General features: G+C 68.7%; 60 protein-coding genes (2 of these 60 only partly in view). 35 read left to right on the forward strand and 25 right to left on the reverse strand.

The window, feature by feature from the left end; all coding sequences use genetic code 11:
- From ATK30_RS20115 to ATK30_RS20125, 3 genes are all read right to left on the reverse strand, one after another.
- A protein-coding gene (locus ATK30_RS20115) for a GNAT family N-acetyltransferase (RefSeq protein WP_101436919.1) crosses the window boundary here: on the reverse strand, positions 1 to 370 show its 5' portion. Its footprint begins 125 nt before the window's first position; only the first 370 of its 495 coding nucleotides appear in the window; the start codon lies at positions 368 to 370; the stop codon falls past the left edge of the window.
- Between the two features lie 73 nt (positions 371 to 443).
- Positions 444 to 1,628 carry a GGDEF domain-containing protein gene (locus tag ATK30_RS20120; protein ID WP_416332746.1) on the reverse strand — a complete coding sequence of 395 codons (1,185 nt, stop codon included), beginning with the start codon at positions 1,626 to 1,628 and terminating at the stop codon, positions 444 to 446.
- A gap of 324 nt (positions 1,629 to 1,952) precedes the next feature.
- On the reverse strand, positions 1,953 to 3,212 hold the full coding sequence (locus tag ATK30_RS20125) for an MFS transporter (RefSeq protein WP_101436920.1): 1,260 nt from the start codon (positions 3,210 to 3,212) through the stop codon (positions 1,953 to 1,955).
- Between the two features lie 316 nt (positions 3,213 to 3,528).
- Between ATK30_RS20125 and ATK30_RS20130 the strand changes: the two genes are divergently transcribed.
- Positions 3,529 to 5,406: an FAD/NAD(P)-binding protein gene (locus ATK30_RS20130; protein ID WP_101436921.1), complete on the forward strand. Its 1,878-nt coding sequence runs from the start codon at positions 3,529 to 3,531 to the stop codon at positions 5,404 to 5,406.
- Here the strand turns inward: ATK30_RS20130 and ATK30_RS20135 are convergent.
- From ATK30_RS20135 to ATK30_RS20145, 3 genes are all read right to left on the reverse strand, one after another.
- On the reverse strand, positions 5,396 to 6,295 hold the full coding sequence (locus ATK30_RS20135; protein WP_101440948.1) for a glycosyl hydrolase family 18 protein: 900 nt from the start codon (positions 6,293 to 6,295) through the stop codon (positions 5,396 to 5,398). The two genes, ATK30_RS20130 and ATK30_RS20135, sit on opposite strands and share 11 nt — an antisense overlap.
- A gap of 48 nt (positions 6,296 to 6,343) precedes the next feature.
- A complete protein-coding gene (locus ATK30_RS20140) occupies positions 6,344 to 6,982 on the reverse strand; it encodes an HNH endonuclease family protein (RefSeq protein ID WP_167441956.1) in 639 nt (212 codons plus the stop codon).
- A 152-nt stretch (positions 6,983 to 7,134) separates the two neighbouring features.
- Entirely contained in the window at positions 7,135 to 7,806 is a 672-nt protein-coding gene (locus tag ATK30_RS20145; protein ID WP_183123406.1) for a hypothetical protein, read from the reverse strand.
- A gap of 76 nt (positions 7,807 to 7,882) precedes the next feature.
- Between ATK30_RS20145 and ATK30_RS20150 the strand changes: the two genes are divergently transcribed.
- Positions 7,883 to 9,169, forward strand: coding sequence for an adenylosuccinate synthase (locus ATK30_RS20150; RefSeq protein ID WP_009084870.1), 1,287 nt, complete (start codon positions 7,883 to 7,885; stop codon positions 9,167 to 9,169).
- Between the two features lie 51 nt (positions 9,170 to 9,220).
- Here the strand turns inward: ATK30_RS20150 and ATK30_RS20155 are convergent, their stop codons facing one another.
- Positions 9,221 to 9,718, reverse strand: a complete 498-nt coding sequence (locus ATK30_RS20155; RefSeq protein WP_101436923.1) for an OsmC family protein — start codon at positions 9,716 to 9,718, stop codon at positions 9,221 to 9,223.
- Positions 9,719 to 9,867: 149 nt separating this feature from the next.
- On the opposite strand from ATK30_RS20155, the gene ATK30_RS20160 reads away from it, so the two are divergent.
- Positions 9,868 to 10,770, forward strand: a complete 903-nt coding sequence (locus tag ATK30_RS20160) for a TIGR03564 family F420-dependent LLM class oxidoreductase (RefSeq protein WP_101436924.1) — start codon at positions 9,868 to 9,870, stop codon at positions 10,768 to 10,770.
- Here ATK30_RS20160 and ATK30_RS20165 read toward each other — a convergent pair.
- Entirely contained in the window at positions 10,751 to 12,388 is a 1,638-nt protein-coding gene (locus ATK30_RS20165; protein WP_101436925.1) for a Na+/H+ antiporter, read from the reverse strand. The two genes, ATK30_RS20160 and ATK30_RS20165, sit on opposite strands and share 20 nt — an antisense overlap.
- A gap of 546 nt (positions 12,389 to 12,934) precedes the next feature.
- Here ATK30_RS20165 and ATK30_RS45065 point away from each other — a divergent pair.
- Positions 12,935 to 13,090, forward strand: a complete 156-nt coding sequence (locus tag ATK30_RS45065) for a hypothetical protein (protein ID WP_158242483.1) — start codon at positions 12,935 to 12,937, stop codon at positions 13,088 to 13,090.
- Between the two features lie 301 nt (positions 13,091 to 13,391).
- Here the strand turns inward: ATK30_RS45065 and ATK30_RS20170 are convergent, their stop codons facing one another.
- A complete protein-coding gene (locus ATK30_RS20170) occupies positions 13,392 to 14,927 on the reverse strand; it encodes an amino acid permease (protein WP_101436926.1) in 1,536 nt (511 codons plus the stop codon).
- A 236-nt stretch (positions 14,928 to 15,163) separates the two neighbouring features.
- Here ATK30_RS20170 and ATK30_RS20175 point away from each other — a divergent pair, with 236 nt between their 5' ends.
- On the forward strand, positions 15,164 to 15,547 hold the full coding sequence (locus ATK30_RS20175) for a hypothetical protein (RefSeq protein WP_244194668.1): 384 nt from the start codon (positions 15,164 to 15,166) through the stop codon (positions 15,545 to 15,547).
- Positions 15,548 to 15,678: 131 nt separating this feature from the next.
- Here the strand turns inward: ATK30_RS20175 and ATK30_RS20180 are convergent, their stop codons facing one another.
- Positions 15,679 to 16,815: a glycerophosphodiester phosphodiesterase gene (locus tag ATK30_RS20180; protein WP_101436927.1), complete on the reverse strand. Its 1,137-nt coding sequence runs from the start codon at positions 16,813 to 16,815 to the stop codon at positions 15,679 to 15,681.
- A gap of 252 nt (positions 16,816 to 17,067) precedes the next feature.
- Here ATK30_RS20180 and purD point away from each other — a divergent pair, with 252 nt between their 5' ends.
- The 9 genes from purD (at position 17,068) to ATK30_RS20225 (ending at position 24,979) form a co-directional block, all read left to right on the forward strand.
- Positions 17,068 to 18,327: a phosphoribosylamine--glycine ligase gene (gene purD / locus ATK30_RS20185; RefSeq protein ID WP_101436928.1), complete on the forward strand. Its 1,260-nt coding sequence runs from the start codon at positions 17,068 to 17,070 to the stop codon at positions 18,325 to 18,327.
- Positions 18,328 to 18,426: 99 nt separating this feature from the next.
- A complete protein-coding gene (locus ATK30_RS20190; protein WP_037354127.1) occupies positions 18,427 to 18,816 on the forward strand; it encodes a PE domain-containing protein in 390 nt (129 codons plus the stop codon).
- Positions 18,797 to 19,399, forward strand: coding sequence for a DUF3558 family protein (locus ATK30_RS20195; RefSeq protein WP_101436929.1), 603 nt, complete (start codon positions 18,797 to 18,799; stop codon positions 19,397 to 19,399). Before ATK30_RS20190 ends, ATK30_RS20195 begins: the two co-directional genes overlap by 20 nt.
- A 9-nt stretch (positions 19,400 to 19,408) precedes the next feature.
- Complete coding sequence (locus ATK30_RS20200; protein ID WP_101436930.1) at positions 19,409 to 21,043, forward strand: PPE domain-containing protein; 1,635 nt, start codon at positions 19,409 to 19,411, stop codon at positions 21,041 to 21,043.
- Positions 21,040 to 21,798 carry an ESX secretion-associated protein EspG gene (locus ATK30_RS20205; RefSeq protein WP_101436931.1) on the forward strand — a complete coding sequence of 253 codons (759 nt, stop codon included), beginning with the start codon at positions 21,040 to 21,042 and terminating at the stop codon, positions 21,796 to 21,798. Before ATK30_RS20200 ends, ATK30_RS20205 begins: the two co-directional genes overlap by 4 nt.
- A gap of 189 nt (positions 21,799 to 21,987) precedes the next feature.
- The gene (locus tag ATK30_RS20210; protein ID WP_101436932.1) at positions 21,988 to 22,299 is read left to right on the forward strand and encodes a hypothetical protein; all 312 of its coding nucleotides are present in this window, start codon (positions 21,988 to 21,990) and stop codon (positions 22,297 to 22,299) included.
- Positions 22,300 to 22,321: 22 nt separating this feature from the next.
- A complete protein-coding gene (locus ATK30_RS20215) occupies positions 22,322 to 23,461 on the forward strand; it encodes a transglycosylase SLT domain-containing protein (RefSeq protein ID WP_101436933.1) in 1,140 nt (379 codons plus the stop codon).
- A gap of 41 nt (positions 23,462 to 23,502) precedes the next feature.
- Positions 23,503 to 24,669, forward strand: coding sequence for a pyridoxal phosphate-dependent aminotransferase (locus ATK30_RS20220; RefSeq protein WP_101436934.1), 1,167 nt, complete (start codon positions 23,503 to 23,505; stop codon positions 24,667 to 24,669).
- A 124-nt stretch (positions 24,670 to 24,793) separates the two neighbouring features.
- Complete coding sequence (locus ATK30_RS20225; protein WP_101436935.1) at positions 24,794 to 24,979, forward strand: hypothetical protein; 186 nt, start codon at positions 24,794 to 24,796, stop codon at positions 24,977 to 24,979.
- 68 nt (positions 24,980 to 25,047) lie between these two features.
- On the opposite strand, the gene ATK30_RS20230 is transcribed toward ATK30_RS20225, so the two are convergent.
- Positions 25,048 to 25,629 (reverse strand): HAD family hydrolase, encoded by a 582-nt coding sequence (locus tag ATK30_RS20230; RefSeq protein WP_101436936.1) that lies wholly within the window; start codon positions 25,627 to 25,629, stop codon positions 25,048 to 25,050.
- A gap of 16 nt (positions 25,630 to 25,645) precedes the next feature.
- Entirely contained in the window at positions 25,646 to 26,662 is a 1,017-nt protein-coding gene (locus ATK30_RS20235) for a threonine aldolase family protein (RefSeq protein ID WP_167441957.1), read from the reverse strand.
- 142 nt (positions 26,663 to 26,804) lie between these two features.
- On the opposite strand from ATK30_RS20235, the gene ATK30_RS20240 reads away from it, so the two are divergent.
- The 3 genes from ATK30_RS20240 to ATK30_RS20250 are packed head-to-tail and all read left to right on the forward strand — an operon-like array spanning position 26,805 to position 28,645.
- Complete coding sequence (locus tag ATK30_RS20240) at positions 26,805 to 27,314, forward strand: SigE family RNA polymerase sigma factor (RefSeq protein WP_101436938.1); 510 nt, start codon at positions 26,805 to 26,807, stop codon at positions 27,312 to 27,314.
- A complete protein-coding gene (locus ATK30_RS20245) occupies positions 27,307 to 27,996 on the forward strand; it encodes a hypothetical protein (protein WP_101436939.1) in 690 nt (229 codons plus the stop codon). The genes ATK30_RS20240 and ATK30_RS20245 overlap by 8 nt, the downstream gene beginning before the upstream one ends.
- 37 nt (positions 27,997 to 28,033) lie before the next feature.
- Complete coding sequence (locus ATK30_RS20250; protein ID WP_101436940.1) at positions 28,034 to 28,645, forward strand: TetR/AcrR family transcriptional regulator; 612 nt, start codon at positions 28,034 to 28,036, stop codon at positions 28,643 to 28,645.
- Positions 28,646 to 28,651: 6 nt separating this feature from the next.
- On the opposite strand, the gene ATK30_RS20255 is transcribed toward ATK30_RS20250, so the two are convergent.
- Together ATK30_RS20255 and ATK30_RS20260 are read right to left on the reverse strand one after the other, a co-directional pair.
- The gene (locus ATK30_RS20255) at positions 28,652 to 29,065 is read right to left on the reverse strand and encodes a RidA family protein (RefSeq protein ID WP_101436941.1); all 414 of its coding nucleotides are present in this window, start codon (positions 29,063 to 29,065) and stop codon (positions 28,652 to 28,654) included.
- A 12-nt stretch (positions 29,066 to 29,077) separates the two neighbouring features.
- A complete protein-coding gene (locus tag ATK30_RS20260) occupies positions 29,078 to 29,734 on the reverse strand; it encodes an HD domain-containing protein (protein ID WP_167441958.1) in 657 nt (218 codons plus the stop codon).
- Positions 29,735 to 29,806: 72 nt separating this feature from the next.
- Here ATK30_RS20260 and ATK30_RS20265 point away from each other — a divergent pair, with 72 nt between their 5' ends.
- On the forward strand, positions 29,807 to 30,739 hold the full coding sequence (locus tag ATK30_RS20265) for a GlxA family transcriptional regulator (RefSeq protein ID WP_101436943.1): 933 nt from the start codon (positions 29,807 to 29,809) through the stop codon (positions 30,737 to 30,739).
- Here ATK30_RS20265 and ATK30_RS20270 read toward each other — a convergent pair.
- The 3 genes from ATK30_RS20270 to ATK30_RS20280 are packed head-to-tail and all read right to left on the reverse strand — an operon-like array spanning position 30,729 to position 33,015.
- Positions 30,729 to 31,421, reverse strand: coding sequence for a FadR/GntR family transcriptional regulator (locus ATK30_RS20270; RefSeq protein ID WP_101440951.1), 693 nt, complete (start codon positions 31,419 to 31,421; stop codon positions 30,729 to 30,731). The genes ATK30_RS20265 and ATK30_RS20270 overlap by 11 nt on opposite strands.
- Positions 31,418 to 32,404 carry a lactonase family protein gene (locus ATK30_RS20275; protein ID WP_101436944.1) on the reverse strand — a complete coding sequence of 329 codons (987 nt, stop codon included), beginning with the start codon at positions 32,402 to 32,404 and terminating at the stop codon, positions 31,418 to 31,420. Before ATK30_RS20275 ends, ATK30_RS20270 begins: the two co-directional genes overlap by 4 nt.
- Positions 32,401 to 33,015: a bifunctional 4-hydroxy-2-oxoglutarate aldolase/2-dehydro-3-deoxy-phosphogluconate aldolase gene (locus tag ATK30_RS20280; protein WP_101436945.1), complete on the reverse strand. Its 615-nt coding sequence runs from the start codon at positions 33,013 to 33,015 to the stop codon at positions 32,401 to 32,403. Before ATK30_RS20280 ends, ATK30_RS20275 begins: the two co-directional genes overlap by 4 nt.
- An 80-nt stretch (positions 33,016 to 33,095) precedes the next feature.
- On the opposite strand from ATK30_RS20280, the gene ATK30_RS20285 reads away from it, so the two are divergent.
- The 7 genes from ATK30_RS20285 (at position 33,096) to ATK30_RS20315 (ending at position 39,620) form a co-directional block, all read left to right on the forward strand.
- On the forward strand, positions 33,096 to 33,776 hold the full coding sequence (locus ATK30_RS20285) for an SDR family NAD(P)-dependent oxidoreductase (protein WP_101436946.1): 681 nt from the start codon (positions 33,096 to 33,098) through the stop codon (positions 33,774 to 33,776).
- Positions 33,777 to 33,793: 17 nt separating this feature from the next.
- Entirely contained in the window at positions 33,794 to 34,942 is a 1,149-nt protein-coding gene (gene dgoD / locus ATK30_RS20290; protein ID WP_101436947.1) for a galactonate dehydratase, read from the forward strand.
- Positions 34,943 to 34,976: 34 nt separating this feature from the next.
- Positions 34,977 to 36,404 carry an adenylosuccinate lyase gene (gene purB / locus ATK30_RS20295; protein ID WP_101436948.1) on the forward strand — a complete coding sequence of 476 codons (1,428 nt, stop codon included), beginning with the start codon at positions 34,977 to 34,979 and terminating at the stop codon, positions 36,402 to 36,404.
- Between the two features lie 145 nt (positions 36,405 to 36,549).
- The gene (locus ATK30_RS20300; protein ID WP_101436949.1) at positions 36,550 to 37,353 is read left to right on the forward strand and encodes a substrate-binding periplasmic protein; all 804 of its coding nucleotides are present in this window, start codon (positions 36,550 to 36,552) and stop codon (positions 37,351 to 37,353) included.
- A gap of 20 nt (positions 37,354 to 37,373) precedes the next feature.
- Positions 37,374 to 38,135, forward strand: coding sequence for an ABC transporter substrate-binding protein (locus ATK30_RS20305; RefSeq protein ID WP_101436950.1), 762 nt, complete (start codon positions 37,374 to 37,376; stop codon positions 38,133 to 38,135).
- A 4-nt stretch (positions 38,136 to 38,139) separates the two neighbouring features.
- Positions 38,140 to 38,883 (forward strand): amino acid ABC transporter permease, encoded by a 744-nt coding sequence (locus ATK30_RS20310; RefSeq protein ID WP_101436951.1) that lies wholly within the window; start codon positions 38,140 to 38,142, stop codon positions 38,881 to 38,883.
- The gene (locus ATK30_RS20315; protein WP_101436952.1) at positions 38,880 to 39,620 is read left to right on the forward strand and encodes an amino acid ABC transporter ATP-binding protein; all 741 of its coding nucleotides are present in this window, start codon (positions 38,880 to 38,882) and stop codon (positions 39,618 to 39,620) included. Before ATK30_RS20310 ends, ATK30_RS20315 begins: the two co-directional genes overlap by 4 nt.
- On the opposite strand, the gene ATK30_RS20320 is transcribed toward ATK30_RS20315, so the two are convergent.
- On the reverse strand, positions 39,580 to 40,101 hold the full coding sequence (locus ATK30_RS20320; protein ID WP_101436953.1) for an NUDIX domain-containing protein: 522 nt from the start codon (positions 40,099 to 40,101) through the stop codon (positions 39,580 to 39,582). The genes ATK30_RS20315 and ATK30_RS20320 overlap by 41 nt on opposite strands.
- Positions 40,102 to 40,185: 84 nt before the next feature.
- Between ATK30_RS20320 and ATK30_RS20325 the strand changes: the two genes are divergently transcribed.
- Entirely contained in the window at positions 40,186 to 41,073 is an 888-nt protein-coding gene (locus ATK30_RS20325; RefSeq protein ID WP_167441959.1) for an MOSC domain-containing protein, read from the forward strand.
- Here ATK30_RS20325 and ATK30_RS20330 read toward each other — a convergent pair.
- On the reverse strand, positions 40,956 to 41,750 hold the full coding sequence (locus ATK30_RS20330; protein ID WP_167441960.1) for an SAM hydrolase/SAM-dependent halogenase family protein: 795 nt from the start codon (positions 41,748 to 41,750) through the stop codon (positions 40,956 to 40,958). The genes ATK30_RS20325 and ATK30_RS20330 overlap by 118 nt on opposite strands.
- 47 nt (positions 41,751 to 41,797) lie before the next feature.
- Between ATK30_RS20330 and ATK30_RS20335 the strand changes: the two genes are divergently transcribed.
- The 4 genes from ATK30_RS20335 (at position 41,798) to ATK30_RS20350 (ending at position 46,150) form a co-directional block, all read left to right on the forward strand.
- Complete coding sequence (locus ATK30_RS20335; protein WP_101436954.1) at positions 41,798 to 42,679, forward strand: phosphoribosylaminoimidazolesuccinocarboxamide synthase; 882 nt, start codon at positions 41,798 to 41,800, stop codon at positions 42,677 to 42,679.
- A gap of 70 nt (positions 42,680 to 42,749) precedes the next feature.
- Positions 42,750 to 43,571, forward strand: coding sequence for a helix-turn-helix domain-containing protein (locus ATK30_RS20340; protein ID WP_101436955.1), 822 nt, complete (start codon positions 42,750 to 42,752; stop codon positions 43,569 to 43,571).
- 30 nt (positions 43,572 to 43,601) lie between these two features.
- A complete protein-coding gene (locus tag ATK30_RS20345) occupies positions 43,602 to 44,438 on the forward strand; it encodes a patatin-like phospholipase family protein (RefSeq protein WP_101436956.1) in 837 nt (278 codons plus the stop codon).
- Positions 44,439 to 45,673: 1,235 nt separating this feature from the next.
- Complete coding sequence (locus ATK30_RS20350; RefSeq protein WP_463672423.1) at positions 45,674 to 46,150, forward strand: NADPH-dependent FMN reductase; 477 nt, start codon at positions 45,674 to 45,676, stop codon at positions 46,148 to 46,150.
- On the opposite strand, the gene ATK30_RS45640 is transcribed toward ATK30_RS20350, so the two are convergent.
- Together ATK30_RS45640 and ATK30_RS46890 are read right to left on the reverse strand one after the other, a co-directional pair.
- Positions 46,140 to 46,352 carry a hypothetical protein gene (locus ATK30_RS45640; protein ID WP_208637380.1) on the reverse strand — a complete coding sequence of 71 codons (213 nt, stop codon included), beginning with the start codon at positions 46,350 to 46,352 and terminating at the stop codon, positions 46,140 to 46,142. The two genes, ATK30_RS20350 and ATK30_RS45640, sit on opposite strands and share 11 nt — an antisense overlap.
- Positions 46,349 to 46,471: a hypothetical protein gene (locus ATK30_RS46890; RefSeq protein ID WP_279630007.1), complete on the reverse strand. Its 123-nt coding sequence runs from the start codon at positions 46,469 to 46,471 to the stop codon at positions 46,349 to 46,351. Before ATK30_RS46890 ends, ATK30_RS45640 begins: the two co-directional genes overlap by 4 nt.
- Positions 46,472 to 46,635: 164 nt before the next feature.
- Between ATK30_RS46890 and ATK30_RS20360 the strand changes: the two genes are divergently transcribed.
- On the forward strand, positions 46,636 to 47,496 hold the full coding sequence (locus ATK30_RS20360; protein ID WP_101436957.1) for a class I SAM-dependent methyltransferase: 861 nt from the start codon (positions 46,636 to 46,638) through the stop codon (positions 47,494 to 47,496).
- A gap of 100 nt (positions 47,497 to 47,596) precedes the next feature.
- On the forward strand, positions 47,597 to 48,295 hold the full coding sequence (locus tag ATK30_RS20365; RefSeq protein WP_183123388.1) for a DUF2334 domain-containing protein: 699 nt from the start codon (positions 47,597 to 47,599) through the stop codon (positions 48,293 to 48,295).
- Here the strand turns inward: ATK30_RS20365 and ATK30_RS20370 are convergent.
- Positions 48,292 to 48,927, reverse strand: a complete 636-nt coding sequence (locus ATK30_RS20370; protein ID WP_101436958.1) for an MBL fold metallo-hydrolase — start codon at positions 48,925 to 48,927, stop codon at positions 48,292 to 48,294. The genes ATK30_RS20365 and ATK30_RS20370 overlap by 4 nt on opposite strands.
- A 199-nt stretch (positions 48,928 to 49,126) precedes the next feature.
- Between ATK30_RS20370 and ATK30_RS20375 the strand changes: the two genes are divergently transcribed.
- Positions 49,127 to 50,623, forward strand: coding sequence for an aldehyde dehydrogenase family protein (locus ATK30_RS20375; protein WP_101436959.1), 1,497 nt, complete (start codon positions 49,127 to 49,129; stop codon positions 50,621 to 50,623).
- Between the two features lie 9 nt (positions 50,624 to 50,632).
- Positions 50,633 to 51,796 carry a lactate 2-monooxygenase gene (locus ATK30_RS20380; RefSeq protein ID WP_101436960.1) on the forward strand — a complete coding sequence of 388 codons (1,164 nt, stop codon included), beginning with the start codon at positions 50,633 to 50,635 and terminating at the stop codon, positions 51,794 to 51,796.
- Between the two features lie 4 nt (positions 51,797 to 51,800).
- Here the strand turns inward: ATK30_RS20380 and ATK30_RS46895 are convergent, their stop codons facing one another.
- Positions 51,801 to 51,935, reverse strand: a complete 135-nt coding sequence (locus tag ATK30_RS46895) for a hypothetical protein (RefSeq protein ID WP_279630008.1) — start codon at positions 51,933 to 51,935, stop codon at positions 51,801 to 51,803.
- A gap of 287 nt (positions 51,936 to 52,222) precedes the next feature.
- On the opposite strand from ATK30_RS46895, the gene ATK30_RS20385 reads away from it, so the two are divergent.
- Positions 52,223 to 53,338 carry a glycosyltransferase 87 family protein gene (locus ATK30_RS20385; protein ID WP_244194670.1) on the forward strand — a complete coding sequence of 372 codons (1,116 nt, stop codon included), beginning with the start codon at positions 52,223 to 52,225 and terminating at the stop codon, positions 53,336 to 53,338.
- Here ATK30_RS20385 and ATK30_RS20390 read toward each other — a convergent pair.
- Entirely contained in the window at positions 53,335 to 54,147 is an 813-nt protein-coding gene (locus ATK30_RS20390; protein ID WP_101436962.1) for a class I SAM-dependent methyltransferase, read from the reverse strand. The genes ATK30_RS20385 and ATK30_RS20390 overlap by 4 nt on opposite strands.
- Positions 54,144 to 54,688, reverse strand: the 3' portion of a protein-coding gene (locus ATK30_RS20395; RefSeq protein ID WP_101436963.1) for a GMC family oxidoreductase. It continues 1,036 nt past the right edge of the window; 545 of the gene's 1,581 nt are visible here — the last part of the coding sequence; its start codon lies off the right edge, out of view; it ends in the stop codon at positions 54,144 to 54,146. Before ATK30_RS20395 ends, ATK30_RS20390 begins: the two co-directional genes overlap by 4 nt.

Consider the following 54,688-nt stretch of genomic DNA (forward strand, 5'->3'; position numbering starts at 1 on the left):
GCCCGAATTCCGAGGCCAGCCGCAAGATCGCCTCGATCAAGAGCCCGCCGACGCCGCTGTCGCGTGCTTCCGGCACCACGTACACGCATTGCACGTCGCCGCAGATCCGCGAAAAGTCGTGCGGCGTAGGCACTCTGGGAGTGAGCGCGAGGAACGCCATCCCGAGCACCTGCTCGTCCCGCACCGCCACGAGACAACGGTGCGTTTCGGCGTGCGCCCGAGCCCAGGCGGCGAACTCGCGCACAAACTCGGCCCGATCACCTTGCGGCGGCCCGTCGTTGTCCTCGACCCACCGCCACCGCAACGCGGCGACGGCGGCAAGTTCGTCGTCGCGGGCTGGGCGGATCCCGGTGACCGGCACAGGTTTCACTCCCGATTTCCCGGATGGTCGCGAAGGAAGGACCCGGCCGGCCGGGGGAGGGTGCCGGCCGGGTCCGAGGTCGTCAGGCGACCGCCGCGAGTTCCCGGATTGGCGTGACCGAGCCGACGACGCGGTTGCGGCCGCTGTTCTTCGCCGCGTACACGGCTGCGTCAGCCGCGGCCATCACTTCGTCGATGCTTGTCCCGTCCAGCGGGAACGCGGCCACCCCGATCGACGCCGTGCGGTTTTCGATCGCGACCGCTTCGCATTCGTTCGTCTGCGTCGGGATCACCAGCTCGCTGATCCGCTGCCGGATCCGTTCCGCTGTCACGATCGCGTCTTCCTTCGACGTCGACGGCAGCAGCGCGACGAACTCCTCGCCGCCGAATCGGCCGACGAGGTCGTGTGCCCGGGTTTCCTGTTTGACCACGGCGGCAACGGCTTTGAGCACATCGTCGCCCGCGAGGTGGCCGTAGGTGTCGTTGATCCGCTTGAAGTGGTCGAGGTCGATCATCAGCGCGCCGAAGCTGCCGTTCTCGCGCTCGGCGCGGGAAATCTCGCGCTGCGCGCCCTCCTGCCAGGTGGTGGCGTTGAGCAGCTGCGTCTTCTGGTCCGTGGTCGCGAGTTCCTCGAGCCGCTTGATCAGCATCGAGCGCTGCAGCACGTACAGCGGCAGGATGACCAGCACCGACAGCAGCGGTTCCTGGTTCAGCACCATCACGAGCAGCCCGCCGACGCACAGGGTCGCCAGTTCCAGCAGGTTGTCGTCCATCGTGCCGAGGCACGATTCGGGCGTCGCCTTCGCCGGGTCGGTCAGGTACAGGCCAAGGCCGGTCAATGCGGTGTTGACCAGGAAATAGCCGAGCGCGCCCGCCACCACGGTGGTCACGCTGTGGCCGTCAGAGAGGTGTCCGGCCAGCGCGGCGCCGAAGCCGGACAGGATCATCGTGGTCGCGTTGGCCGCGACGCGGTGAGCTTCACCGGGGCGCGTGCCGTTCCAGCTGCGGAACGCCAGATAGACGTAGATGATCACGCCGAGGGCGGCCACCAGCTGCGGCGGCACCAGCAGCGCCGCGGGGAGCAGCCACACCGAGGTGACGGTGATGTGCGGGCCCTGGCTCAGCATCCGGCGCTGCCGCTCGATCTGCCGCGTGACCTCGGTCTGCGCGATCGCCAGGCCGGCGAGCATCGCGAGGATGCCGAACTGGCCGAGACTGACCGGGAACACCAGCGTGCTCACCACGGTGAGCACCACCGTGACGGCCATGCTCGTCAGCGTGACCGCGACCCACTGCCGTGGCCTTGACCAGAGCGACCACCGGGAAACCGCGTCGCGCAGCCCCAGAGCTGAAAATTCCCCCAATGTGACCATTCTTCCCCCCGGGTCTTGCGCGGATCTCCAGTGACACTCGCCTTACGCACAGTTTCAGACCGTTTGCCGCCTGTCCACAAGGGCCTTAGGTGTGTACATTTTTCCCGAACACGCCGGATGAAGGGTGACCAGCGATGCGCAGCAAGGAACAGTGACCGCGTAGCAGCACCGCAAGGTCGCGCAGGTCAGAGCCTCACGCGCGGGGCATGCCGGGGCTAGTCAGGCAGGCTCGGCGCGTGTGGCTTCCTTCGCTGACCCCTCTTCGGCCTGCCCGGAAGCAGTCCGCTGCCACGCGATCGCGAGCGGAATCGTGATCAGCAGGCCGGCCAATCCGAAGATCCCGACGGTTGTCTGGGCGCTCACGTGGTCCGCGATGACCCCGCCGATCAACGGCGTCACGCCCATCGTCGTGGTCAATCCGGTGTTCGACAGGCCCATCGTCTGTGCCCGGCTCTCGTCCGGGACCGCGACCGTCAGCGAGGCCGTCGCCTGCAGCAGCGCGATCGTGCCGAAGCCGCCGGAGATCACGAACAGGATCACCGAGACGATCGGGCCCGGCTGCAGGAAACAGAGCAGCAGCGGGATCGCGGCGAGCGCGGTCAGCGGGCCGATCAGCTTCGGCCGGATCTCGGCGGGCACCCAGCGCGTGTAGACGAACGTGAAGATCACGCTGCCCACCGGGTCGGCGGCGAGCAGGAAGCCGATCATTTCGGACCCGCCGCCCGAGGAGGCGACGTAGGGCGCGGCGATGCCTTCGTACACCGGCATCAGCCCGGCGAGCCACGTGAAGACCATCAAGGACCGCAACGCGCTGGTCGCGAAGGCGACCCTGCCGCCCGCGCTCAGCGACGAGAAGAACGGCTTGCGCTTTTCGCCGCTGGCAGCCGCGGGGCGGGCTTTCAGCCCGAAGCGGAGGAAGAGCGCCGAGAGCACGAAGGTGCCCGCGTCGAGCACCAGGGCGAGGTGGGCGTCCACCGCGAGCAGCAGCGCGCCGCCGCCGGCGAAACCGAGCAGCTGCGCGGACTGGACCGTCATGCTCCGGATGCCCATGCCGACCACGAATCGGTCGCCTTCGAGCACCTGCGGCAGCAACGCCAGCTGAGACGCCTTGAACGGCGGATTCAGCAGCGAAACACAGCCGACGAGCACGCATAGGGCCCAGAACGGCAGTCCGGGGATGGCAACGCACAGAATCAGCACCGCGCGCGTGAGGTCGACGGTGACCATGACCGCCCGGCGCGGGAAACGGTCGGCGAATCCGGTGAGGAAGATGCCGCCCAGCAACGACGGGAAGAACGTGAGCGCGTAGGTGAGGCCGGTCAGCGTCGCCGAACCCGTATTGGCGTAGACCAGGACGGACAGCGCGACCCGCGCCAGCTGGTCACCGGCGATCGACAGCAGTTCGCCGAACCACATCGCGCGGAACTCGGCGACTCCGAACACCTCGCGGAACGTGACCCGGTGCGGTGCTGTCGTCATGCGTGTTCTCCCCGCTGCTGTGCGCGGACTGTGCCGCACTAGTGACCAACGGGTGACCCTAGAACCTCCTGGTCACGGGTCGGTCACACGAAGTGAGTTGTCAAGCTCAGTGTCTCGTGACTGTTGGTGATTCTCTAGGTTCTTTCGCCGGTATCCGACAGGTCACGATCAGTTCGCCACGTGTCCAGACGATAGCGCTCCGCACTCCCCTCCGGAGTCGGATCGTTCTTTGTGGTTTGTGACACATCCGTTCAGGTGGCCGTCCGCAGAGTGGAACGTCCGCCGCGGTGCCGGCCAGCCGCGTAGCTTCGCCCGGGTGACCGCTCTCCCGACGTTCACGCTCGCCATCGTGGGCGCCGGACCTCGCGGGGTCGGCGTCCTCGAACGGCTGTCCGCGAACGCCGACGGCCTGCTCGGCGACCGGCGCGTCGAAGTCCACCTCGTCGACCCGTTCCCGCCCGGCCCCGGCCGCGTGTGGCGGTACGAGCAGTCGCCGCTGCTGCGGATGAACTCGATGCCCGAGGACGTCACCGTGTTCACCGACGACACGGTGCGGATCGACGGTCCGGTGCGGCCGGGTCCGTCGCTGATCGAGTGGGTGCGGAAGGTGCGCGCGGGCACCCTGGAGTACCCGGTGCCGGACGACGTCCGCGCCGAGTTCGAGACGCTCGCGTCCACGGATTTCCCGACCCGGCGGCTGCAGAGCCGGTACCTGGAGTGGTTCTACCGCAAGGTGGTGGCCGAACTGCCGCACGGCATCACGGTGGTCGAGCATCTCGCCACGGCCGAAAGCATTGACGACGACGAGACCGTGCGGCTTTCCGACGGCACGACCGTGTCCGCCGATGCCGTGGTGCTGACTGTCGGTCACCTCGACGCGGTCCCCGACTCCCGGGAACGCGAACTGGAGGCGTTCGCCGAGCAGCACGAGCTGTCCTACTACCCCGCCGGCTACACCGCGGACGTCGACTATTCCGCGGTGCCCGCCGGAGAACCGGTGCTAGTGCGCGGTTTCGGGCTCGCGTTCGTGGACCTGATGCTGTTGCTCACGGAGGGTCGCGGAGGCCGGTTCGAGGAACTGCCGTGCGGCGGTCTGCGCTACCGCCCGAGCGGTGCCGAGCCGGTGCTGCACGTCGGTTCCCGGCGCGGGGTGCCATACCACGCGAAGACTGGCTACCCGTTGCGCGGGAAACCGTTGCAGTTGCCCAGATTCTTCGACCAGCGAGCCATTGACCGGCTGACCGGTCCGCTCGATTTCCGCGCGGACGTGTGGCCGCTGATCGCGAAGGAACTCGCCTGGGCGTACTACACCGAGCTGTTCACCGGACATCCGGATCGCGTGCGCATGGATTTCGCGGTCTTCGCGGACAAATTCGCCGACCTGCCGTGGGGAACGTCCGAAATGGACGCTCTGATCACGGCTGCGGTGCCCGCTTTGGAGGACCGGCTCGACCTGGAGCGGTTGGACCGCCCGTTCGCCGGCCGCCGCTACGATTCCGGTGAGGAATTCGGAAAAGCGGTGCGGAAGTACATCGAGTCCGACCTCGCACGCCGAGCGGACGCGCACCACAGCGCGGACCTCGGCGCGTTCATGGCTCTGTTGTCGGTGATCGGCCAGTTGCCCACGCTGCTCGCGACCGGACGGCTGACCGCCGCTTCGCAAGTGTCCGATATGGACGGCTGGTTCCACGGCTTCTTTTCCTACTACGCAAGCGGCCCGCCGCCGCGTCGTCTCGAAGAACTGCTCGCGCTCGAGGACGCGGGCGTCGTATCGTTCCTCGGCGCGGACATCTCGATCGCCGCTGACGAGACCGCCGGAACATTCGTCGCGTCCAGCGCCAGCCATCCGGACACCGTCGCCGCGCGTACGTTGATCGAGGCGCGGCTGCCGGAGGCGAGCGTCCCCCGAGTGTCCGATCCGCTGTTGCGCAGCCTTCGGGACGCCGGTGCGCTGGCTGAGGAAACCGTGCCGGATGTGGACGGTGCGACCTTGCCGTCCGGACGGATCGCCACGACGCTCAGCGACTTCCGGCTGCTCACTGTGGACGGATCGCCGCATCCGCGACGGTTCGCGGTGGGCCCGCACACGAGCGTCCGTTCGGCGGGGGCCTTTACGCGTCCGCGCACGAACGCGATCTCGTTCCGGCAGAATGACGCACTGGCAAGGGAAATCCTGCGGCTGGCTAACCCTTGACCGTCGGCGCGATCTGCTGCGCCCATTCCCACGGTGCGGCGGTGTCGCCGGGCAACGAGTTGAAGTACTCCCAGCCGTCGATGCCACCGAAGTCCGAGTACTTCTGGACGAGACTGCTGACGGTGTTCTTCAGCGTCGGCATGTCGACGTAACCGTTGCAGTTAGCGGGATTCGTGACCGTTCCGGCGACGACCTTGCTCGCCGGGACGACGCCGTGGCTGATGATCTGGTCGTAGCCTGACGTGTCCGCCAGCGAACCCCAGCCGCAGTAGAACTGGGCGTTGAACCAGGAAATCTGGTCGCCGCGCTCGCGGTAGAGCCGGTCGTAGTCGAGGCCGGACAAGCCGCCCCCGCCGCTGAGTTCGGTCGCGACCGGCGCGAGGGTGATCAGGAAGTCCGGGCCGAAGTCGCTCCGCAGCGCGTCGATCACCCGGTTCAGCGCGTCGTTCGACATCTGCTCCTCGACGTCGAGGTCGATGCCAGACAGCGAATGGTCGCGGATCAGGTTGCGCAGCAACGGATAGTAAGTGTCGAAGTCCTGCTCGAGACGCTGGAAGCTGCCTTTCGCGGCACCGCCGACGAAGGCGAGCGTGTGCACGCCTTTGCTTCGCATCGTGGCGAGATCAGCCCACATCTGCGAGAACTTGGCGTCCGACGGCGGATCGTCGTTGAGCGTCATGGTTCCGCCGTCGTTGAGGTGCACGGCTCCGACGATCACGTCAGTCACGCCGGTGTCGTGGTCGGTGAGGCCCAACGGGGAGAGGTACGACCCGTTTTGGTGCGTCGTTTGGTAGTAGACAACAACTCTGCGCCCGGTCGCCGCCGTGGCCGGGGCTGCTCCGCAGGCCACCAGGAACACCGCCAGCACCGCCGCCGTGATCTTCCTCATGGTCCGGACCATAGGACGGCGGCGGCGCCCGCGGTAGGGCCGATCGGCTCAGCAGCGGCCCAGCATGTCCGTCAGCGCAGACTTTTCGGCCGAATTCACGGTGAGCTTGAACTTGTACTTGACCGTCACCCACATCTTGGCGTAGGTGCACCAGTATCCGGTGGACGGCGGCTTCCACTGGTCCGGCGACTTGTCGCCCTTTTCCTGGTTCACGTTGTCGGTCACCGCGATCAGCTGCGGGTCGGACAGGTCATTGGCGTAGGCCTGACGCTGCTCCTGGGTCCAGGACGAGGCGCCGGTGCGCCACGCGTCGGCGAGCGGCACCACGTGGTCGATGTCCACATCGGACGGTGAGCTCCAGGTCGCCCCGTCGTACGGCGAGGTCCACTTGCCGGACGTCGGATAGCAATCGGAGCCGACCTGGACGTTCGTGCCGTCACGCTTGAGCACCATCTCGCGCGTGTTGCAGCTGTTGCCCTGGTCGATCCAGTGCGGGAACTTGTCGCGGCTGTAGCCGGTCTGCGAGCCGTCCGGTTTCACCGTGAGACCGGCGAGCTGGCTCTTCGCAGTCTCCGCCGACGGAATGCCCGGCGGGGTGGCGTCGGCGACGCCGACCGTGATCGAGCCGAGCAGCGCGACGCCGGCCAGGACGGTCAAGGAATTGCGAACTGTACGAGTGGTCGGCATCTTGCTGCCTTCCTGGTCAGATGCGGGACTGATTCACCTTTGACCACGAAAGTGGCGTGTGCAACACCGTCAGGTGACAGCAAACCGACCTTCTGTAAACGGAAGGTCACCGAGAGTCCAAGTTCGCTTGAACCTCGCCCGGCGCCGCCGGGTCAGCCGCGGACCGCGCGGAGGTCGGCCGTGTGCCGGTACCAGGTCCGCCGGGTGATCTCGCGATCCTGCGGGACACCGTCGATGACCAGCGAAGACGTTGGCACGCAGCCGAGCTGGAAGGCGCGGCCGCGATACGTCGCGGACCGTTTGAGGAGCTTGCCGCGGGTGATTCGGGCGGTGACTCCGGAGTCGTCCGGTGCGACCTCGATGCCGGAAACCGAACCGTCGAAAGCCACCTGTTCGTCGCAATACGCTTGGCCCTTGACATCGCGCAGGGTCGCGTGCCCGAGCAGCACGCCGCCGGTGTCGTCGCGGACGAGGGAGATCTCGGCGTCCTCACCCTTCCAGGCGAGTGCGAACGCCTCGTCCGGGTCCGAAGGCAGCCGCCAGTGCGCGGCGACGCGAGAGCCGGACTCGGCGGCGACGAAACCCACTGACACGCCCGGGAGGAGTTCGCGGCGCATGAGACGCACCACCACGGCGGCGAGGTCGGCGTCGGTGCCCAGCACGACGAGCCGGTCGTGTTCCCCCAGCAAGGGGTCGATTTCCGCCTTGCCTGGACGGGGTCCGGCGTGCACCAGCGGGACGTCGCCGAGCCGCGCGGACAGATCCGCCGAGGCGCCGCAGGCCACCACTATTCCGCGCACTCCGGCGTCCTCCGTTAAAGTCATGCACCGGCATTTACCAGCGCCACCCGTGCCCCCGTCCGGGGTCACTATTCCTATTGCCGAACACCTGGAGTGTCACATGCCGGCCATCGTGCTGATCGGTGCCCAGTGGGGGGACGAGGGCAAGGGCAAGGCCACCGACCTGCTCGGCGACCGCGTCCAGTGGGTCGTCCGCTACCAGGGCGGCAACAACGCGGGCCACACGGTCGTGCTGCCGAACGGCGAGAACTTCGCGCTGCACCTCATCCCGTCGGGGATCCTGACGCCGGGCGTGACCAACGTCATCGGCAACGGCGTGGTCATCGACCCGGGCGTGCTGCTGGACGAGCTGGCCGGTCTCGAGGAGCGCGACGTCGACACCAGCAAGCTGCTGATCTCGGCCGACGCGCACTTGATCATGCCGTACCACGTGGCGATCGACAAAGTCACCGAGCGCTACCTCGGCAGCCGCAAAATCGGCACCACCGGCCGCGGCATCGGGCCGTGCTACCAGGACAAGATCGCCCGCGTCGGCGTCCGCGTCCAGGACCTGCTGGACGAGAAGATCTTCCGGCAGAAGGTCGAAGCCGCCCTGGAGTTCAAGAACCAGGTGCTGGTCAAGGTCTACAACCGCAAGGCGCTCGACGCCGACCAGGTCGCCGACGAGGTGCTCGCGGCGGGCGAGAAGTTCGCGCACCGCATCGCCGACACCCGGCTGCAGCTGAACCAGGCGCTGGAGCGCGGCGAGACGGTGCTGCTGGAAGGCTCGCAGGGCACGCTGCTCGACGTCGACCACGGCACGTACCCGTTCGTCACGTCGTCGAACCCGACGTCCGGCGGCGCGAGCGCGGGCTCGGGCATCGGCCCGGGTCGCATCACGACCGTGCTGGGCATCCTGAAGGCGTACACGACCCGCGTCGGCTCCGGCCCGTTCCCGACCGAACTGGACGACGAGTCCGGCGAGTACCTGCGCAAACAGGGCGGCGAGTTCGGCGTCACCACCGGCCGCTCCCGGCGCACCGGCTGGTTCGACGCGGTGATCGCCCGCTACGCGGTGCGGGTCAACGGAATCACCGACTACTTCCTGACCAAGCTGGACGTGCTGTCCGGCCTGGAAAAGGTCCCGGTGTGCGTCGGCTACGAGGTGGACGGCTTCCGCACCTCGGACATGCCGATGACCCAGACCGACGTGCACCACGCGGTCCCGATCTACGAAGAGCTGCCGGGCTGGTTCGAGGACATCTCGCACTGCCGCACGTACGACGAACTGCCTGCCAACGCGCGGGCCTACGTCGAGCGGATCGAGGAACTGTCGGGCGCGCGGGTTTCGGCGATCGGCGTCGGTCCCGGGCGGGAGCAGACGATCGTGCGGCACGAGTTCGCCTGAGTTTTCGGCTTGAGCGGCCAGGCTGGTTTCGTACCGGCCTGGCCGTTTTCGTCAGCGAACCGTTGTGGTGACTGGGGTTTGGTTGCGGAAAAGGTCGAGCACCGGGCAGTGCTCGTCGACCGCGCGGCGGAGTTGTTCGTAGGCTTCGGGCGAGGCCGGGCCTTCGAGTTCGACTGATACCCGCACGTCGCTGAAACCTGGCCGGGTCGATTCGTCGAAGCCGAAGAAGCCGTGCAGGTCCAGGTCGCCGTCCACCTTCACGCGCACGGCGTCCAGCGGGATGCCGAGGCGGGCGGCCCAGAACTGGTACGTGATCACCTGGCAGGACCCGAGCGCGGCCAGCGCGTATTCGACCGGGTTCGCTGCCTGGTCGGTGCCGCCGAGCGCGGGCGGCTCGTCGACGGTGAACGCGTGGTCGCGCACGCGAACCTCCACCACGGTCGCGGTGTTGGCGGCCAGCTCGTGGTCGACGCTGAACGACACCGCCGCGTTGTGCCGGTCTGTCTGCACGGCTTGGCGGGTGCCGTCGATGACGTCGGTCAGGGACATCCGTCCTCCTGGAGTCGTCGGGCGTCCAGGGTGCGGGTCTGCCGGGGCGTCGGGCAGGGTCTCTCGTCGGCTGAGAACGCGGCTGACACAAAGATGCGCGCCTGTTTCGGCTGGTGAGAAACCGGTGGTACGCCTGAATACTTGAAGACATGAGCGTCGGACTGACTTTGCCCACCCTGCCGCGGGCGCACATCACGGTGACCGAATTGCTGGACCAGGCACGCGAGGCCGAGGAGGCTGGTGCGGCGTCGATCTGGTTCGCCCAATTGCCCTTGAGCCACGACGCGCTGGTGGCGGCCGCGCTGGCCGGACAGGTGACCTCTCGGGTCGAAATCGGCACTTCCGTCGTGCCGATTTACCCGCGGCACCCGCTGGCGCTGGCGTCCGCGGCTCGCACGGCGAGCGAGGCGTCCGGCGGGCGGTTCACACTCGGCATCGGTCTTGGCGCCAAGAACTTCCTCGAACCGGTCTATGGCACGCCGTACCCGCCGCCGGTGCGGCACTTGCGGGAGTACCTGACCGTGTTGCGCGCAGTGTTCGCTGGGGAACAAGTCGACTTCGCTGGCTCGACGGTGGAGGCGCATCTGACGGAGCCCGCGCCGGCGGTGCCGATTTCGGTGCTCGTCGCCGCGATGGGGCCGCAGGCGTTGCGCGTCACCGGTGAACTGGCCGACGGCACGTTGCCGTATCTGGCCAGCCCGCAGGCTCTCTCGAACCTGATCGTGCCCGGGATCGGTCCTGGCAAGCGGGTGGTCGCCGCCGTTCCAGCCGTGGTGACCAGCGACGTCGACGCGGTGCGCGAACTCGCGGCGCGGGAACTCGGTTTCTACGGTTCGATCCCGTCGTACCAGCGGGTGCTTGCGGCAGGTGGCGTCGAAAACGCGGCGGACCTGGTGCTGATCGGCGACGAGGAGACGGTCGCCGCCGGCGTGCAGCGCTATTTCGACGCTGGCGCGACCGACGTGTTGCTCACCCAGACCGCCCTGCACACCGACGAAGACCGGCGGCGCACCTGGCGGCTGACGGGCGAACTCAACTCATCCGGTTCGTAAGGGTTGTCGTCACGGACATTTCCTCCAGGTCGAGTTCGCGCAGGACCTTCTGCAGGACGTCGTCGTCAAGGCGGCCGGCGCGGTTCTCCTCGATCATCGCCGCACGCTGGGTGATGAGGAGTTCCCGCCGCGCCTTGGCGAACTGCGCCTGCGGACTGTCGCGGCGCTCCTCGCCGGACAGCGTGATCGCGGCCTGCGCGAACCGGTACCGGGTGTCCACGACGCGTTCCAGCCGTTGCTCGAGCCGCTTCATCTTCTCCGGCTCCATGTCTAATGTGGACAGTTGGTCGCGGACAAGCTCGTGCAGCCGCTCGTGCGCGGCTTTTTGCGCGACCTTGCGCGCGGCCAGCTCTTCGGCCTGATCGCGGGCATCCTCGTCCGGGTCTTGGACTTTGAGCAGCCGGATCAGCGGTGGCAGCGTGAGGCCTTGGATCAGCACGGTCCCGACCGCGACGGCGAACGCGAACAGCTGGATCTCGGCGCGACCGGGAGTGTCCGCGGGCACGCCGGACGCGGCTGCGATGGTGACGACGCCGCGCATGCCGGTCCAGGAGATCACCGCCAGCGACCGCCAGGGCGGCGGATCATGCTTGGTGCGCCGGAGAAGTTGCAGTGACCGGGGCAGGTAGCTGGACAGGAAGACCGCGGGTATCCGCACGAACATCGTAGCGAGCAACACGATGATCGCGGACAACGCGAGCGTCCCGTTGTCCCGCGCGGCATGCTGCGCCCCGTCGAGCACGAACGGCAGTTGCAGCGCCATCAACGCGAACACCAGTGCCTCGAGCATGACGTCGATCGACGCCCAGACAGACCGGTCCTGCACCCGCGTCGCCGGCGATGCGCGCAACGACCGGTGCCCGAGGAACAGCCCCGCCGTGACGACCGCCAGCACGCCGGACCCGCTGAACGCTGAGCCGAACGGATGCAGATGTTCTGCGGTGACGTACGCCGCGAACGGCACCACGATCCCGAACGCCGATTCGAGCAGCGGATCGTCCAGCCTCGTGCGGATCAGCTCGACGACCCCGCCCGCGACCAGTCCGACGAGGACGCCGACCACCGTCGCGACGGCGAAGACCGCGAACCCGTGCCCGAGCGATCCCGCCGTCCCGGCCACCGCCGCGAGCGCGACCTTGTACAGCGTGAGTGCGGCCGCGTCGTTGACCAGGCTCTCGCCGGTGAGCACCGTCATCACGCCCCGGGGCAACCCCAGCCGCCGTCCGATCGCGACAGCAGTGACTGCGTCCGGCGGAGACACGACCGCCCCGAGCACTAGCGCTGAGGCCCACGGCAAATCGGGCAGCAGCAGGTGCACGACGAACGCGATCACGAACGCGGTGGCCACCACGAGCAGCACGCCGAGCGTGATGATCGGCCGCAAGTTCGCACGAAAGTGGGCGATCGAACTCTCCAGCGACGTCGAGTACAGCAACGGCGGCAGCACGACAGTCAGGATCAGTTCCGGCTCCAGCTCGACCCGCGGAACGCCGGGAATCAACGCGACCCCCAGCGCGACCACCACGATGAGCAGCGGCGCGGACAGGTTGAACCGCCGGGCGATCGCAGTCAGCCCGAGCGACCCGGCGAGCACGCCGACCAGCGTCAAGGTCTCCATGCTTCGCATCTTGACTCATGGGTCGGAGGAGGCACGGATGGTGTGGGTTCGTGTCGGGACTCCCTTCGGGACGAGGTGGACGGGTGGGTTGCGGGCGGAGGGCGGCTTGTTGGTGGGCTTCGTGAGGCGTTGGTGAGCGGGTCCTTTCGGGTCAGCGGTATCGGGCTCGGCGGCGGTTGGCGGATGGTGATGGGCGGAGGCGGATCGACGCGGGCATCGCGCCCCGCCGTTCGGGGGGCAGCACCTGCGGCCTGGTGGCCGGGTCGGGTGGCGACCCGGCATCGACGCGGTGGCTTGGCGGACGGCGACGGCCAGGAAGCGTCGCGCCCGGGTGGGTCACGGGGTGGACGGGACAGCCGCCTTGCATTGAGGCGGAAACCGTGGGCGGCGCGAACGTCGGAATGGTTGGTCGTAGTGAGTCAAGCCGCCCGGCGACACCGCAAGTAGCGGTTGACCGTGGGCAAAACGGCTCTGCCGAGGCAGTCGCGGGCAGGCGACGGCGGGCGAGCCCAGCGATGCTGTGGCAGCCGGTCCGCCTCGCCGCGGATGAACCGGTCGGGCGACGCGGTCGGCACACGGCGGTTCGGCGAGCGGCCGACCAGACTCCCGTTCGCAGGCTCCGATCAGGCGCTCGGCGGAGCGATGTCGGACCGGACGACGCCGCTGGACCGTGCGATGCCGGACGGCGCGCCGCTGGACTGAACGCCGCTAGACGGCACGCTGCCAGACCGTGCGATGCCAGACGGCACGCCGCCGGACCGTGCGACGCCGGACGGCGCGCCGCTGGACCGAACGCCGCTAGACGGCACGCTGCCAGACCGTGCGATGCCAGACGGCACACCGCCGGACCGTGCGATGCCAGACGGCACGCTGCCAGACCGTGCGATGCCAGACGGCACGCTGCGGGGCCAAGCGAAGCCGGGCAGACCGGCACCAGGCGAAGGGACGCCAGGCGAAGCGACGCAGGGTGGAGAACGGTCGGCAGTCTCGAGAACTCGCGGGACTAGCCGAGCTCCTTCAGTTCCTTTTCCACGGCGGCCAATTCCTCCGCCGAGCCCTGCACCTTCGGGCCGGTGAACCACTTCCGCGCGGACAAGACCCACCACAGGGCCGCTCCTCCCAGCACCACCAGGAAGGCGATCGGCGTGTAGTTGAACGTGTCGACCGTGATGGGGCTTGCTTGCGGCAGCATGAAGAGCACGAAGATCACCACGACCCACGCCGTCGCGACGATGCCGATCGGTTTGCCCCAGCGGCCCAGGTTCCACGGGCCTTTCTCGAAGCTGTCGCCGCGGCGGACGCGGAGGAAGACCGGGATCACGTACGCGACGTACAGGCCCACTGTCGCGATCGAGGTGACTGCCGCGTAAGCCGTCGCGCTCCACAGGTACGGCAACGCCAGCACCAGTGCGCCACCGGCCGCGAGCCATACTGCGTTGGTCGGGGTTTGGGTTCGTTTGTTGATGTTGTGCCAGATCTTCGAACCCGGGATCGCGCCGTCGCGGGCGAAGGCGTAGATCATGCGGGAGTTCGCGGTCACTGACGCCATGCCGCAGAACAACTGTGCGCCGATGCAGATCAGGAGCAGGAATTTGCCGGTCACGGCTCCGGTCGCGTCGATGAAGATCTGTGCCGGCGGAACACCCGTGGCCGAATTGACGGCTCCGTCGTAGTCCTGGATCGCGAACGTCAGGCCGATCAACAGGATCCAGCCCGCGACCAGCGACACGAGGATCGAGTTGATGATTCCGCGCGGTCCCGCTTTCGCGGCGTTCTTGGTTTCCTCCGTCATGTGCGCCGAGGCGTCGTAGCCGGTGAGGGTGTACTGCGCCAGCAGCAAACCCAGCAAGAACACATACGGCGCGGAACCCCAGCCGGTCTGGTTCACGAAGCTGCCGAACACGAACGACGCTTCCTGATGCTTCGCCGGCACGAACACGAGCACGCCCACGATCACCAGCACGCCCAGCAGATGCCACCACACGCTGACGCTGTTCAGCACCGCCACCACTCGCACGCCGAAGGTGTTCAGCGCCCCGTGCACGACGAGAATGACGGCCAGCAGCAAAATCGTGTGCCCCGGCGTCGCGCTGAAGCCCCACTGCAGATCGAGGAACGCGTTGAGGAAGAGCGCGGCTCCGAAGTCGATGCCAGCGGTGACCGCGATCTGCCCGATCAGGTTGAACCAGCCGGTGAACCACGACCACGCCGGGCCGTTGCGGGTCGCCAGCTTCGCCGCCCAGTAGTAGAGCCCGCCCGCGGTCGGGTAGCTCGAGCACACTTCCGCCATGCCCAGCCCGACCAGCACCACGAACAGCCCGACCATCGGCCAGCCCCAGATCATCGCCGCCGGGCCGCCGGTCTTCATGCCGAAGCCGTACAGCGTGAGGCAGCCGGACAGGATCGAGATGATCGTGAACGACACGGCGAAGTTGGAGAACGCCGACATCGTGCGTTTGAGTTCCTGCGCGTAGCCGAGCGCGTGCAGGCGAGCGCTGTCTTCGTCGGGTTGGCCGGTCTGCTGGTCGGAGACATCCATCGGGCACCCACCTGAAAGGTATGCGGACAGACCATTGAGAGTGGGCAGAAGTTAGCCCTCTCCGTTCGCGGGTGTCAAGGTTTCGCTGGTAGCTGGGCGAAAGCTCCTCCGAACGGCGCAGGGCGGTCCGGGTTTCGGTGATCATCATGAACCCAGTATGTCGAACTGATGTTCGAGAAAGCATCACTCGAACCGGTCATCTGTGGGTGGGTGAGCACGCAGGCCATGATTCGCCGGTGAACGCCGAAGACTTGGTGGCGATTGAACTCGCTGAGGATGAGCGCGAGGTGCTGCGGTGCGGACTGGCTGAATGGGGCGGACCAGCGCACTGCACCGAGGCGCTCGCGGTGGCGATGGACTTTCGGAGCGTGGCTGATCTGCACGAGGAGAGGTTCCGGCTGCGAGCGGCGCTCGTCGCGGGTGATCCGCTGAGTCCTCGGGACTGGCGGCGGCTGATGGCAGCTACCGAAATCGTGTTCGCCAGCGACGTGTTCGGGTCCGGGATGGATTGGCCGATTACGACCGGGTTTTCGGATGAGGAGACGATCGAGATCCTGCGGCGATTGCAACGGACTGTCGCCCGCGCGCTCCGCGGAGCACTCCATCGTCACGATGACTGAGCATCTCGTCCTGGGCGGCACGACGACGCCGGCGGGCAGCCTGTCCACCGTTTCCCGGTGTGAAAAGGCCCGCCGGTGAACACGAACGTCACCGGCGGCCCGAGAAGAAAACCTAAGCCTGCAAACGGAAATCAGCGACCAGTGAAGTCCCGCGCCGACTCCAGTGCGGTGTCCGGCTGGTCGGCGAAGAACCCGTCGACCCCGGCCTTCAGGAACGCCGCTTCCTCCGCGAACACGTTGCCGAACGCACTCGGGCTTGCCGAGGAGCGCAGGTTCGCCGGAAGGAACGGGTTTTCATTGCGGAAGGTGTAGGGCTGCACCTCAAGCCCGGCGCGGTGCGCGTCGGCGATCAGCGTGGTCGGCTTGCCGAGGTTGTCCTGCGCGTCCCGCGGGATGATCTGCCCCTTCTCCGGGCCGAGGTACTTCGCGTACTTCGCGATCTCGCGCAGACCGGCGGGCGTGACCAGGTCGGCGTAGGTGCGCTTGTCGCCCTTCGCGACGAAGTCCGCCGGAGCGCCCTTCGCCTCCGTCAGCTGCAGCAGCGGCACCCGCACCTGCTTGTGCAGCGCCTGCAGGTTCGACACCTCGAACGACTGGATGATCACCGGCGCGTTCGGCCGGTTCAGGCCGTTGCGGTCGAGGATCGACACCAGCTTCGGCTCGGTCGGGTTGCCGATCGACGAGAAGTAGGTCGAGTGCTTGACCTCCGGGTAGGTGCCCAGCGTCCGGTGCAGCTCGCGGCCGAGCCGCTGGGTCAGGTCGAGCACCTCCTGGTACGTCGCGATCCGGTAGCGGCCGTCGTAGAGCTGGTTGTTCGGCCGGTTCTGCGGGATCCGCTCCTTGGCGTAGAGCGTCTTCAGCTCGGCGAGCGTGAAGTCCTCGGTGAACCAGCCGGTCATCGTGGTGCCGTCGATGACCTTCGTCTTTTTGCGCGAGGCGAACTCCGGATGGGCCGCGACGTCGGTGGTGCCGCCGATCTCCGGCTCGTGCCGGGCGACGAGCTGGCCGTCCTTGGTCGGCACCAGGTCGACGTCGACGTAGTCCACGCCCATCCGGTAGGCGAGTTCGTACGACGCGAGCGTGTGCTCCGGGCGATAGCCGGGCGCGCCCCGGTGTCCGACGATCACCGGGCCATCGTGCCGGGGACCGTGCGCGGCCGCACCCGCGGCCGTCTCCTCGCTCGCGGCGGCCGGGCCGATCGCGAGGCCGGCGACGCCGAGCAGGGCCAGGCCGGACAGGGCGAGCACGCCGAGGCGTTTGCGCTTCATGGGGCACCTTTCTCTACCGGGCGATCCGCAGCTCGCCACGACTAACAGCGTCACCCTCACCGCTGCAAGCGTCGGGCGCACGGCACCAGTCGGACGAGTGGTTGACAACCGGGTAAACGGTCGATGGCACCCGAATCCGGACAAGCTTCGCGCGGGGCTGAGCGCGCACCGGACCAGTCGCGTGTCTGGTCCAGTCCGGGGTCGCGGACGGCGCGCTGCCGCCGCGCGACACGCACCGTTACGCTGTCCCGCGTGCGCGTACTGGTAATCGGCTCCGGCGCTCGGGAGCATGCACTCGTCCTCGCGGTGGCAGGCGACCCCGCGGTCACGGCGCTCGCTTGCGCCCCCGGCAATGCCGGCACGACTGCGGTCGCGGAGCAGCTCGGGGTCGAGCTCGCCGAGCCGGAGGCCGTAGCGGCCTTGGCCAAGGAGTGGAAGGCCGACCTCGTCGTGATTGGGCCGGAGGTGCCGCTCGTCGCGGGCGTCGCCGACGCGGTGCGCGAAGCGGGCATCGCCTGCTTCGGACCGTCTGCCGCGGCTGCGCGCATCGAGGGATCGAAGGCGTTCGCGAAGGACGTCATGGCGGCCGCGAAGGTGCCGACGGCTCGCAGCGAGGTTGTCGACACTCCCGCGCGCCTCGACGCCGCGCTTCAGCGCTTCGGGCCCACCTGGGTCGTGAAGGACGACGGTCTCGCCGCGGGCAAGGGCGTGGTCGTGACGCAGGACGTCGAGGTCGCGCGCAAGCACGCGCTGATGCTGCTCGACGGCGGGCACCCGGTCCTCTTGGAGTCCTTTTTGGACGGTCCGGAGGCGTCGCTGTTCTGCTTCGTCGACGGCCGCACGGTCGTGCCTATGCTGCCCGCGCAGGACTTCAAGCGCGTCGGCGACGGCGACACCGGCCCGAACACCGGCGGCATGGGCGCGTACGCACCGCTGCCGTGGGCGCCCGCCGATCTGGTGGACGACGTCGTCGCGCGAGTCGTGCAGCCGGTGGTGGACGAACTCGCCGACCGGGGCTGCCCGTTCTCCGGCCTGCTGTACGCCGGCCTCGCGCTCACCTCGGAAGGCCCGCAGGTGATCGAGTTCAACTGCCGCTTCGGCGACCCCGAGACGCAGGTTGTGCTGGCGCTACTGCGTACGCCGCTGCTGTCCGTGCTGAACGCGACGGCCACCGGGAAGCTCGCTGAGCTGCCGCCGCTGGAGTGGTCGGGCGGCGCTGCGGTCACCGTCGTAATCGCCGCGGACGGGTACCCGGGCAAGCCGCGCACTGGTGACGTCATCACCGGCGGAGAGATCGAAGGCGTGCTTCACGCGGGTACGCGGCGTCGCGACGACGGTGCGGTGATCTCGGCTGGCGGACGCGTGCTGTCGGTTGTCGGCACTGGTAAGACGCTTAAGGCAGCGCGTAAGCACGCGTACGAGACTGTCGAGCGCGTACACCTCGCTGGCTCGCACCACCGCACCGACATCGCGCTGCGCGCGGCCAACGGGGAAGTAACCGCACCCGCCTGAGCGGCTTCTCCACGAAGTTCGCCACGGGTTCACGCGCCGGTTGGTAGCCTCGAAACGGGTCCGTACGGTCACCGTCCGTATCACGGGAGGGGTTAGCGCATGCCGGGAAGCACACCGCTCACCGACCTGGCTTCGTCGGTACCGGCAGCGCCGGGCGTGGCGGACATCGTCGTTGAGCCGGCGAAGCTGCTTGAGGTCGCGCGGGTGGTCGACGAGCAGGTCAGTGCGCTCGAAGACAAGCTCCTCACGCGGCTGGGCGAGCTGCGCGTCGACACTCCTTCGTCGGACACGGTGAGCGTGAACGCCATGGCCGCGTGGAACACCGTTGTCGCGGAAGGCGATCAGTCGTACGCCGCGCAGGTGCGCGCGTACGTCGCCAATCTGCACAAGCTTGTCGGACAGTTGCGCGAAGCAGCGAAGACGTACGAGGCCAGCGACGCGGACAAGGCCGCGGCGTTCGGGGACCGCGGTGCGCACGGCATCCACTAAGCCAGTTCTCGCCGTCGTCGCGGTACTCGGTGTCGCGGGCTGCTCGTCGGGTGAGCAAGGCACCGCGTACCCCGTAGAGCCCGCGATGAGCTCCCTGGCGCAGCAGACGAAAGCCGCCGCACTGCCGCCGCGGCCGTCGGACTTGCCGATCGCCGGGACCGATCCGTGCGATCTGCTCGGGCAGGCGCAGCTCGACCTGCTGAAGGTCACGAGCGTGCCGCGCAAGGCCGCCGAGGCGAAGGACGGGCCCACCTGCGTGTTCGACTCGGACAAGACCGAGCCGTTCCACGCGCTGCACTTGCGGATTGTGAGCGCGGACGTGCAGGAGTGGCTCACCGGATCGCGGCGCAAGAACAGCATGACCACCGCGCCGACCAGCGTCGAGGGCTATCCGGCGATCACGAACTACCGCGCGGCGGGCACGCCTGCCGACTGCGAGGTGCTCGTCGGCGTCGCCGCGGGACAGACCATCGCGGCACAGGAGTTCGCGGTCACCGCGGGCGCGTTCAGCCAGCCGCAGTTGTGCGACATCGCCACCCAGGCCGCCGGCCTGGCCGTGCAGGGCCTGAAGAACCGGACCTAGGGAGGGCGCGTGGAGATCTCCGAACTCGCGGGCAGGATCCGCGACCACCGTTTCGACGGGTGGACCGACACCGCCATCGCCGACGAGATCGAGAAGTTCGGCACCGGCGACGGAATCGCCAGCATCGCCACCGCGGTCGAGGCGTTGCGGGAAATCGCGACCGCGCTCGCGAGCACCGACCACACGTTGCGCGATCAGCTGGCGAAGCTGGGCGTCGAATGGCAGAGCCAGGCGGGCGGACAGGCCGGGCAGGTGCTGTCCGACCAGGCGGGCTTCTCGCAGGACGCGATGCAGAAGGTCACGCACACCGCGGAAATGCTTTTCGCGCAAGGAGAAGCGTTCAACCGCACCAAGTACAAGCTGCCCGATCCGGCCGCGGTGCGCAAAGGCGCAGAGAGCCTCACCCTCCTCGATTCGGTGGCGAGCTTCCTCGGATTCGAGACCGATCACGCGGCCGCGGTGCAAGCCGCGGACAACGCGCGCGGCCAAGCGGTCGAGGCGTTGAACGCCTATGCCCAGCAGAGCGGGGAAAACCTGCTGTCCACCGAACCGCTGAGCCAGCCGCAGTCGCTGACGATGGTCCAGCCCGGCAGCGGGCCGAGCCCGGTCGACCGCGCGGCCGCGGCGGTCGACGTGACACCGGACGGCCAGGTGCGGCCGGCCGCGGCGTCGGTGAAGTCGGAGTACGTTCCCCCGCCGCCGCCTCCTGCTCCGGTTGCGGATCCGCCGACGCCTGCTTACGGCACGCCCTCGCCAGCACCGGCGGCTCGGCCAGCTGCGCCGGTGGTCGCGGCCAGTTACGTGCCGCCGTCTTCGCCTCCTCCGCCGTCGGGTTGGGAGAAGGCACCGGGGAGCACGCCTCGGGTCAGCGAGCCGGGATTGCCTGGTGCGCCTCGGTCGGTCGGTTCCACCGGCGGGCCGGGAAGTTCTGGTGTGCCAAGCACTTCGGGTGGTTCGCGGGTTCCTGGCGGAATGCGGCCCGGGGAGTCCGGGTCGTTTCTGCCGACTGGTCCGCGTGGGACTGGCAGCGGATCCGAAAGCGGTCCGGCTAACCGCGGAACCGTGGGCAGTTCGGAAAGTTTCGGTGGGACCAGCGGATCCGGGCGTTCCGCGGTCGGCGGTGGCTTGGCGGGAAATCCCGGCGGTGCCGCGGGCGGCAGCGGTGGCGGTCACGAAAACCAAGCGCTGCAACGAGGTCGACTGGTCGGCAGTGTCCCGCAGACGCCGCCGGCCCCCGCCGCCGAAACCCCCGGCAATGCCCCGGTCCTGCGCGGAGAAGGAGCGTCGCCCGGAGAAATCGGGGCAGGCGCTGCCGCTTTGGGCGCGGGAGTGGCCGGTGGCGCGCTTTCCGGAGACCGCGAACGGCAAGGCCGAGCGCCGGAAGGTGAGCAGAAAGGTCTGGTCCGGCCGTTGCCGGTGGACGAGCTTCCCGAGGAAGAAGCCGTCGCGCTGCGGAAAGCCGAGCAGATCGCGCCGAAATCGGGCGGCGGTGACGCCAAATTCCTCTCCGAAGCCGCGCCGCAGGAAAGCGACGACGAGCACGTGCGCCGCTTCGGAGTGGATGACAAGGATCTGTTCGCCGACGGCCGGATGGTGACGCGCGACGTCCTCGGCGACGGCACGGGAGACGTGCGCCGGCCGTGAACCTGGTACTGACCGCCCTCGAATTCGATGTGCTGTGGGAATCGCTGGACCTGGGCGGGCGTCCGGCCGCGCTCGCGGTTCCGTCGCCGGGGCGCACGCACAGCGAACGGGCCGAACTGATCGAGTCCGTCTGGGATTCGCTGGCGCAGCGACGGCTGGCGCGCGGCCGCCGTCCTTCTGGGACGGTGCTCGACCAGCTGCATTTGCTGGCGCGTCCGAGGGAAGCGGTGGACGTGTGGGTGTGGGCGGACCGCGAGATCCACGGCCGGGCGGTGAGCCGGGGCAGCCAAGCCGTGCTCGCCGTGGTCGACCGGGACGAGGTGTGGCTGATTCCCGCTGACGCCAGCGCGCTCGCCGACGCCGTGGTGTCGGTCGCCGGATCGCTCGACGCGGGCGTCGGCCAGTCGGTCTCGGTACTGCACAGCACGCTCATCGCCGCCGACGCGGCTGCCGCTGGTGATCCGAAAGCGCTGGTCACGGCCTTGGAGGACCGGGGCGTGGCGTTGTGGGAAGCGCAGGAGCTGGCGGGCATGCTGATGGGCCAGGCCGCCCGCGGCCAGTTCTGCGCGGAACGCGTGCTGCGGGACGGAACGGTGCGCCGGTCACCGCACGTGGCGGCGTTTTACGACACCGATTCCGGGCGGTATCTGTTCCAGCTCACCGACGATTCGGACGGCCACACCTGGGCGACGGTAAGCCCGGCGGACAACGCGGTGCTGGCGGAGCGGGTGCGGGAGTTGCAGGCCGCGATTTGACGCCTTGAGGCAGACCGTTTTCTCCCGTTTTGACCTTGCTCTAACCCGGTTCGGGGGTTCGCGGCCGGAAGTCGCGAAGAACTGCACACGGCACGCGTCCGAAGTCTTAGAGTAAACACGGGAACCGACCTGGGGAGTGGAACGTCCGAACTGGTCGGGAAGCGAGTGTCGCGAAGGGGATGACGAACGGTGCCTGTCTACGACCCGGATTCCATGGCCATTGCCGCCAGGAACGTGGAGAAGCTGAAGGACGAGTTCGAAAAGTCCAAGAAGCACCTCACCGGCGTTGACGACGAGCCGGAAAGCCCGTTCGGCACGATGGGCGGCTCGAAGGACGTGCACAGTGCGGTCGGCACATTCAAACAGGGCGTGCACAGCGAGTTCGACGCGGCCGGGAAGCTGATGGAGGCGACCGGCTTCATCCTTCGCAAGGCCGCGGGGCTGATCCAGGAGACCGATCAGGTCCACAAGACCGACCTGACTGTGCACGAAGACCGCTGAGCAGGCACGAGGGGGCAAGAGCATGGCGCTGATCGACTATCCGCCGAACTGGCAGGGCGTTGTCGACAAGGCCCAGAAGGTCGACAAGATCAACCCGGTCGCGATCAGCAACGCCGGGCAGCAGTTCAGCGAGGCTGCGAAGCGGGCAGGCGACCACAGTCAAGAACTGAAGTCGTCCACCGATGCTTTGGCCGGTGGGGTGTGGGAAGGTCCGGCGGCGGACTCCTTCGTGGAGTACGTCCGGCAGATCACCACGGCGGGCGCCAAGGTGCAGGGGCATCTTGACGACGTCGGCAAGGACCTGACCCAGCTGTCGAGCGACCTCGGCGGGATCAAGGCCAAGGTCGGCCACGCGATGGACGACGCGAAAAAGGCGATCGACGACTGCATCCAAAAGGCGACGAAGGCCGCACAGGACGCCCAAGCCGCGCAGGCCGCGCACGCGAAAGACGAGAAGAACCCGGCACCCGCGAAGTCCGCCGACCAGATCATCGCCGAGGCGAACGCCGCGAACCAGAAAACGGCGAGCGACGCCGAAGCCACGATCGACCCGCTGCTGAGCCAAGCCGATGACATGGTCAAGAAGTCGCAAAACCTGATGCAGACCCAGATCACCGGCGGCTACTCGGAGGTCCCGCTCCCCAACTCGGACGGCACCGTTCCGCAGAGCACCGGCGGTCTGCACACCGGCCATGGCGGTGGCGGTGGCGGCGGGGGCGGTCACCACGGCGGCGGTGGCGGGGGTGCCAGCGGTGGCGGCGGCGGTCTCGGCCCCAGCGGCGGTCCGCCCTCCTCTCCTCCGCCCGGCAACGTCCAGCAGTGGATCCAGGAAGCGATCAAGGAGCTGCAGGCCGCGGGCGTGAACGTGACCGACGCGGACATCAAGAACATCTGGGCGATCATCCAGCACGAGTCCGGCGGCAATCCGAACGCGATCAACAACTGGGATTCGAACGCCGCGGCCGGGCATCCGTCCAAGGGCCTGATGCAGTGCATCGACTCGACGTTCAACGCGCACAAGCTGCCCGGGCACGACAACATCTACAACCCGGTCGACAACATCATCGCCGGCGTGCGGTACTCGATCGACCGGTACGGCTCGCTCGGCAACGTGCCGGGCATCCAGTCGATGGCCCACGGCGGCGCGTACCAAGGCTACTGACGCCACGCCCCGCGCGCGGGCTCGCCGGTTAGCCTGGCCGCATGGTCGACATCGGTGCTTTCGGCGGGCCCGCGTTGCGGGCAGGCGTGCCTCCTTTCCACGTGATGGACGTGCTGTCCGCGGCGCAGGCGCGGCAGCGCAGCCACGGCGACCTGATTTCGCTGGCCGCCGGGCAACCCTCAGTGCCCGCTCCGGCGGCGGTGCTCAGAGCAGCTCAGGAAGCGCTCCAACAGCACACCCTCGGCTACACCGAACAGCTCGGCATTCCTGAGCTGCGCGAAGCCGTCGCGGGGCATTACCGGCGCACCTACGACATCGACGTGACCGCGTCCGACGTCGTGATGACCACTGGCTCGTCCGGCGGGTTCCTGCTGTCGTTCCTCAGCGCGTTCGACCCCGGCGCGCGGGTCGCGATGGCCCGGCCCGGTTACCCGGCGTACCGGAATCTGCTGAGCGTCCTCGGCTGCGAGGTCGTCGAGTTCGCGACCACCGCCGAGACCAATTTCCAGCCGACCGTCGAGCAGCTCGACCAGCTCGGGCCGATCGACGGGCTCATCGTCGCGAGTCCCAGCAACCCCACCGGGACCGTGCTGCCGCCGGGCGAGCTGGCCGCGATCTCCGGCTGGTGCGCCTCGCACGGCGTGCAACTGATCAGCGACGAGATCTACCACGGCATCTCGTACGGCGAGCAGCTCGACTGCGCCTGGCAGTACGGCCGGGAAGCCTTGGTCCTCGGGTCGTTCTCGAAATACTTCGCGATGACCGGCTGGCGGCTCGGCTGGATGCTGGTGCCGCAGCGGCTGCACCGCGCGGTCGACGTCCTCACCGGCAACTTCACCATCTGCCCGCCGGCGGTTTCGCAGTACGCGGCGGTTGCGGCGTTCACGCCGGAGTCGTACGCCGAAGCGGACGCGCACGTCGAGCATTACCGGCGCAACCGCGACCTGCTCTTCGCCGGCCTGCGCGAGATCGGCCTCGACAAGCTCGCTCCGGCCGACGGCGCGTTCTACGCCTACGCCGACGTCTCCGACCACACCACCGACAGCCTGAGCTGGTGCCAGCGGCTGCTCGCCGACACCGGCCTCGCGATCACCCCGGGAATCGACTTCGACCCGGTCGACGGCGGCCGTTACGTGCGGTTTTCCTTCGCGGGCGCGAGCGAGGACGTGACCGAGGGGCTGCGCCGGCTGGGCGGCTGGCTGGGGTGAATCCGGTCAGGGGGAACCCGGAGATACCCCTGAACGTTGGCCTGAACGAGAGAGTTTCCGTCGTACGGATGGCACGCTGGAGGGCACCGGGCCGACGTGGCGCGGAAACGGCATCGGAGGAGCCATGTTCTGGAAGATCGTCGGAGCGCTCATCGTCGCCTGGATCGCCTTCATGGTGCTCGGGTCAGTGATCGGCTTCGTGTTCAAGGCCGTGCTGTGGATCGGCATCATCGGCGGGGTGCTGTTCCTGGGCACCGCGGCCTACGGGGCGATCACCGGGAAGAAGCAGTCGAAGCGGATCACCCGCTGACCGGCGCCGAGCCATACTGAGCACACCGCGGCTCCCGCACCGAGGAAGTGCGGGAGCCGTTTCGATGCTCAGGCCAGTGCCGCGAGGGCGGCCTCGGCTCCGTCCCACAGGTGCGCGCGGATTCCGACCGCTCGGGCACCGTCGACGTTGACCTGGCGGTCGTCGAAGAACAGGCACTCGTCCGGTTTCGCGCCCAGTTTGTCCAGCAGCAGCTGGAAAATCTCGGCGTCCGGCTTCGCGACCTTCACGTCGCCGGAGAACAGCGTGTGCTTGAACAGCTTCGACCACTCCTGCTCGCGAACCCAGACACCGAAGGCCGACGGCGCGTTCGACAGCAACGCGAGCGAGGCTCCGGCTTCGGACAGCGACTGCAGCAGGTCCAGCGAGCCAGGCGCGAGCTGCCCCCAGCCCGCGACGTCGAGCGCGGTCAGCTCGGCCGACAGCGCGTCGTCCACCTTCGCGCCCACTTGGTCGCCGATCGACGTCCAGTACTCCAGATCGGTGCAGCCGCGGTCGTACGGGTCTCGCACGCTCCAGTACACCGGTTCGAACGTCTCGAGCGAGACGCCCATCGCGGCGGCCAGCTTCGGCACCGCGGCGGTGCGCAGACTGAGCACCTCGCCGTAGTCGAACACGATCCAGTTGGTCACCCGAGTCCCCCAGGGTTCAGGCGCCGGATTTGATCCGGCGCAGTGCTTCGTCGATGTCCGCGGACGACAGGTCGCGGTGCGTCACGAACCGGACCTTGCCCGCCATGGGCAGGGCTTGAATGCCGAGCGAGTCGAGCCAGTTCAGCGCGGTCGGCACGTCGGGCACCCCGGCGAGCACGATATTGGTGTCCGGGGTTGGCACGTCCCAGCCGTGTTCGGAGAGACCGTTCGCCAGCCGTTTCGCGAAGTCGTGCGCCTCGGCGAGCTCGTCGACGCGGTCGAGCGCGACCAGGCAGGCCGCGGCGAGGACCCCTCCCTGACGCACGCCGCCGCCGAGCATCTGCCGCATCCGGCGGGCCTGCTCGACGAACTCGGCGCTGCCCGCGACGACGGAGCCGACCGGCGCGCCGAGGCCCTTGCTGAAACACGCCGACACGGAGTCCACGCCGACCGTCAGGGCGGCGGGCGGCACCTGGAGCGCGACGGCCGCGTGCCAGATCCGCGCGCCGTCGAGGTGCACGGTGAGTCCGGCCTGCTTCGCGACGGACAGCAGTTGCGCGTGCTCGTCCGGCGGAGTGACGGCGCCGCCGGCCGCGTTGTGCGTGTTCTCCAGGCACAACAGCGTGGTGCGGAGTGCGAAGTACGGGCCGGGGTTGCCGATCGCCGCTTCGAGCGTTTCCGGCAGGCATCGGCCCGGGCCCGCGTCGTGTTCGAGGATGTCCGGCATGCCGCCGGCCAGCCAGGCCGCCGAGCCGAGTTCGTTGGCGAGCACGTGCGCGTTGCGGGTGGCGAGGAACCGGTCGCCGCGCCGCAGGTGGACGCTCAGCGCGATGAGATTCGCCATCGTCCCGCTCGGCGTCCACAGCGCGGCGGGCATGCCGAGCGTTTGCGCGGCCCGGCGCTCGAGTTCGGCGATGGTCGGGTCGGTGCCGATGACGTTGTCGTCGACCTCGGCCTCGGCCATGGCCGCGCGCATGATCGCGTCCGGGCGGGTGACGGTGTCGGAACGGAAGTCGATCAGCTGCCCAGTCATGGTCACAGTCCGATCACATCACACAGGTGGGCGCGGCATCAATGCGGCGGGGGGGTGGAACGTTTCCGGCCGGACGTGCAACCGTGGACGCCCCCGGATCCGTCCCTTCACCGGACATGGCCAGAGCGGAGCTGCAAAGCGCGTGGACCAGCGCGACGAACGAGAGTTCGCGGAGTACTTCGCCGCGAAGCGGGACGCAGTGCGCCGGACTGCCTATCTCCTGTGCGGGGATTGGCACAAGGCCGACGATCTCGCGCAGACGGCGTTCGTCGCGTTGCACCGGAGGTGGAAGAAGATCAGAGACCGCGCGGCGACCGACGCGTACGTGCGCAAGACGCTGGTGCGCGCGGTCATCGACGAGTCCCGGCGTCCGTGGCGGCGGGAGCGGCAGACCGAGGTGCTGCCGGAGCCCGTGGACGACAGTCCCGGGCTCGCCGAACGCGTCGCGACTCGCGAGGACCTGCTCGCGGCGTTGAAGGAAGTGCCGCCCAAGCAGCGGGCGGTGCTGGTGCTGCGGTTCTTCGACGGCCTGGACGTCGGAGCCGCGGCTGCCGCGCTGGGCTGCAGCGAAGGCAATGTGAAGAGCCAGACCGCGCGCGGGCTGGCGAATCTGCGTCAGGTGCTGGAACGGGAGGTGGAGACCAATGGATGAGCGGGAGGCCGAGACGTTGTTCTCCGCCGTTCCGGGCGAGGTGCCGCCTCCGACCTTCTCGGTGGACGACGTGGTGCGCCGTTCGAAGCGGGAGACGCTGCGCAGGCGCAACCGGATCACCGTCGGCGCGGCGGCATTGGTCGTGGCCGCCGGGTTCGGCACCTGGGGAATCGTGGGTGTTTCGAGCGATAAGTCTGGTTCTGCCTCGAATTCCGCGGCCGCACCGGCGCAACCCGGCGGGCCGGCGGCACGTCCTTTCAGCAATGGGGATGACTTCCCGGATCAGCCGTCTCGGCAGGGAGCCGGCGAAACCGGGAGGACCGGCCCTCGGGCCGAAGGCACCTCCGGGTGCGGACGGGTGGACTGGGAGCTCGCCACTGCCCTCGCTGGCGAGCTCCCAGGCCACTTCACCGCCGCGCAGGCTTCCCCAGGCAGCGTCTGTACGACGTCCTCGCGCGGCGCGGGGTTCCCGCTTCCGGACGGGACGATCGGCGCGGCGGTGTTCGCTCGCGGCACCGCGGTGAACGTGCCCACGCAACCGGCCGGATCCGTCACCGTGCGTCAGCAAACCGGCAGTGGCGGAACTCTCGTGCTGGTCAGCGTGCCGGGAACTTCCGGGCATCCGGCACCGTACGCGACCGACCTGACGCGCTTCGCTGCGTCGCTGGCCCCCCGGTTCTGATCGGCGGCCTCCGGCGCGGCTGGCAGAATGTCCGGGCATGACGGCAGCAGCCACCACCCCCAAGGGCGAGCGACGACGGGCAGCGCTCGTCGAAGCCGCTGCTGAGCTGCTGGCCGAGGGCGGTTTCGACGCGGTCCGGCACCGCGCGGTCGCCGAGCGGGCCGGTCTGCCGCTGGCGTCCACGACGTACTACTTCGATTCGCTGGAAGAGCTCGTCACCGCCGCGGTGGAACACCACGGGCAGACCGAGCTGGCCAACGGGCGACGGCAGCTGGAGGACCTGACGACCCGGAACCGGGGCGTGCAGGCGACCGTGGAACTCGTGCTGGACATGCTGCTCGGCCCGCAGAGCGGCGACCCGGAAGCCGACGCCGAGGCGGTCCTGCTGCGCTACGAACGCCTGGTCGCGACCGGACGTCGGCCGTACCTGCGTCCGTTGATGCGGACGCTGTCCCAGCAGCTCAACGAACTGCTGACGGAGATCTTCGCCCGTTCCGGGACGCCCGTGGCCCCCGACGAGCTGGACCGGCTGGTCGCGCTCGTGGACGGAGCCGTGGTGAACGCGCTGATCGCGGTCGACCCGGCCCCGCGCGCCGCGGCCGGGCGGATGCTGCGGACCGCGCTCGCGGACTCCACCAGCGTCCATTGAGGACAGTTATTCCGGGTACGCCGCGGTGGCGCGGATTTCGATCAGCAGTCCCGGACTGGCGAGCCCGCTGACGCCGATCATCGTCCATGCCGGATAGGGCTCGGCGGTCACGAGGCGGTTCTTGGCTTCCAGGAAACCGGGCAGGTGCTGGTGGATGTCGACGTGGTAGCTCGTGATGTCGACCAGCGCGGAGAGATCGAGGCCTTCTACGCGAAGGATTTCCTCGATCCGGCGGAGCGCGATCTCGGTCTGCTCCTCGATGGTTTCCGCGATCTCTCCGTCCGGACGGCGGCCGATCGTCCCAGCGATAAAGAGAAGGCTGCCCGCGCGGACGGCCGCGGAGTAACCGAAGCGGGCGAAGGCGGACGCGCCAGACGGTCCGAAGACCTTGGAGTCCTCGGGGATTGTGACGGAGTACATGGGCTTCCCTTCTCAGTTGCCCCAGCGGGACGTGCGGGCGGCACGCTCCAGCCGGGTTTCGCCGTCGGCCGCGCGTTCGCGCAGGAAATCAGCGGGCGTCGAGGGTACGGGCGCGTTCTTCGGGTTTTTCGCCGCCTGCGCGACGATCGCGTCGGTGAGCGAGCGGACCATCTCCAGCCGGGGGTAAGCGGCGTGGATCGTTTCGGCCTGGTCGTCGGTGACGGCGTCGAGGTGCTCGGTGCCGATCGGTCCGCCGAAGTCGACGGCGACCCCGGCGCGGACGAGTACGCACAGCGGACCGCGGTGTTCCGCGACGCCCGAGGTGGTGTGCAGGGCGATCGCCTGCCACACCTGATCGGCGTCTGCGGTGGAAATCCCTTGGTTGACGAGGAAACCGGCTGCCCGCTCGGCGCCTTCGACCTCGAAGCGTTCCACGTGCGGGCCGTCCGGTGCCACGCCGATGTCGTGCATCACGCAGGCGGCGAACAGCAGGTCGTCGTCATAGCCGGACATCGCTCGCCGCTCGGCGACCAGCCGGGCGAACAGATAGGTGCGGACGCTGTGGTTGAACACCGACGGCGATTCCACCGGGCGGACGACGTCGAGGACGGCGTCCGCCAGCGGAGTCGCGGGCAGCGCGACCACGGGGTCCGGAAGGAGTTCGATCATGCCTTCAAGACTGGCCCGCACCGCTCTGACCTGGCGAGTGGCAAGATTGCCGTACTTCGATAGAATCTTGCCATGACGGTGCATCGGGTCGCGGTCCTCGCGCTCGACGGCGTTCTCCCGCTGGACCTGGCGATCCCGGCGCAGGTGTTCCACGTCCGGCCGCAAACGCATTACGAGATGACGCTGTGCGCGCTCGGCCCGAAGGTCGCCACCAGCGCCGGGTTCGAGCTGGCTGCCGAAGGCGGGATCGAGGAGCTGCGCGCGGCGGACACGGTGATCGTGCCGGGGTACGACCCGATCCACGAGACGCCGGAGGCGGCGGTCGAGCTGCTGGCCGAGGCGCGCGAGCGGGGGCGTCGGGTGGTGTCCATCTGCACGGGTGCGTTCGCGCTGGCCGCGGCGGGAGTGCTGGACGGCCTGCACGCCACGACGCATTGGGAATATATTGACGAATTCGAGCGGGAATACCCGTCGGTGCGGGTCGATCGGGATGTGCTTTACGTCGACGAGGGCGACGTGCTCACGTCAGCTGGCGTGTGCTGCGGCATCGACCTGTGCCTGCACATCGTCCGTCGCGATCTGGGCGCAGCGGTCGCCAATCGGATCGCGCGCGGTCTGGTTGCCGCCCCGCACCGGGAAGGCGGCCAGGCACAGTACGTACCCGCTCCACTAGCAGAAGCTGGCGACGCTTCCCTGTCGGCCACGCGAGAATGGGCGTTGCAGCGACTGGACGAATCGCTCAGCATCCGGCTGCTTGCTCGGCACGCCGAGATGTCGCAGCGGACCTTCCTGCGCCGGTTCGCCGAGGAAACCGGGACGACTCCGTTGCAGTGGCTGCTCAACGCCCGGCTCAGCAAAGCGCGGGAATTGCTGGAAACCACGGACCATTCGGTGGACCGGGTGGCGCGGGACTGCGGACTCGGCACCCCGGCCAACCTGCGGCTGCACTTCCGGCGGGCCCTCGGGACCACGCCGACGGCCTACCGGCGAGCCTTCACTTCCTGACGCGACCGGCGTCGGCGGCGGATTTCACCAGCAGATCCAGCATCGCGGTCTCCGCGGCGGACGGGTCGTGCGCGGCGATGGCGTCCAGCACTCGGCGGTGGCTCGGTGCCGGATCGTCGGTGGGGCCGGCGCTGTGGACGAGTTTGTCCCGCTCCGCCAACCCGATCGCGATGACGCGTTCGATCTGGAGCAGGAAGTTGTTGTGCGCGGCGGCCAACAGGCTGCGGTGGAACGCCAGATCCGCCTCCACGCTCGCTTCCAGATCCGGTGCGGCGACCATCGCGTCGAGCGCGGATTCCAGCGCGGCGAGGTCTTCGGCGGTCGCGCGTTCTGCGGCCATCCGCGCGGCCGCGGGTTCGACCACGGCGCGTACCTCGGCCAATTCGTCCAGCAGGCCAGCGTTTCCGCGCGCGGTGGTCTGCCAGCGCATGACGTCGGCGTCGAGAAGCTGCCAGTTCTCGCGCGGTTGCACGAACGTGCCGTGCTTCTGCCGCGCGCCGATCATTCCCTTGGCTGCCAGTACCTTCAACGCCTCCCGCAGCGCGGTGAGACTGATGTCCAGCTCCTCGCGCAGCGCGGGCAGATCCAGCACCATGCCCTCGCGCCATTCGCCGGACAGAATGCGTGCGGCGAGCGTTTCCACGGTCTGTCCGTGCAGGCCGCGAGGGCGATGGTCGGTCACCGGAGCGGGAGCACGCACGTCGGCGAGCCGGTCGGGTATTTGCGGACCTCCGCGTTTCCGAGGTCCTTCAACGGGAAAACGGAAATGACGTCGTCTTTGAAGGCTGCGGTGAAGCACAACCCGTCCGTCACGGCGAAGTTCCACGGGTAAGAGCCGCAGGGCTGGTCGGCCACTGCCCGCAGCGGCGAGCCCGCGAACGACGTGATGCATTCCGGCCCGCGGTTCGACAGGTAGATTCCCGATTCGAGCACTTCCAGGTGTGCCACCAGGGATTCGCCGCCAGCTGCCGTCGAAGGAGTCGCCGCGACGAACTCGAACTCGCCCGGCGAAGTCTCCCGCATGGTAATGAGCTCGCCGGACAATTCTCCGGCCACGTAAGCGATTCCGTTCGCGCCACGCATGAGCTGCCGCGGTCCCGTGCCCGGCGGAAGCGGCGAAACGGCCAGCGGAGTCAGTTTTCCTTGGGGAGACAGCGTGTAGCTGCGGATTTCGTCAGTGCCGAGATCGACGGCGCTCACCACCGAACTGTCCGCCGACGGCACCGCCATGTGGACGTGCGGGCCTTCCTGCCGGTCGGCGCGCGGCCCGCTCCCGGTGTGCTGCACCAGGTCCGTGCGACCGTCGATCCGGCCGTCCGAGTGCAGGGCGAACACGGCGAGACTGCCGCCGCCGTAGTTGGCGCACAACAGAAACCGGCCGTCCGGCGTCACCGCGAGGTGGCACGGGCTGGCCCCGCCCGACTCGACCACGTCGAGCGGAGTCAGGCCGTCGTCGACCGAAACGGACGTGATCTCGCCGTAGCTCGTCTCGTTGACCGCGTACACCATCGGCAGCGCGGGATGCTGCGTCAGCCAGGTCGGCGACACCATCGGCACCGTCGAATCCGCGGTCAGCTCGCCGCCGGAGCGCCGGAAAACCGCGATCCCGGTACCGTTCCCGCCGGTTTCGGCGGTACGGCAGCCGACGAGTACGACGTCGCTCACGAGCTCTCCCTCACCATTGCGGCCACTCGGGCCCGGATGTCCTCGGCGGAGCCACGGGTCAGCGCCGACCCGATCCCGCAGGCGACGGCGCCCGCTTCGAGCCAGCGTGGCACGTCCTCGGGAGCGATTCCACCCGTCGGCACGAGCGGGGCTTGCGGAAGCGCGGCGCGCACGTCCTTGATCCACTGCGGGCCGAGCGCGGACGCCGGGAAAACCTTTACGGCATCAGCACCTTCCTCCATCGCCCGCACGATTTCGGTCACCGAACCGGTGCCCGGCAGCGCGGCGACGCCGTACCGATGAGCGGTACGCAAGACCTCGGTGTGCAGCGACGGCGACACGAGAAACTGGGCCCCTGCCCGGATCGCGGCCGTCGCGGACGACTCGTCGAGCACTGTGCCGGCCCCGATCGTGGCGTCCGGATACGCGGAGCTCAACTCCTCGATCGCGACGAGCGCGCCCGCGTTGGTGAGCGGGACTTCGACCGACTTCAGCCCAGCGTCGAGCACTGCCCGCGCGGCGGCGACGGCCGAGGCGGCGTCCGCCGTCCGCACGATTCCGACGACGCCCTGCCGGACCGCTTCGCGCGTGATCTCCCACCGGTATCCCATGGCGGTCAGCCTAGCAGGGAGATTATAAATTACTAATTATTCTTGACGGCTGCTCCAGCGCCCCGGCATGCTTGCGAACCATGCGCACTGCCGTGGTGACCGGCGCGGCGTCCGGGATCGGAGCCGCGACCACCCTCCAGCTCAACGCCGACGGCTACCGGGTGATCGGAGTCGATCTGGCCCCGGTGCCCGGTGGCGTGCAGGGTGACGTGACTGAAGACGAGACGTGGCAACGCGTTCTCGACCTGGCTGGCGAAGTCGACGCAGTGGTCAGCAACGCGTACCTGCCGACTTCGGGGCCGTTGCACGAAACCGACCGCGCGCAATGGCAACGGCAGCTCGACGTGAACCTCACCGCGTCGTACCTCGCCATGCGGGCCTGCCTGTCCGCGCTGCGATCTCGGCGCGGCTCGGTGGTGCTGGTTTCCTCAGTACACGCGCGTTTCGGGCTGCCCGGCCACCCGGCGTACGCGGCCAGCAAAGGCGCGTTGGTGTCTCTGGCCCGGCAATTGGCCGTGGAGTACGCGCCGGAAGTTCGGGTGAATTCCGTGCTTCCCGGCCCGGTCGAGACCGAGGCATGGGATCGGATCAGCGCGGAGGACCGCGAACGCAGCGTCCGCGCGACGCCCGCCGGACGGCTCGGTAATCCAGCCGAAGTCGCCGCGGTGATCGCGTTCCTGCTTTCACCCGCGGCGTCGTTCGTCACGGGCGCCGAGCTGACCGTCGACGGCGGCTGGTCGGCCGCGAAGGATTCCGCTTAGTCCGTTGTGGAGGCAGGGTGCAGATCACCGGGATCGAGACGTTCCTCGTCGCGCCGCGCTGGTTGTTCCTCAAGGTCAGCACCGACGAGGGCATCACCGGCTGGGGCGAACCGGTCGTGGAAGGACGTGCCGGGACCGTTCGCGCGGCCGTGCACGAGCTGGCCGAGCTGGTCGTCGGGAAGGATCCGCTGCGCATCGAGGACCACTGGCAGGTGCTGCGGCGCGGCGGTTTCTACCGTGGCGGTCCGGTGCTTTCCAGCGCGCTCGCCGGGTTCGACCAGGCGCTGTGGGACATCGCGGGGAAGGCCCGGAACGCTCCGGTGCACGAGCTGCTCGGCGGCCCGGTGCGCGATCGCGTGCGGGTGTATTCATGGGTCGGCGGCGACCGTCCTTCGGGCATCTTCGACGCGGTATCCGCGCAGGTCGAGCTCGGTTTTACCGCGGTGAAGATGAACGTCGCCGGTCCGCTCGGGCCGATCGCGACGCCCGCGGAGGCGGCGGCTGCGCTGGCCCGCGCCCGGGAGGCTCGGGAAGCTCTCGGACCCGATCGGGACCTGGCGATCGACTTCCACGGCCGTGTCTCGCCCGCGATGGCGCGACGGCTGGTGAAGATGCTCGAAGAAGTACAGCCGATGTTCGTCGAGGAACCGGTGCTGCCGGAACTGCCCGCCGACGTGGTCAAATCGGTGGTCGAGGCCTCGACGGTCCCGATCGCGCTCGGGGAACGGCTGTTCTCGCGCTGGGAGTTCAAACCCGTGCTGGACGCGGGCGTCGCCGTGGTGCAGCCGGATCCGTCGCACGCGGGCGGCATTTCGGAGCTGCGCCGGATCGCCGCGCTGGCCGAGGTGTACGGCGCGAACCTTGCCCCGCATTGTCCGCTCGGCCCGATCTCGCTGGCCGCCGCGCTGCAGGTGGCGTTCGCGACGCCGAACTTCCTGATCCAAGAGCAAAGCCTCGGCATGCACTACCACGACGGCCGCGAGCCGGTCGCCTATCTCGCCGACGACGCGCTGTTCCGGTTCACCGACGGCTACGCCGCGCGCCCGACCGCGCCCGGGCTCGGCATCGAGGTGGACGAGGAAGCCGTCCGCCGCGCCGACGAGACCGGGCACACGTGGCGGTCGCCGGTGTGGCGGCTGCCCGACGGCGGCTTCACGGAGTGGTGACCGCCTCGCTGACCTGCGCAGGTATCGTGGCCGCGTGACGGACAAGCCCCGCATTCCGAACGTGCTCGCCGCCCGCTACGCCTCGCCTGAGCTGGTGGCGCTCTGGTCGCCCGAACGCAAGGTCGTGCTCGAGCGGCGGCTGTGGCTCGCCGTGCTGCGGGCTCAGGCCGAGCTGGGCGTCGAGGTGCCCGAAGGCGTCCTCGCCGACTACGAGCGCGTGGTCGAGCAGGTCGACCTCGACTCGATCGCCGCCCGCGAACGCGTCACCCGGCACGACGTGAAGGCCCGGATCGAGGAGTTCAACGCCCTCGCCGGGCACGAGCACGTGCACAAGGGCATGACCTCGCGCGACCTCACCGAGAACGTCGAGCAGCTGCAGCAGCTGCGGTCGCTGGAACTGGTCCGCGCCCGCGTCGCGACGGTGCTGTCCCGGCTGGCGGCGCTCGCCGTCGAGCACTCCGACCTGGTGATGGCCGGCCGCTCGCACAACGTCGCCGCGCAGGCGACGACGCTCGGCAAGCGGTTCGCGACCGCCGCCGACGAACTGCTCGTCGCGTTCTCCCGGCTGGACAACCTGATCGAGCGCTACCCGTTGCGCGGCATCAAGGGCCCGGTCGGCACCGCGCAGGACATGCTCGACCTGCTCGGCGACGAGTCCACTTTGGACCAGCTGGAGTCGCGGATCGCCGAGCACCTCGGCTTCGGCAACCGGTTCGTCAGCGTCGGCCAGGTGTACCCGCGTTCGCTCGACTTCGACGTGCTGTCCACTGTGGTCCAGCTCGCCGCCGCTCCGTCCAGCCTCGCCAAGACGATCCGGCTGATGGCCGGCCACGAGCTCGTCACCGAGGGCTTCAAACCGGGCCAGGTCGGGTCGTCGGCCATGCCGCACAAGATGAACACCCGCTCCTGCGAGCGCGTGAACGGCCTCGCGGTGGTGCTGCGCGGGTACCTGTCGATGATCGGCGAACTGGCCGGCGACCAGTGGAACGAGGGCGACGTCTCGGATTCCGTGGTGCGCCGCGTCGCGCTGCCGGACGCGTTCTTCGCGCTCGACGGCCTGCTCGAGACCTTCCTCACCGTGCTCGGCGAATTCGGCGCGTTCCCGGCGGTGGTCGAGCGTGAGCTTGATCGCTATCTTCCGTTCCTCGCCACCACCAAGGTGCTCATGGCGTCGGTGCGCCGGGGCGTCGGGCGTGAGACGGCTCACGAGGCGATCAAGGAGAACGCCGTCGGAGTCGCCCTCGCGATGCGCGAACGCGGCGCGGAGAACGACCTCCTCGACCGGCTCGCGGCCGACGAGCGGCTCCCGCTCGACCGCGCTGACCTGGACGAACTGCTCGCCGACCGGATCTCGTTCACCGGTGTGGCCCCGCGTCAGGTCGAAGAAGTCGCGGCGCGTGTCGAGGACGTGCTCAAGCGATTCCCGGACGCCGCGGCGTACGCGCCGCAGCCGATTCTGTGAGTGCGCGCACGTCGTCCACGTGCTGAGACGGCATTACTCGATCGGGCGAAGCTTTTAGTCTTCGTGCCGAACCCGGAAGCGCCAGGCCGCCACCCCGCGGCTTGGCGCTTCTTGTCTGCGCACCCCGGATATTCAGGAAGAAGTCATGAGAAAGATCCTCAGCACGCTCGCCGTCGTAGCCGCCGCCACCGCGGGTCTTACGGCGTGCGGATCCTCGGACGCTTCTGGGGAAACCCTGCGCGTCGGCACCCTGACCGACGCCCCGCCCAGCATCTACCTGGAAAACGGCCAGTTCACCGGGTACGACAACGAACTGCTGCGGGACATCGCCAAGCGCGAGGGCTTCAAGGTCGACTTCGTCGGCACCGAGTTCTCCGGGCTGCTCGCGAAGGTGGCCGGCGGCCAGCTCGACATCGGCAGCTCGACGATCTCCGCGACCGCCGCGCGCAAGAAGACCGTGGCGTTCAGCAACGGCTACGACACCAGCTACACCACCGTCGTCAGCAAGAAGGGCGCCGCGCTGCCCGCCGCGAACTCGTTCGCCGGCAAGCGGGTCGGCGTCGTGCAGGGATCGGTGCAGGACGAGTTCGCCGCCAAGCTCGCCGGGGCCCAGGTCGTGCGGTTCCCGGACTACAACGCCGGTTTCGCGCAGTTGAAGACCGGCGGTCTCGACGGCTGGGTCGTGCCGAAGGACATCGGCCAGAAGTACCTCGACCAGAACCCGGCGGTGCCGCTCGAATTCGGCTACACCGTCGCGGACAAGGACACGCCGTCGGCGTTCGCGGTCGCCAAGTCGAACACCGAGCTGCTGAAGAAGATCAACGACGGCCTGGCCAAGGCGATCGCCGACGGCACCGCGGCCCGGCTGCACGCGCAGTTCTTCAAGGAGGCTCCGATCGCGAAGGAGCTGGAGAAGGGCGGACCGGGCCTCCCGGTGGCGAACTCCTGATGCGCGGGCACACTGGTGGCATGAAGAAACTGATCGTCACCGCCCTCGCGGCGGCACTGGTCGCCGGTCTCACCGCGTGCGGTGGCGACGCCGGCGAGACCTTGCGAGTCGGCACGCTGAGCGACTCCCGGCCCAACGCGTACCAGGAGAACGGCCAATTCACCGGCTTCGACAACGAGCTGCTGAAGGATATCGCCGCGAAAGAAGGCCTGAAGCTGGAATTCGTGTCGACCGATTTCTCGGCACTGCTCGGCAGCGTCGCGAACGGCCGGTTCGACATCGGCAGCTCGGCGATCGCGCAGACCGAGGCGCGCAAGAAGACGGTCGCGTTCAGCGATCCGTACAACTACCAGTCGCTCGGCATCGAGGCGAAGTCGACCGCGGGCATCTCCGACGAGAATTCGTTGGCAGGCAAGCGGATCGGCGTGGTGCAGGGCACGGTGTCGGACACCTGGCTGGGCGCGAACGCGCCGAAGGCCCAGGCGGTCCGGTTCCCGAGCGACGCGGCGGCGCTGAGCGCACTGAGCTCTGGAGCGGTCGACGGTGCGGTGTTCGACCAGGTGTCCGCGGAGGACTACGCGGCCAAGAACCCCGCGCTGAAGGTCACGAAGGCGATCACCACGAGCATTCCGCACGGGTATGCGGTGCGCAAGGGCAACACCGAGCTGCTGGCCAAGCTGAACGACGGCATCAAGAAGGCCGTCGCGGACGGCACCTGGCAGAAGGTGCACCAGCAGTTCGAGCCGAACATTCCGGTCCCCGCTGATTTCAAGACGAAGTAGCCTGATGGATCAGTTCCTCGACACTTTCCTCAACTGGACCTACATCTGGGAAGTTTTCCCGGACCTGCTCAAAACCGGCCTGCTGAACACCCTGATCCTGTCGGTGTCGGCGGCGGTCATCGGGACCCTGCTCGGCATGGTGCTCGCGGTGATGGGCCTGTCCACCAAGCGCTGGCTGCGCTGGCCGGCGCGGGTGTACACGGACATTTTCCGCGGCCTGCCCGCGATTCTGACGATCCTGGTGATCGGGCAGGGCGTCGGCCTGCTCGCCCGCGGTCTGGTGGGGAACAACCCGTACCCGCTGGGCATCGCCGCGCTCAGCCTGATCGCCGCCGCGTACATCGGCGAGATCTTCCGGGCCGGCATCCAGAGCGTCGACAAAGGACAGCTGGAGGCGAGCCGCGCGCTCGGCATGAGCTACTCCAAGGCGATGCTGCTGGTAGTGATCCCGCAGGGCGTGCGGCGGGTGCTGCCCGCGCTGGTGAACCAGTTCATCGCGCTGGTGAAGGACTCGACCCTGGTGTACTTCCTCGGTTTCCTTACCTCGCAACGGGAACTGTTCCGGATCGGCCAGGACCTCGCGGCCAACACGGGCAACCTGTCGCCGCTGGTGGCCGCCGGGGCGGTCTACCTGGTGATCACCGTGCCGCTGACGCACCTGGTGAACTACATCGACAAGCGGCTGCAGACCGGTCGCAAGGTGACCGCGGAAAGCACCGAAATGCTCGCGGGCGGGGCGGCGATATGAGCACGGCGATTCGTTCTTCTTCGGTGGAACTGCGCGACATCCACGTTCGTTTCGGCACGCTGGAGGTCCTGCGCGGGGTGAACCTGAAGGTGCCGAGCGGCAGCACCACGTGTGTCATCGGCCCGTCCGGTTCGGGCAAGTCGACCTTGCTGCGCTGCGTGAATCGCCTGCAGGAACCGGACAGCGGCGATTTGCTGCTGGACGGCGAGAGTGTCATCGCCTCGGATCCGGACGCGTTGCGCCAGCGCGTGGGAATGGTGTTCCAGCACTTCAACCTGTTCGGGCATCGGTCGGTTTTGGACAACATCGTGCTGCCGCTGCGCAGCGTGCGCGGTATGTCCAAAGAGGACGCCGCAGAGGTCGCCCGGGCCCGGCTGGCGGAAGTCGGCCTCGCGGACAAGGCCCCGTACCGCCCCGCGGCGCTGTCCGGTGGCCAGCAACAGCGAGTGGCGATCGCTCGTGCGCTGGCGATGGAACCGGAAGTGATGCTCTTCGACGAGGCGACGAGCGCGCTGGACCCGGAGCTGGTGAAAGGCGTCCTGGACCTGATGGCGGGGCTGGCTTCGCGTGGTCTCACCTTGATCGTGGTGACGCACGAGATGGGCTTCGCCCGGAGCGTCGCCGACGAGGTCGCGTTCATGGACGCTGGGCGGATCGTGGAGCAGGGGACGCCGGAGCAGGTGTTCGAGGCACCGGCTAGTCCTCGGTTGCAGCAGTTCTTGTCGCAGGTGCTGTGATCGGCTGGCCGTTCTCGCAGAGGATGAAGCTGTCACCGGTCTGGGCGGCGTCCCAGGCCACTCGGAGCCGCCGGGCCAGTGACGGTGCTACTCGCTGAGTTGCTTCGTCGATCGACAAGAGGTGCACGGCCAGGATCTCCGGGTCGGTGAGAGCGAGGCGGGTGGTTTCTGCCGCGGAGATTCGCCCGCCGTCGAAGATGAACGCGAGACCTTCCGGAATCCGGCCGTCGTCCGGTGCGTAGTCGAGGACCAGCAGCGGGCCGAGCGGGCGGTCGATCCCGATTTCCTCGGCTTGCTCCCGGCGCGCCGTGCGCCACGGCGGCTCGCCCGCGTCGCATACCCCGCCAGGTATGTCCCAGCTGTCCTTGTAGGACGGCTCAACGAGCAGGACGCGTCCGGTTTCGTCGCGGAGCAGAGTGCCAGCCGACATCCGCTTCCGCGGCAGCGAGCGCATGTACTCGTCGAACGGCAGCAGCTCCACGAGTCCGCAGGGTACCGGCGCGGCGGCGGTTCATGCGGAATCGTGCACTCCCGTCCCCTTCGGACCACCAGGTACCGTGATGCCATGGGGACGATCTCTCGGCTCACGTACTACCCGGTCAAAGGCTGCGCCGGCACGACAGTCCAGTCCGCCGACGTAACCCCGGCCGGTCTCGCGCACGACCGTGAGTTCATCGTCACCGCCCACGACGGAGACTTCCGCAGCCAGCGCCGCTTCCCGGTCATGGCCACGGTCCGGCCCCGCATCCTGGACGGCGGCACCCGCCTGGCCCTGTCCGCGCCCGGGATCGAAGACCTGACCATCGAAGTCCAGAAGGACGGTCACCGGCACCCCGCGGCCACCTTCAGCTGGACCGGCGAGGGCATCCACCAGGGTGCCGACGCCGCTGAGTGGTTCTCCACCGTGGTGGGTCAGCCATCCGTGCTGCTCGGCGTCACACCGGAGCATGAGCGCGTCACCAGCGGTGAGACCCCCGGCACCGCGTGGTTCGCCGACGGGCACGCGATCCTCGTCGTCTCCGAGTCCTCTTTGGACCACCTGAACGAACGGATCGCCGAGCGCGGCGGCGAACCGGTGCCGATGGACCGGTTCCGGCCCAACCTCGTGATCCGCGGCTGGGCGGAACCGCACGCCGAGGACTCGGTCCGGCGGATGGAAGCCGGCGGGGTCGAGTTCGCCTACGCGAAGCTGTGCGTCCGTTGCGCGGTGCCGATGGTGGATCAGGAAACCGGCAAGCGCTCCGGCCCGGAGCCGATCCGGTCGCTCGCCGCGTACCACCGCGACCCGGAGGGCGGTGTCCTCTTCGGCATGAAGGCGGCGGTGACCCGGCCCGGTCAGCTGGCAGTCGGCGACGCGGTGATGGTGCATTCCTCGGTCGGCCCGATTCGCAGCACCGAAGCCGCCGAGCCGCCGTTGACCGCGACGGCCAGCTTCCCCGCCGAATCGGTGTAGACGAGGTTCGCGCCGCGCGGCACGTCGGCGAAGGTCCGGCCGATCGCCGCGGACACCGCGACGTGCTCGCTGTGCACCGTCACCTCACCGGTCAAGCCGGTTAGTTCGAGGTCGGCGGGGGTGGCGGCGAGTTGGACGTTGCCGAAGTGGTCGACCGTCAGCACGTCCGAAACGAGCTTGCCCGGGAAAGCCGCGACCAGCGGTTCCGGCAGCCGCACCGGGTCGTCGATAGCAGGCCCGAAGGAACCGGGGTGCGCGCCGAGAGCGAGCTTCGCGGCAACCGGGGCGAAGACGTCACGGCCGTGAAAGGTCGCCGACGTCGGCGTGCGCACATCGATCACGTACGACGCGTACACGCCGCCTAGCGCCTCTGCGGCAGGCAGCAGCAGGCCGTTGTCCGGGCCGACCAAGATGCCGTGCGTCGCGACCACCACGATGCCACGGCGCTCTGTCCCGACGCCTGGGTCGACGACAGCGAGGTGTACGGCCTTAGGCAGCGACGGCACGGTCTGAGCGAGCACTGCCGCGCCTGAGCGCACCTGCTGCGGTGGGACGAGGTGAGTCACGTCGAGAACGCGTACGTCGGGCGCGATGCCGGCGATGACCCCGTGGCAGGCGGCCACGAAGCCGTCGCGCAGCCCGTAGTCGGAGGTGAACGAAATCCAGCGGTAGGCCATGACCTGCATCATCCTCGATGGAGCGGCGCTCGGGTTAGGGTGCAGCGGTGACGACGCTCGCCGATTACCCGAAGATCGCCGCCGGAAAAGTCCGGGATCTGTACGCGGTCGGGGACGACCACCTGCTGCTGGTCGCCTCGGACCGCATCTCCGCCTACGACTTCATCCTGGACACGCCTATCCCGGACAAGGGCCGCGTGCTCACGGCGATGAGCGTGTTCTGGTTCGAGCAGCTGTCGGACCTGGTCCCGAACCACCTTGTCGCGTACGACGACCCGCGCATCCCTGCCGAGGTACGCGGGCGCGCGCTGCTCGTACGCCGTCTCGACATGCTGCCGGTGGAAGCTGTCGCGCGCGGGTACCTCACGGGGTCCGGGTACTCGGACTATCAGCGTACGGGCGCAGTGTGCGGCGTAGAGCTGCCCGAGGGTCTCGTGGAGGCCTCGAAGCTGCCGTCGCCGATCTTCACGCCCGCGACGAAGGCGGCGTTCGGCGAGCACGACGAGAACGTTTCGTTCGACGCAGTGGTCGCGACTATCGGCGCGAAGCGCGCGGAGGAGCTACGCGAGGCGACGCTCGCGGTGTACCGCCGTGGCGCGGAAGTGGCGGCGAAGCGCGGGATCCTGCTGGCGGATACGAAGTTCGAGTTCGGCGTGGACGAGACGGGCGCGCTGGTGCTGGCGGACGAAGTGCTGACGCCGGATTCGTCGCGGTACTGGCCGGCGGAGGGGTACGAGCCGGGAAGGGTGCAGCCGTCGTTCGACAAGCAGTACGTGCGCAATTGGCTGACGGGGCCGGAGTCGGGCTGGGACAGGGAGTCGAACGTACAGCCGCCGCCGTTGCCGAGTGAAGTGGTGGAGGCGACGAGGGCAAGGTACGTGGAGGCGTACGAGAGGATGACGGGGTTGTCGCTGGAGGACTGGCTGTAGGGAAGAGAGAGCGAAGTCCCCAGGGGAGAGAACCCCGAAAACTGTCGGCACCCCCTGACACACTGCAACCATGACCACACCGTACGCAACACCGCGCGCGAGGGCATTGGGCCTGGAGTTACGCGCGGCGCGGGAGAGAAGAAGACTGGGTGTAAGAGAGTTGGCCCGGTTGCTGGGGATGACGCCTGGTTTCGTGACGAACTGGGAACGAGGACTGCGGCTGCCGAAGCCGGAGGACATCGGAGCGGTCCTGGCGCACTGCAGGGTGATCGGGCCGGACCGCAGGCGAATAGTGGAGATGGCGCGAGGAGCGCGAGAGCAGGACTGGATAGACAGCGGCGGAGAAGAGCCGTACCTGGAGTGGGAGCGCACGGCGGACGCGGTGTTCGGCTGGGAGCCGGAAGTCGTGCCGCCGTTGTTGCAGACGAGCGGGTACGCGCGAGCGCTGCTGTCGAGTGCTGCGGGCGTTGTCGCGGACGAGGTGGACGCGCGGGTAGCCGAGCGGCTGTCGCGGCGAGCAGTGCTCGATTCGGGCACGCGGTGTGTGCTGGTGCTGGGGGAAACGGCGCTGCACAAGAGGATCGGCGGCGCGGAGGCGATGGCGGAACAGCTGCGGCACCTGCGCGAGCGGTTGGCGGAAGGCAAGGTCGAGGTGCGGGTGGTCCCGGCGGACCGGCACCCGGATCTGGGCAGGGGATTCACGATTTTCGATTTCGCGGACCTGCCCTCGATCGTGCACGAGCGGTTGCTGCGGGAAAGCGCGAGCAGTTCGAGCCCGGCGCGAGTGGCGAAATACCGTGAGGTGGCGGAGACGTTGCTGAAGTTGTCGCTGCCGAAGCCAGAGACGGACGCCCTGCTGGAGTCGGCGCTGCGGAAATTGTCGGTGCCCTAGGGCAGAGTGGGTGCCGGGGAAAGGAGCGGCATGAGCCGAGCTTTGGTGTTGGGCGGCGGTGGCGTCGCCGGGATCGCGTGGGCGACCGGATTGCTGACCGGTCTCGCGGAAGCGGGCCAGGACGTGACCGGAGCCGACGTGCTGATCGGCACGTCGGCGGGCGCGGCGGTGGCGGCGCAGGTGGGCAGCGGATTGCCGCTGCCGCAGCTCTACGCGCGGCAGACCGATCCGTCCTTGCAAGCGGCGGAGATCGCGGCCGAGTTCGACCCGGAAAAGTTCGGCGAGGAGTTCGCCGCGGTGCTGGCCGAGGTCGGCACCGCGGCGGAAACCCGCCAGGCGATGGGAAAATATGCCCTGGCCGCGGAAACCGTACCGGAACCGCGGCGGCGCGCGGTGATCGAATCCCGCCTGCCGTCTCATGAGTGGCCCGAGCGTGCCGTGAAAATCGTTGCGGTGGACGCGGAAACCGGTGAACCGGCGGTGTTCGACCGCACGTCCGGCGTCCCGCTGGTCGACGCGGTCGAGGCAAGCTGCGCGGTGCCCGGCGTCTGGCCAGTGGTGCCGATCAACGGAAAGCAGTACGTGGACGGTGGCGTCCGTTCCTCCGCGAATGCGGACTATGCAACAGGTTTCGCCCAGGTGACAGTGGTCGTCCCGATGGGCGCGGCAGAGGTGTTCCCGACGGAGCGGTCGTTCGACCAGGTGCTGGCGGATCTGCGCTCGGCAGGCGCGAAGGTGGCGGTACTGGAGCCAGACGAGGCCTCGGTCGCGGCGATCGGCCCGAACCCCCTGGACCCAGGCACCCGCGCGGCAGCCGCGGCGGCTGGCTTGGCACAGGGTCAACGGGGAGGGGTGGTGTGGGAGTGAGGTCGGCGCGCCGCCTGGTGACTTGCCGCTGACCCTCGGCGAGCCATTCGCGGGTTCCGGCGCCACGGTTTTGAGCTGGCCGCGGATGGTTGTCGCGAGATCGTCGTCGGACAATCGTGCCTGCGCTTGGTCGAACTGCCGGTTGCCGGCCGAACGACTTGCGCGCAGTCTGCTCGCCGTCGGTTCCTGGTTGCTGCGGAACTTATGTTCGGCTGGTTGTTGGCGGGTTGTGCCTGCCTGGTAGCCGACGACGTGGTTGCTGTGTGACCTGCGCTCGGGTGGCGGGTTGAGCCTGCCTGGGCGTCGACGACGTGGTTGCTATGGAGTCTGCGCTTGGCTGGTTGCTGGAGGGTTGTGCCTGGTTGGTCGCTGATGGCGTGGTTGCCGTGGAGCCTGTGCTCGGTTGGCGGTTGGCGGGTCGTGCCAGGTCGGCCGCCCACCGCGCGGCTGCTGTGGAACCTGCGCTCGGCCGAGTATCGGCGAGCTGGGTCGGCTCCGGCGCGGCCTGGTCGCAGGCGGTCGATGTTGACGTAGGGCCTGCGCTCGGCACGCGGAGTCAGCCTCGGTGGGGCTCGTTGCCGTTGCTTCCCCAGTGGCCGCGGAACCGGCATTCGGCTGAGTGTCTGTAGGCCGCGCCAGTCCGGCGCAGGCCTGCCTCGTCGATTCCAGGGTGCTGCCGAACTTGAGTTCGGGCTGTCTGCCAAAGCAGTGCCGGTTCCGGATCGAGCGGGCTGCTGTCGGTTCCGGGCTGCTGTGCAAGTTGCGCTCGGCGGGTCGTGCCGGTTCTGGCGCGGGCTCGTCGCTGTTGGTTTCGGCTTGCTGCCGAGCCTGCATTCGCCTGGGTGTCGGCGGGCCGCGTCAGCTTCGGTGTAGGTCCGCCCCGCCGACTCCGCGCTACTGGTTTCAGGTTGCTGCCGAGCCCGCATTCGGCTGAGTGTCGACGGGCCGTGTCAGCCTTGGCGCAGGCCCGCGCCGCTGGTTCCGGGCCGTTGCGGTCTGCGCTCCGTTGATTCATCCAATCTCCACTGAGAGTTCACCGCCAAGCTCGCGTGGTCTCGAAGTGGATGGCGGTGCTGGCGTGTCGTGTGGCGATTGCGTTCGTGCGGTAGCAGTGGGTGAAACTCAGCACCCCCGAAAAAAGCCGACCCCGCAACGACTCCCGTGCTGGCACACTGGGCTTCGTGCTTCTGCTCATCAGCGGCAGTCTGCGGGCCGGCTCGGTCAATGCGGCTGTCATCGCGACCGCGGCCGGTTTTACGTCGTCCACTGTGTACGGTGGGCTCGCTGGGCTGCCGCATTTCAATCCGGACTGCGATCGGGGTCCGTTGCCCGTCGAGGTCGTGGCGTTGCGGGAGGCGATCGGGGCGGCGGACGGCGTCCTGTTCTGCACTCCGGAGTACGCCGGCGGCCTGCCGGGTTCCTTCAAGAACCTGCTCGACTGGACCATCGGCGGCGGTGAGATGTACGGCAAGCCCGTCGCGTGGATCAACGCGTCTTCGGTCGCCGCGCCGACCGGGGGTGCGGACGCGCACGAGTCTCTCCGCAAAACGCTCACCTACGCGGGCACCCGCATCGTCGACGAAGCTTGTGCGCGGATTCCCATTCCCCGCCAGGCCGTCGAGAACGGGGCCCTCATCGACCCCGACCTGCGCGGGCGGGTCGCGGTCGCGGTGCGGCGACTGGTCGAGGCGGCCAAACCGGTCAATCCGTGAGCTGCTGAGCCCAATCGAGAAAACCGGTTAGCAACGGCGGTGGGCGGAAGTGCCGCGGCATCCTGAGGCAGGTCGCGAACCGGGCAACGGCGGTCGGTGCTGCCGCAAGCACCCGGAACAGGAAGCCAGTGGTCCGGAGCCGGAAGATTTCGCCGCCGCCGCGGGCGTCCACCACGGCTTCGCGACGGCCGGGCTCGATCACGGATACCGGTCGACCTCGCCGCGGATCTGCGCGGTCGCCGCACCGATGGCGTTGGCCAGCGAGTAGTGGTCCGGTCGGCGGACCTCGCCGGAACCGGCCAGCTCGTCGGGCAGCAGCACCGAAATCCCGTCGTGGTCTTCTCCGGGATGGAAGCACGTAATCCGCCGCCCTTATCGCGGCGTCACCGGACCAGCGGGCCTGGAGTTCCGTCGCCATACGGAGAGCGCAGGCTCGCCCGAAAATAGGTGGCCCTGCGGTATTTGCCCGAATAGCCTGCGCAAGAGTGAGTTACGAGCATCCCCTCGCCTACCTCATCGGCATCGAAGGAGCCGCGTTGCTCCGCGCGTTCACCGGCGAGCACGACCGCGAGTTCGTTGAAGCGCGTCTAGCTGACGTCCGTGCGTTGCTAGCCGACGACAAGCTGGCCAACGGGGTCGAGGTAACTCAGCTCGCCCCGCGAGAAGGGTACGCGCGTTGGGCCGCGGCGTATGACTCCGGCGAGAACGCGGCGTTCGCCGACGAGCCGCACCTCGCGACCATCCTCGACACCATCCCGCCCGGCCGCGCGCTCGACGCCGCCTGCGGCACTGGACGACTCACCCGCCTCCTGGTCGAACGCGGTCACCAGGTCATCGCCGTCGATGGTTCGCCCGAGATGCTCAGCCACGCCAGAGCCGATGAGACTCTCGTCGCCGACCTGCGGGAACTCCCGGTCGACGACGGTTCGCAGGACGTCGTGCTCTGCGGCCTCGCGCTGGCGCACGTGCCGGACCTGGCTCCGGTGATCGCGGAGTTCGCCCGCGTCCTCGTCCCAGGCGGGCACCTCGTCCTCTCCGACGTGCATCCCGAGCAGGTCCAGCGCGGATCGATCCCCTCCGTGCGCACGGCCGACGGCGCTCCGGCTCGGGTGCGAACGAACCACCATCGCGTTGGCGACTACGTGCGTGCATTCCTCAACTCGGGTCTCACGCCGGTGAGCTGTCAGGAGCCGACGCCGGCACCGGTCGAACCGCGGCATGTCCCGGGAGGCGGGCCGTGGGATCTCTGGCCGTGGTCGCTTAACGGCCTGATCCCGGACGCGCTCGCCGCAGCGGCGAAGGACGTGCCGTCGATGCTCATCTGGCACTGCCGCAAAGCCGCATAACCGCCGAGCCCATCCGGCTGTGACTGTCCGCCGCGTAAGTCTCACTCGCAGTTCACGGAGCGGTCAGGCGGTCGCCACACGGCTGCGGCGCAATGGTGGCGTGGATGCTCGCCTGCTGGTCTCGCTGTCCGGGGTCACCACACGCACGCTGCACCGGTGTGCGCATCTGGCGGCCGAACTCGAACGTCGGCACGTCCCGCTGTCGATTCTGCACGTCGCGCGCACCGGGGACGGGCCTGTCACGGCCTGGGTCCGTACGCGCGCCGCAGCGGGTGATTCCGTGCTGCTCAACGGCTACGACCACCGCATCCCGCCGACGCATCGCGCCGTGCACCTGGGGCGTAAGGCGGAGTTCGCGGCGCTCCCCGCGCACGAAGCGCGGCTTCGGCTCATCGCCGCGAAGGCCGCTCTCGACGCGACTGGCGTAGCTGTCGACGGCTTCGCACCGCCGCGTTGGCTCGCGTCTCCTGGCACTGTGCAGGCGTTGCGGGAGCACGGCTTCACGCTGTGCGCCGACCAAAACGCCGTCCGGGACCTGGTGACCGGCGAGATCCGGCGCGCGCGGGTACAGGACTTCACGAGTCAGTCGCACCGTACGGAGACTGTCCGCTGCTTCGCGCTGGTACTGGCCTCCGCCCGGGCCGCGCGCCGAGGCGGGCTGGTGCGGCTCGGCATTGACGCCGCTGACCTCAGCCGCCCCGGCTTGCGGCAGGCGTTGCTGGACGCGGTGGACGTCGCCCTCGAAAACCGGGCGTTCGGGAGCACCTACGGCTCCCTGCGCCACACCGCTCCCGCCTAGACCTCCGTCGCGACGCCTCGTTCCAGCACCTTCACGTCGGTGCCCTCCGGGGCGAGGTTCTGGAACAGCCCGTAGTGCATCGCCGGGTTGGCCAGCACCGCCTCGTGGATCGGCACCGACCGGCGCGGCGCGACCGCGCGCAGGAAGTCCACCGCTTCGCCCGCCTTCAGCCACGGCGCCCCGGTGGGCAGGCCGAGCACGTCGACCTTCTGCTCGGGCACGAAGAACGAGTCGCCCGGGTGGTAGAACGCGTCGTGGTCGACGAGGTAGCCGATGTTCGGGATCACCGGGATGTCGGCGTGGATCACCGCGTGCTCGCCGCCGACGACCGACACCGACGTGCCGCCGAACTCGAACGCGTCCCCGGGCCGAGCGATCTCGAACTCCAAGTGCAGCTTCTCGATCGCCTCGGCCGAACCGGGGTCGACGATCAGCTTCGCGTCCGGATTCGCCTTGAGCAGGCCGGGCAGCCGTTCGACGTCGAGGTGGTCGAAATGCTGGTGGGTGATCAGCACCGCGGACAGTTCGCGCTCGGCCTCGAAGCCGGTGGAGAACGTGCCCGGGTCGAGCAGAATCCGCTCCGCGGCGGTCTCGAGCAGTACGCAGGAATGTCCGAAATGGACGATCCGCATCAGGTTTTCTCCTTACCAGATTGGTCGCCTCAACTTTACGCTTGAGGCCCGGCCGGACGCCGGTGTCCAGCGCGGGCTCCCGGTCGGAGGACTTTCCGCGCTCGCTCCCGGATGCCATGCTGGCGGGAAGCCCGGGCAACTGTTGGCAGAGTGTCAGCAACCTCGTAGCCTGGGGGTCCACCGAGACGGGGAGACGCCGATGACCGCGGTCCAGCCGAAGCCGACGCCCGTCGGCGAGACGTTCGATTCGCTCAGCCCGGCCACCGACGAGGTCGTCGGCACCTATCCGGTGCACACGGCCGAGGAAGTCGGCTCCGCTGTCGAGCGGGCGAGGGCGGCCGCGCGCTGGTGGGACGGGCTTGGCTTCGCCGGTCGCGCGGAGCGGCTCCAGCGCTGGAAGGGCGTGCTGACCCGGCGGCTCCCGCAGCTGTGCCAGGTCGTGCGCGACGAAACGGGCAAGCCGATCGCGGACGCCCAGCTCGAGAGCGTGCTGGCGATCGAGCACATCGCGTGGGCGGCGAAGAACGCCCGCAAGGTGCTCGGCAAGCACCGCCGCTCGTCCGGCCTCCTGATGGCCAACCAGGCCGCGACCGTCGAGTACCTCCCGCTCGGCGTCGTCGGCGTGATCGGGCCGTGGAACTACCCGGTGTTCACTCCGCTCGGTTCCATCGCGTACGCGCTGGCCGCGGGCAACGCCGTCGTCTTCAAGCCGAGCGAGTACACCCCGGGCGTCGGGAAATGGCTGGTCGACGCCTTCGCGGAGATCGTGCCTGAGCAGCCGGTGCTGCAGCTGGTCACCGGTTTCGGCGAGACCGGGGCCGCGCTGGTCGGCTCCGGCGTGGACAAGATCGCGTTCACCGGCTCCGCGGCCACCGGCAAGAAGATCATGGCCGCCGCCGCGAACACCCTGACCCCGGTCGTGATCGAGGCCGGCGGCAAGGACGCGCTGCTGGTCGACACGGACGCGGACCTCGAGGCGGCGGCCGACGCCACTGTCTGGGGCGCGTTCTCGAACTCCGGCCAGACCTGCATCGGCGTCGAGCGGGTCTACGTGCACGAACGCGTGGCCGACGAGTTCGTCGCGCGGGTCGTCGAGAAGGCGAAGAACGTGCGCGCCGGCTCCGACGAGGACGCGCAGTACGGCCCGATCACCATGCCGTCTCAGCTGTCGGTGATCCGTCGGCACATCGAGGACGCACTGAAACGCGGCGGGAAAGCGGTGGTCGGCGGCGTGGAGAGCGTCGGCGACCGCTATGTCCAGCCGACCGTGCTGGTGGACGTCCCCGAGGACTCCGAGGCGGTGCGCGAGGAGACCTTCGGGCCGACGGTCACCATCGCCAAGGTCCGCGACATGGACGAAGCGATCGAGAAGGCCAACGCCACCAAGTACGGCCTCGGATCCACGGTGTTCTCCCGGGCGCGCGGTGCCGAGCTGGCATCGCGGCTGCGCGCGGGCATGACCTCGGTGAACGCGCCGCTTTCGTTCGCCGGCATCGCGTCGCTGCCCTTCGGCGGCGTCGGCGATTCCGGATTCGGCCGAATCCACGGTCCCGAAGGGCTGCGCGAGTTCGCCCGGCCGAAGGCGGTGGCCCGGCAGCGGTTCACCGCGCCGATCACGCTCACTTCCTTCTCCCGCAAGGAATCCACGGACGCGCTGGTCGCCAAGCTGATCACCGTCCTGCACGGCAAGCGCTGAGGAGAACTGTTGCCCGCCTTCGGCGATTTCCAGCACGAGATCTACTTCGCCGGATTGTCCGGCCGCGTTCCGGACCTGCCGATGGCGTACGCGGAACTGGAAGCGCGTGCGGCACAAGCGCTTCCGCCGTCCGTACTGTCCTATGTGGCCGGTGGTGCGGGTGACGAGCGGACCCAGCGCGCGAACGTCGAGGCGTTCGAGCGCTGGGGCCTGGTCCCGCGGATGTTCGTCGGCGCGAAGGAACGCGACCTGTCGGTGGATCTGTTCGGAATGCGGCTGCCGTCGCCGCTGTTCCTCGCGCCGGTCGGGGTGATCGGCCTGTGCGCGCAGGACGGCCACGGCGACCTCGCGACCGCGCGGGCCAGCGCTCGGACGGGCGTGCCGATGGTCGCTTCGACGCTGAGCGTCGACCCGATGGAAACGCTCGTCCCGGAACTGGGCGACACCCCAGGGTTCTTCCAGCTCTACACGCCCACCGACCGGGACGTCGCCGCTTCGCTCGTGGAACGCGCCGAGGCAGCGGGCTTCCGCGGCATCGTCGTCACGCTCGACACCTGGGTCACCGGATGGCGGCCGCGCGACCTGTCGACGGCGAACTTCCCGCAGCTGCGCGGGCACTGCCTGGCCAACTACTTCACCGACCCGGTTTTCCGGGAACGGCTCGACAAGGCCCCCGAGGACGACCCGGCGGCCGCCGTCGGACTGTGGGCTCAGCTTTTCGGCAACCCGCTGACCTGGGAAGACCTGCCCTGGCTGCGGTCGCTGACGAAGCTTCCGCTGCTGGTCAAAGGCATCCAGCACCCCGAGGACGCCCGCCGCGCCATCGACGGCGGGGTCGACGGGATCTACTGCTCGAACCACGGCGGACGGCAGGCCAACGGCGGCCTCCCGGCGCTGGACTGCCTGGCCGAGGTGGTCGACGCCGCGGACGGCACCCCGGTGCTGTTCGACTCCGGCGTTCGCTCCGGAGCCGACATGGTCAAGGCGCTGGCTTTGGGCGCGACCGCGGTGGGCGTCGGCCGCCCGTACGCGTGGGGCTTGTCGCTGGCTGGTGAGGACGGCGTTGTCCATGTTCTGCGTACCTTGCTCGCTGAAGCTGACTTGATCATGGCTGTCGACGGCTATCCGACCCTGGCGGACCTCACCAGGGATGCGCTGCGGAACGTCGGCTAGCCGCTTACCCGGGCACGAAGTACCCCTCGCTCTCGTTCCACGGGAGATCGAAATCGTGCAGGTGCACGTGCCACTGCGCGTCCGGAACGGCGCGGCGCAACTCGGTTACCGAGCCCAGCACCTGTCCGAGCACGGGCATCACCCGGTCCGAGGTCGAACGGCATCGGCAACGACCGAGCCTGGTTCGATGCTGTCCTCATCCAGAGAGAGGCTTTCCTTGTCCGGATAAGGGAAAGCTGGCTCGCGTGGTAGCGGAGGGAAGTGCTCATGGCGCGAGCGTAGCGACGGGGTCCGACAAAACAGCCAAATATCGACAAACCGTCTGGCGTCCGGCTTGCCGTTACAATCGCCGCCCATATGTGGTTGCAGGGAAAGGTCAGGCGGACGCCCGCCGTGTTGTCCGTCGTCGCCGCGATAGTGCTTGTCATGGGCGCAGCGGCTGCCCTCAGCAGCTTCACGCCGGTTGACCTGCAGGTCTACCGCTTCGGTGCGGACGCTGTCCTCCACGGCGGCGACCTTTACGGCGCTCTCCCCACCACCACGGCAGGTTCCATGCTGCCGTTCATCTACCCGCCGTTCGCCGCGATTCTCTTCTCCGCCTTGGCGCTTCCGCCGCTCTCCGTCGCGTCCGTGCTGATTGACCTCGTCTCGGCGGCGTCGCTTTGGGCCGTCCTGTACGTGACCGTCCGCCGTCTGTGGCAGAGCTGGAACCGCAGCACCGCGGCAGTGGCCGCGTCCGCGCTCACCGTTGCGGCGCTTGCCTTCGAACCGGTGCGTTCGACGCTCTCCTTCGGACAGATCAACCTGGTCCTGATGGCCCTCGTCTCGGTCGACTGCCTCACGCCCAATCCGCGCTGGCCGCGCGGCGTGCTCGTCGGCCTTGCCGCCGCGATCAAGGTGACGCCCGCCGGTTTCCTGCTGTTCTTCTTGCTCGCCAAGGATTACCGCGCCGCCAGAAACGCACTTTTCGTCGGTGCCGCAGCCACGTTGGTGGGTTTCCTGGTCGCTCCGCGCGCTTCCGCCGAGTACTTCTTCGGTGGCGGCCTCACCAATGCCGACGGTTTCAGCGGCTCTCCCTACGCGACCAACCAGACCATCGAAGGCGCTCTCAACCGTCTCGCCCTGCTGCCGCACACCCACGATCTGCTGTGGCTGACCCTGTCCGCGTTCGTCCTCATCGCCACCGTGCTCGTCATGCGGCGTGTCGACGGACCACTGGCCTTCGTCGTCAACGCGACAGCCGTGCTCGTCCTGTCACCGATTTCCTGGTCGCACCACTGGGTTTGGGCAGTGCCCGCGACGCTCGTCCTCGCCGCCCGGGTGCGCACGCCCCGCGCGGCCGCCGCCTTGGTCGCGAGCGTCGCGGTCTTCGTCGCCGCGCCGCACACCCTCGTGCCGTCCAGCGGAATGAAAGAACTCGCGTGGACCCCGTGGCAGCACCTCGTCGGCGATTCCTACCTCATTCTCGCCCTAGGTTTCCTCGCGTGGCAGCTCTTCGCGTTGCAGCCTGCCCGCGTTCCTGCTTTCGAACGCGCCCGTTAAGCCGAACCAGGCCATACCAGGGTCACCAGATCCCGGCCGGAAGACCCGAGGTCTGGCGGCATTTCCGGGTCGACCCCCATCTCCAGCAACGCCCGCTCGACCTCCCCGGCCGCATCGGCAGGCAAACACAACCGCCGCCGGACGACGTCCACTGCGGTCGCGAACTCCGCGTACTCCGGCTCCGGCGGCCGTCGCCATTCCACGACTTCCGGCTCGATCCCCACTTCCGCGAGCGCCGCGAGGCAGTCCTCGACAGTCGGGCCGGCCGGTCGCTCGATGCCGTGAAACCGTTGCCACAACGGGTTGAGCTCGGTCAACGGATGCCGCGCGGCCGTCTCGACCACCACCCGCCGCCGCGCCGCCGCAGTGAGCGCCGCGGCGAACGGGGCCAGGTCAGGGACGTTGTAGACCACGTTTCCGCACACCACGACGTCTGCCTGGCCAGCTTCCTTGGCGAGATCGGGCCACCGGCCGGACAGCAGCCGATGCTCCACGCCCGCGGCTCGCTCGGCGAAGGCCGCGAGCAACTCGTCGTCGGTGTCCAGCGCGGTCACGGCGGTGACGTTCGACCGGCCGACCAGGGGCAGGCTCGCCGCCCCGGCCGCCGCGCCGATGTCGAGGACTGTGCCCGGTTCCTGCAGTGCCTCGGCGGCCAGCCGGTGCGTCGCCCCGATCGGCGCGGCGATCTGCCGGTCGGCCCGTCGCAGGAACACCTCGCGCGGAAGGACCCACGGCGATTCCGGAGGATGCACGGTGTCCGGAATCGCCCAGGAGGCAAGGAGGTCCCGCCAGGTTGACAGAGCGGTCATCGAGAACGAATCAGGTCGGCCGCCTTCTCCGCCACCATGATCGTCGGCGCGTTGGTGTTCCCTCGCGGCACCACCGGCATCACCGAGGCGTCCACCACCCGCAGTCCCGAAACCCCGCGCACCTTCAAATCCGGGTCCACCACCGCGTGTTCGCCGCTGCCCATCGCGCACGTGCCGACGGGGTGGTACAGCGTCTGAGTGTTCTGCCGGACGTGCTCAGTCAACGCCTCGTCCGACAGATCATGCGTCGCAGGCAGGAACGGCCGGTCCAAGAACTTCGCCAACGGGCCGGACCGACCGATCTCGATCAGCGACCGCAACGCCGACTTCACCGTCTCCAGGTCGATCGATTCCGCGTAATACGCCGGGTCGATTTCCGGCTTCCACAACGGATTCGCCGATTTCAGCCGCAGCCGGCCGCGGCTCGCGACGTCGACCAGCGTGGCCGCCGACGTGAACCCGGGACAGGTCGGTTCGCGCAGTCCGTTGTCGTAGAACAACGTCGGGGCCACGTGGATCTGCATGTCCGGCGCGGCCAGTC

It is taken from the genome of Amycolatopsis echigonensis (genome assembly GCF_002846615.1).
GTDB lineage: Bacteria > Actinomycetota > Actinomycetes > Mycobacteriales > Pseudonocardiaceae > Amycolatopsis > Amycolatopsis echigonensis.

Bases quoted from the DNA above. Each gene is read 5' to 3' on its own strand.
- ATK30_RS20120 (WP_416332746.1), bottom strand. From the start codon at position 1,628: ATGGCCGTCACGGTGGTGCTCACCGTGGTGAGCACGCTGGTGTTCCCG.
- ATK30_RS20125 (WP_101436920.1), bottom strand. From the start codon at position 3,212: ATGACGACAGCACCGCACCGGGTCACGTTCCGCGAGGTGTTCGGAGTC.
- ATK30_RS20135 (WP_101440948.1), bottom strand. From the start codon at position 6,295: ATGAGGAAGATCACGGCGGCGGTGCTGGCGGTGTTCCTGGTGGCCTGC.
- ATK30_RS20140 (WP_167441956.1), bottom strand. From the start codon at position 6,982: ATGCCGACCACTCGTACAGTTCGCAATTCCTTGACCGTCCTGGCCGGC.
- ATK30_RS20145 (WP_183123406.1), bottom strand. From the start codon at position 7,806: ATGACTTTAACGGAGGACGCCGGAGTGCGCGGAATAGTGGTGGCCTGC.
- ATK30_RS20150 (WP_009084870.1), top strand. From the start codon at position 7,883: ATGCCGGCCATCGTGCTGATCGGTGCCCAGTGGGGGGACGAGGGCAAG.
- ATK30_RS20155 (WP_101436923.1), bottom strand. From the start codon at position 9,718: ATGTCCCTGACCGACGTCATCGACGGCACCCGCCAAGCCGTGCAGACA.
- ATK30_RS20160 (WP_101436924.1), top strand. From the start codon at position 9,868: ATGAGCGTCGGACTGACTTTGCCCACCCTGCCGCGGGCGCACATCACG.
- ATK30_RS20165 (WP_101436925.1), bottom strand. From the start codon at position 12,388: ATGGAGACCTTGACGCTGGTCGGCGTGCTCGCCGGGTCGCTCGGGCTG.
- ATK30_RS45065 (WP_158242483.1), top strand. From the start codon at position 12,935: ATGAACCGGTCGGGCGACGCGGTCGGCACACGGCGGTTCGGCGAGCGG.
- ATK30_RS20170 (WP_101436926.1), bottom strand. From the start codon at position 14,927: ATGGATGTCTCCGACCAGCAGACCGGCCAACCCGACGAAGACAGCGCT.
- ATK30_RS20180 (WP_101436927.1), bottom strand. From the start codon at position 16,815: ATGAAGCGCAAACGCCTCGGCGTGCTCGCCCTGTCCGGCCTGGCCCTG.
- ATK30_RS20190 (WP_037354127.1), top strand. From the start codon at position 18,427: ATGCCGGGAAGCACACCGCTCACCGACCTGGCTTCGTCGGTACCGGCA.
- ATK30_RS20215 (WP_101436933.1), top strand. From the start codon at position 22,322: ATGGCGCTGATCGACTATCCGCCGAACTGGCAGGGCGTTGTCGACAAG.
- ATK30_RS20220 (WP_101436934.1), top strand. From the start codon at position 23,503: ATGGTCGACATCGGTGCTTTCGGCGGGCCCGCGTTGCGGGCAGGCGTG.
- ATK30_RS20225 (WP_101436935.1), top strand. From the start codon at position 24,794: ATGTTCTGGAAGATCGTCGGAGCGCTCATCGTCGCCTGGATCGCCTTC.
- ATK30_RS20235 (WP_167441957.1), bottom strand. From the start codon at position 26,662: ATGACTGGGCAGCTGATCGACTTCCGTTCCGACACCGTCACCCGCCCG.
- ATK30_RS20245 (WP_101436939.1), top strand. From the start codon at position 27,307: ATGGATGAGCGGGAGGCCGAGACGTTGTTCTCCGCCGTTCCGGGCGAG.
- ATK30_RS20250 (WP_101436940.1), top strand. From the start codon at position 28,034: ATGACGGCAGCAGCCACCACCCCCAAGGGCGAGCGACGACGGGCAGCG.
- ATK30_RS20255 (WP_101436941.1), bottom strand. From the start codon at position 29,065: ATGTACTCCGTCACAATCCCCGAGGACTCCAAGGTCTTCGGACCGTCT.
- ATK30_RS20260 (WP_167441958.1), bottom strand. From the start codon at position 29,734: ATGATCGAACTCCTTCCGGACCCCGTGGTCGCGCTGCCCGCGACTCCG.
- ATK30_RS20265 (WP_101436943.1), top strand. From the start codon at position 29,807: ATGACGGTGCATCGGGTCGCGGTCCTCGCGCTCGACGGCGTTCTCCCG.
- ATK30_RS20280 (WP_101436945.1), bottom strand. From the start codon at position 33,015: ATGGGATACCGGTGGGAGATCACGCGCGAAGCGGTCCGGCAGGGCGTC.
- ATK30_RS20285 (WP_101436946.1), top strand. From the start codon at position 33,096: ATGCGCACTGCCGTGGTGACCGGCGCGGCGTCCGGGATCGGAGCCGCG.
- ATK30_RS20300 (WP_101436949.1), top strand. From the start codon at position 36,550: ATGAGAAAGATCCTCAGCACGCTCGCCGTCGTAGCCGCCGCCACCGCG.
- ATK30_RS20305 (WP_101436950.1), top strand. From the start codon at position 37,374: ATGAAGAAACTGATCGTCACCGCCCTCGCGGCGGCACTGGTCGCCGGT.
- ATK30_RS20310 (WP_101436951.1), top strand. From the start codon at position 38,140: ATGGATCAGTTCCTCGACACTTTCCTCAACTGGACCTACATCTGGGAA.
- ATK30_RS20315 (WP_101436952.1), top strand. From the start codon at position 38,880: ATGAGCACGGCGATTCGTTCTTCTTCGGTGGAACTGCGCGACATCCAC.
- ATK30_RS20325 (WP_167441959.1), top strand. From the start codon at position 40,186: ATGGGGACGATCTCTCGGCTCACGTACTACCCGGTCAAAGGCTGCGCC.
- ATK30_RS20330 (WP_167441960.1), bottom strand. From the start codon at position 41,750: ATGGCCTACCGCTGGATTTCGTTCACCTCCGACTACGGGCTGCGCGAC.
- ATK30_RS20340 (WP_101436955.1), top strand. From the start codon at position 42,750: ATGACCACACCGTACGCAACACCGCGCGCGAGGGCATTGGGCCTGGAG.
- ATK30_RS20345 (WP_101436956.1), top strand. From the start codon at position 43,602: ATGAGCCGAGCTTTGGTGTTGGGCGGCGGTGGCGTCGCCGGGATCGCG.
- ATK30_RS20370 (WP_101436958.1), bottom strand. From the start codon at position 48,927: ATGCGGATCGTCCATTTCGGACATTCCTGCGTACTGCTCGAGACCGCC.
- ATK30_RS20375 (WP_101436959.1), top strand. From the start codon at position 49,127: ATGACCGCGGTCCAGCCGAAGCCGACGCCCGTCGGCGAGACGTTCGAT.
- ATK30_RS46895 (WP_279630008.1), bottom strand. From the start codon at position 51,935: ATGCCCGTGCTCGGACAGGTGCTGGGCTCGGTAACCGAGTTGCGCCGC.
- ATK30_RS20385 (WP_244194670.1), top strand. From the start codon at position 52,223: ATGGGCGCAGCGGCTGCCCTCAGCAGCTTCACGCCGGTTGACCTGCAG.
- ATK30_RS20390 (WP_101436962.1), bottom strand. From the start codon at position 54,147: ATGACCGCTCTGTCAACCTGGCGGGACCTCCTTGCCTCCTGGGCGATT.